Below are 56,618 nucleotides of genomic sequence, written 5' to 3' on the forward strand. Positions count from 1 at the left end.
TCCCCCCTACTCCAGTACTGCGCTCGAGCAGCCGAACCCCCAGCGTCTCTTCGAGGTTGCGGATCTGATGACTGACCGCGCTGGTCGACACATTCAACTCGGCGGCCGCACGCGCAAAGCCGCCGAGCCGCACAGCGGCCTCGAACGCGCGCAACGCTGGCAGTGGCGGGATCGTGGACATAGGCGGGTATTGTAGGATATTCAACACCCGATGAAAAACCATCTTTTGCCTGCCTGTCCGGCGCAAGGTAACGTCGCAAGACCAAAACCAGATCGCACTGAACCGACCGGAGGTAGGGATGTATTTCGATAGCAAGCTATGGATGATGATGGCGGGGTTGCGACTGCGCGTGGCCGGCGCGGCGGGCCTTGGCCTGATCGCCATGGGCTTTGGCGTCCTGCGTTTCGTTTTTCTCGGCCGCGTCCTGGCGCTCGCGTTCGGCGGCGCGCCGTTGCAGCAGATCGCACTGGCCGCAGCCGCCACCGTGGCCTGCATGTTGCTGCGCGCGTGGCTCGATCATCGGCGGGCCGTGCTGGCCCAGGCTACCGCCGGGCGCGTGCAATCGGTGCTGCGCGCGCGTCTCTTCGATCGCATTGCCGAACTTGGCCCGGCGTGGTTCGGTGCAGAACGCACCGGCGGTGTGATGCTCGCGGTGATCGACGGTGTCGAGCAGTTGCAGACTTTCTTCGGCGCCTACCTGCCGCAGCTCATCATCGCTGCGTGCGCGCCGGTCGTGATCTTCGCCGTGCTCGCCTGGTGGGACGTGCCGACCGCGGCGGTGCTGCTGGTTGCCGCTCTGGCGACACTCGCGCTGCCGATGCTGGTCCATAACGCCGACAAGCGCGCGGCCATCGCTCGCGCCGCTGCGTTCAAGTCATTCGGCGAAGAATTCCTCGATGCCGTGCAGGGCCTGCCGACGCTCAAGGCATTCGGCCAGAGCGCGGCCTTCGCGAAGAAGCTTGCCGGACGCGCGCGCGAGCTGTCCAACAGCACGACCTGGGTACTCACGCTGGGTCTGATGACCCGCTTCTTCACCGATCTCGGCACTGGCCTCGGCGCAGCCGCCGCTATCGCGGTAGGCGCCTGGCGCGTGCATCACGGCGAGATGAGTCTGGAAGCGCTGCTGATCATCCTGATGGCCGGCACCGAGATCTTTCGTCCGTTGCGCGATCTACGCTCGGTTTTGCATCAAGGGATGATCGGGCAGTCGGCGGCGAGCGCGGTGCATGCGCTGCTGGAAGCGCGCAGCGATGCGCCGACCGGAGGCGCCGCGCATGTGCCTGGACTGACACCGCGTATTGCGTTCGACAGCGTCAGCTTTGCCTATCCGGGGCGGCACGCCGATGCGCATGCGGGACTGAGCTTCGAGATTGCCGCCGGCGAGACGGTTGGCATCGTCGGGCCGAGCGGTGCGGGGAAATCCACGATCCTGCGGCTACTGTTGCGGCAGCACGATGCGCAGGCCGGGACGATCCGCATCGGCGGTCACGACATTCGCGGCCTCGATCCCGATCAGGTGCGCAGCATGATCGCGATCGTCGCGCAGGACACCACGCTCTTCGACGGCACGATCGCCGACAACCTGCGGCTCGGCCGGCACGATGCCAGCGAGCCCGACATGATCGCCGCAGCGAAAGCCGCCAACATTCACGACTTCATCGCCGCGCTACCCGAGGGCTACGCGACGCGTATCGGCGAACGCGGCGCGACGCTGTCCGGCGGTCAACGCCAGCGCATTGCGATCGCGCGCGCGTTGCTGCGCGACGCACCGATCCTCGTGCTCGACGAAGCGCTATCCGCCGTCGATGCCGAGAACGAAGCGGTCATCCAGCAGGCACTCGACCGGCTGATGCGAGGCCGCACGACCTTGATCCTCGCGCACCGTCTGTCCAGTGTGATCGGCGCGGACCGGATTCTCGTGCTCGATCAGGGGCGTGTGGTCGAGAGCGGCACGCATGCCGAACTGATCGGCCGTCCGGGCGCCTATCGTCGCTTGATGGGACCGCAGGTCGCAGCGGCCGGCGAACGGCCGGTGATCATCGAAACGGTGCGCGCCACTGCGACGTCGTCGGGGCCGCAAGTGCGACCGCTTTCCGAAGATGCCGCCGCAATCGGCTGGGCTGCGACCTTGCGCACGTTGTTGCGCTTCGTGTGGCCATGGAGAGTGAAGCTCACGTTGACCGTGCTGTGCGGCGTCGGCCGGGTGCTGAGTTTTATCGGCGTCGGTGTGCTGGGCGCGCTCGTGGTTGCCGGCGTTGCGTCGGGTCGACCCGTCGTGGGGCTGACCATCGGACTGCTGATCGCAGCGCCGATCGCAGCGACGCTGCACTGGCTCGAATCCGGCATGGCGCATGACATGGCCTACCGCATGCTCGCCGAAATGCGTATCGCCCTGTTCGCCAAACTGGAACGCCTCGCGCCCGCCTATCTGCTGTACCGTCGCTCCGGCGATCTGGTGACGCTCGCGACCCAGGACGTGGAGATGGTCGAATATTTCTACGCCCATACGGTGGCTCCGGCCTTCGTCGCCGTGCTGATTCCGGCCAGCGTGCTGGCGCTGCTCGCATGCGTAGCGTGGCCGCTCGCGCTGGTACTGCTGCCGTTTCTCGCGTGGGCTGGCCTGACTCCTGTCTTTGCGCGTAGCAAGATCGATCGTCTTGGCGGCGAGGCGCGCGCTGCGTTGGGACAGCTCGGTGCGCATCTCACCGAGACGATTCAGGGTCTCGCCGAACTGGCCGCGTTCCAGGCAACGGGCCGCCGCCGCAGCGTTTTCCTCGCCGATCTCGCGTCTTATCAGCAACATCGATCGGCGCTGCTGGACGACCTCTCGCGTCAAAGCGCCGCGCTCGAAGTAGCGACTGGCCTCGGTGGCCTTGCCGTGGCATTGCTCGGCACCGTGCTCGCTTCGCACGGCTGGTTTGCGCACGAATGGCTGCCGCTGCTCGTGCTCGTCGCCGTCGCGGCCTTCATGCCGGTCGCCGAGATTGGCCAGGTCGCGCGTCAGCTCGCGGACACGATCGCCGCCACGCGCCGGCTGCATGTCGTCGAGTCGGAGACCGAAGCGGTGACCGACGGCGATCAACCGGTACCCGCCAACCCGCAAGTGCAGGTCGATGCGGTGAGCTTCGCATACCCTGGCCGCGGCACACCGGCGCTGAATCGCGTGAGCTTTGCGGTGCGCCCCGGCAGCACCGTGGCGCTGGTCGGCGCGTCGGGCGCGGGCAAATCGACGGTGGCGAATCTACTGTTGCGTTTCTGGGACCCGCAGCAAGGCACGATCACGCTGGGCGGCACCGACCTGCGCCGGCTGCGCCTCGCCGATCTGCGCGACCATATCGCGCTGGTCGCGCAAGATACTTACCTGTTCAACGACACGCTCGAAGCCAACATCCGTCTCGCGGGACGCGATGTGTCCGATGCGGATGTCCGTCGCGCACTGGAGCGGGCCGCGCTAAGCGAATTTGTCGATCGTCTGCCGGAAGGTCTGGCGACCCGCGTGGGCGAGCGTGGTGTGCAGTTGTCAGGCGGGCAACGTCAGCGGGTCGCGATCGCCCGTGCCTTCCTCAAGGACGCGCCGATCCTGATCATGGATGAAGCGACCTCGCATCTGGACACGATCAGCGAGCAGCAGATCCGGGCCGCGCTCGACGATTTGATGGCGGAGCGCACCTCGATCATCATCGCGCACCGGCTATCGACGGTCCAGAACGCCGACACGATTCTCGTCATGGGTGACGGGCAAGTCATCGAAGCGGGTTCGCATGCCGAGTTGCTGGCGGCGCGCGGTGCGTATGCGCGGCTTGTTGCGCATCAGTCTGGGGCGCTGGCTGCGTAGCGTATGCGTGGTTATCGTACGGTGACCCGCTCACGTCAGCGACAGCTCGGGTTCGGCCACGGAAATTACTCCGGCGGCCGCGACCCGAGCAACAGGATATCCACTAGCCGTTTCGCACTTTCCTGCCAATCCGGCGCCGATGCGACATTCGAAACGCCGACGAGCGCGCGCAGAAGATCCAGTGGTTCGAGATCGGGACGAATGTCGCCGCTGGCAACAGCACGCGCGACGAGCGACTGGATCGCTTCCGTGATCAGCGCTCCGGACGCTTTGTACACTTCCGCCGGCCCCCCGACGATCGAATTCAACGCGGGCGCGATGATCTTCTTCGTGGCGATGTAGTCGACGAAAAGCCGCATCCACGACCGTAGCGCCTCGAGTGCGGGCAGTGAATCGGACAAGCGCTGCTGCTCTTCCGCGAGCTTCGTCACCTCGGCGCGATAGACACTCTCCAGCAACGCATCGCGGGTCGGGAAGTGCCGGTAGAGCGTGCCGGGACCTACGCCCGCCTGGCGAGCAACGTCCTCGAGACTGATGTCGTCCCCTTCCCGCGTAAATGCCTTCTTCGCTTCTTCGAGAATGCGCTCGCGATTGCGCAGCGCGTCTGCTCTCGGTTTTCGTTCTTTTGGCGTCGAGTCGTTCATCTATATCTGGGTACTTGCAAATGGAGGCTGTCTCCGCTTATGATGCAACCAAAGCGGAGGGAAACTCCGTTTTATCCGGATCGGGCAATAACGTCAACTTTATTGTGATGGAGCAGCGAACATGGCGGACCTATTGGGTGCGACTTCAACAACCGACGACGTGCTTTCAGGCGTCGATCTTCGCGGCAAGCGAATTCTTGTCACGGGCGTTTCGGCGGGGCTCGGAGTGGAAACGGCCCGGGCGCTAGCCGCGCGCGGAGCGAGTGTCATCGGCACGGCCAGAGACCTGGCGAAAGCGCAGCAGGTGATTGCCGAAGCGCGGCGCGGCGCCGAAGCAGCGGGCGGCCGCATCGATCTGATTGCACTCGATCTCGCCAGCCTCGAGAGCATCCGCGCTTGCGCCGACAAGCTCCAGGCGGAAGGCAAACCCATCGACATCATCATCGCGAACGCAGGCGTGATGGCGACGCCGTTCGGCAAAACAGCGGATGGCTTCGAGACGCAGTTCGGCACGAATCATCTGGGGCATTTTGTATTCGTGAATCGCGTCGCCTCGCTGATCCCGGCTGGCGGCCGGGTGGTCTTGCTGGCGTCCTCGGGGCACCGTTACGCGAATGTGGACCTCGAGGATCCAGGTTTTGAGCGCACGCCTTACGAGCCGTTCGTCGCCTACGGACGCGCCAAGACCGCGAACATCCTCTTCGCGGTTGCCTTCGACCAGCGACATCGGGCGCGCGGCGTGCGGGCAACTGCGGTCCACCCTGGCGGGATTCAAACGGAACTTGGCCGCCATATGGACCCGGAGCAGATGACGAAGCTCGTGGATACGATCAACAGTCAGCTTGCATCCGAGGGCAAAGGGCCGTTCCAGTTCAAGACCGTCCCGCAGGGTGCGGCAACGTCGGTGTGGGCTGCGGTGGTCGCGTCAGCCGAAGACGTCGGCGGGAAATATTGCGAGAACTGCCACGTGAGTCACGCGGTTGCCGACGATGTGGTCATTACACCCGTCAGCGAAGGCGTTAAACGCTATGCGCTCGATGCTGCAAACGCCGAAGCGCTCTGGCGCAAGAGTGAAGAGCTGGTGGGTGAATCGTTCTGATACCGCGGTTCACGTTGCTTGACCAGGGATGTGAGATCGGTACGTTATGAAGTACTCGTCTTCCGTCACGGCGCGGAAACCGAGCTTCTGATAGAAGCTGATTGCTGCCCGGTTGCTTAAGAAACATGAGAGGGTCAACGGCTGGCCGGACGCTGCTGCTCGCGACATCAACGTGTGCATTACCGTCCGGCCGATACCCCGGTTTCTGGACTCTGGTTGTAAAAGCAACAGCGATAGGTGGAGCGAGTCCGGCTCATTCCTTAACGCGAAGTACCCCACCGTTGCTGAGCCCAAGACGATCAATGAAATTTCCGGATCTGGATACGACTTGCTGAAGCGATCTTGCTGGAAATCTTCGTCCCAGCCGAATGTCTGGTCGATGTATTCGTATAGCGAGAGTTTGTAAAGCGCGAACAGCGTTTGCCGGTCGACCGTGCCTTCGGACATCGGGACTAGACGGATTGCGCTACTTTCGCGAGAGTTCATGTCGTTCGGAACGTCGGCTCATTGGTTGGTCTGGACAACAATAGTACCGTCGTCGTGTCGGCCTTGACACACCCCCATTCGCTCAAACAGCGACAGCCCGCGCGGCAACCGGCTGACCTTCCCCGCTGGAATCGTCGAAAACCCGAGTCACGGCCTGGGCCAGTTCGTAATAGCCCTCCCGGCGCATATGAAAGCCGTCGTCAAACAGCCAGTCGATGCGCGTAACGGCATTGACATCGACATACGCGAGGTTGTCGAGCGTCCCGCACGTGTCGGCGATGAACTCGTTGTAGCGCTGCCGATGCCCACGTTCGTCGGGATTGCTCTCGAGCTTGCGGGTGTTCTCCAGCAGCACGACGATTCTTGCAACAGTACGTCGACAGTCGAAGCATGTCGCAGCCGCCGATCACGACGAGCTTGTACTGGCGCAGCGTCGAGATGGCATCGCCGGCCGAAGCGTCCTTGATCCAGTCCACGCTGGTGTAAGTCACAATTCGTCACGCAGCGAGGCCGGTTCTTGATTGCAACTGGAACACGAACTAGCCGGCACGCGTTCCTCAAACGCACGTCACTCGATACTGACGTGAAAAACGGTTGCATGCACATCCTTCAACAAGGCCCGGTGCCCAAGGCCACCCTTGTCGATCGGCTGATAAGCACCTGACACAAACAACCGGAACACCGTATTCACGCGCTTGAGCGTGGCCGTGGCGGCGCTATAAAGATTGGCGCGCCGGCGCAAGCGCTCACCAAGCTTTCGATAGTATTTCGCCGCAGTAACGGCGCGTCGCTGGATCTGGACCGGCGCGTGCGGCGAAACCTGCCGCAGTTTTTCCGCACGGCCTGACGCAGCCATCGCCATCCTGCGATAGTGCGCAGCGCCTGCGGATCGACTTCTTTTGACGGTTTCCCCCATGTCGCGATCGGCGGAAACACCGCAGCTATTGTTTTCGTGCTGGCGGTAAAGCGCGAGTTCGTCGGTAATCGCGAAGATTTTTCCCAGCGATGTCGCGACAAACCACGCCCATGTATCGTGCGAGGTCGGATAGCCCGGGTCGACAGGATGCTCCGGTCGATCGTGCCAGTCGATATAGTCGTAAATGGAGCGTCGAACGACCGTCGACATACCGAACAAAACGTACCAGGGGTTCGTCGTCAACGGTTCATGCACGCCCCGATAGGACCAATGCGCCGCGGTGTTGTCGGATCGAACCTTGAGATCGGCATCGACCACCTTGACCCCGTGAACCACCAGCATCACATCGGGGTCCGCGAATTCTTTCGCTATGCGCTCAAGCTTGTCGTTGGTCCACACATCGTCCTGATCGCAGAATGCAACGAACTCGCCGCGACACAGCGAAATGGCCTTGAAAAAATTCTCGTGGAATCCAAGGCGACGTTCGTTGCGCACTATGCGGACAGGAAAGGGAACGCTGCGTGCAAATTCGACTGCTATGTCGTGCGTTCCGCTATCGGGGCTGTCGTCGGTGATGATCAGTTCGGATGGCAGAAGAGTTTGCCGGGCGATGCTATCCAGTTGCTCGCGAAGAAAACGTTCGCCCTTATAGGCGGCCATCGCTATCGATATATCCATAGAACTCGTGTCGTAGGGGTCGAATCGAAAATGTGTGCGAGCGCGAAATTTATCGTAACAGTGCATTGGCAACTCGACGCATCCGGGATCTCGTAGTCGTACTGATTTGCACTCGCACGACGATCACTGCCACGTGGTGTGAGCAAGGGACGTTCCCTGTCGTTACGCTTTCGGATTGAATACGCGGGGCTTTGGCGTAGGTGCCGTGTGTGATGTGTTGCGGCTGTAGCCCTAGCCTGCGCTGGGTATGACGTCGGTATGCATCTCAACAGGCCTGCGCACGACGAAGCGTTGGGTTACGACGACCTTGCAAGTAGTGTCGTCATAAAAAAATGTAACGATCTTTCTATTGTCAGTGCATGGACTGAATCGCGATCAACACCTGGATCGTCTTCGCAAAGGTTCGCAAAGCGCTTGGCCATAGCAGGCAAGCATGTGTCGACAAACGTGTAGTGTGATGCCCCGGGCACCATGATCACCTGCGCGTTGGGCATCAACCCGGCTATACGGTGAATGTTGGTTTGAACCGGCACCGTTACGTCGGCGGTGCCGCCAAGCAGCAACACGGGAATATCTACGTCAGCGAACGATGCGTTGTCGAATGCCTCGCCAAGAGCCGGAGCGATTGCGACAACGGCCTTGATGCGCTCATCCCGATAGGAGGCACCGGCGCGCGCCATGGAGGCGGTCGCATCTGGTGTAAAGCTAACCGGTACGTGATCGTCGTTAAGACGCTTCCTTTCGGGCGGACTACAGGTTGCATCTGCAACAGGTGATCTGCAGAAATTCCGGAATGCAGGGAGATTGGTTCGCGCGCCCGCTAGTTCAAGAATCGTGTAACCGCCCAGCGAAAAACCCACGGCACCGATCCGGTCACGATCGATATGCGCACCAAGCACAGGATCGGCGAGTACCCCATCGAGCACTTCGCTGACGTCCGTAGCACGCTCCCACCACAGCATGAAACCATCTTGCGTCAACGGCTCCAGCGCGTTGTTGCCGGGATGATTCACCGCCGCGACGATGTAGCCGTTCGCGGCAAGCGCAGACGCTAACCAGTCGAGACTACCCGCGCTACCACCGGTACCGTGCGATAAAAGCAGCAGCGGATATTTTGCGTAACTAGCCGATAGCGGCGCGTCATCGGCAGCCGGATGCGCGCGGAAGAACTGGCGGTCCGTCAAACCGATATCGCGCTGCGACTCCGGTGTGCCTCTATATACCGGATACCAGATTTGCGTAACGAGTCCCTTGGTCGCCGCACCGCGCCAGTTGCGCGCTACCTCGGGATGAAACAGTCGTGAGGTTTCTCCGACGTGATAGGGGTCGTCGTTGTCCGCGGCTAAAGCAGCATTTGAAACAGCACCTGTCCACAGCAACGCCAGAGACACGACGACAGCCAATCTACGAGAAGACATGGTCAACCCTTTCGAATGGGAATCATGAGATCGGTGACGCGCCCGTGCCGCAGGCCGGATAACGGTGGATTGCGATAAACCTCGAGCACGGGGCGGTCGTCGGGTTCGTATCCACTTTGCGGCAACCAGCCGCCGATCAGCGCCCGGAAGGTCGGGTTGATCAACGCATAAGGGCCAACGAGACGATGACTCGCATAAAGGCCACCATCGAGTCGTACGGGTTCGACCGCGCCGACCGGCTCAAGCGGTGTAGCCGGCACGATACCGGCGAGGTAGCAAAAACTGTCGTCCAGCTCGGGATCGCCGGTGCAGATACCGATCATGCGCTGGTCTTTCGCGGTCTCGCCGTCGCACTTCAGCACTCGTAATAGCGACCGGAAAGTCTGGCCGATAGTCGCGATCGGGCCTGTGTGACGAAGACAAAGGACGTCGATCGGAGGCAACTCGGTGAGTTCGACCGATGGCCAGTCGAGGCTAGCCGATTGCTCATCGCTGTGCGCGATGGACGTTTCGTTATCTGAATGCGGAGCGCCCAGACGTTGCTGCCGCGTCTGAAACGTGCTCGGACTGATGCCGGTAAATTCGCGAAACGCTCTGGCGAAGGCCTGCGGACTGTCGTAGCCGACATCGGATGCCACTGTACTCACCGGGTCGCTCGCGTCCGTCAGATGACGGGCCGCCTGGGCGAGTCGCACGCGCTGAACGGTCTCGGCGACGCTTTCGCCGGTCAACGCACGATAGATGCGGTGAAAATGAAACGGCGAGAAATACGCGATCGAAGCGAGGCTTTCCAGCGTGTGCGGTGCACCTGGATCAACGAGAATCGCCTCGATAACGCGGGCGATCCGACGATGGTAATCGCTTTCGGTAGTGGCTTTCATGATGACGCTAGCTTAGCGCCATCGCTGCCGATGTATGGTGCAGAGCTTGCTGAGTTTGTGTCCGCTAGCAGTCAGTCGAACTGCACGTCACCCGACCCAGACCGGTTCACAATCCGATGTGCCGGATTCCCGCGAATCTTTATATCCCCCGAACCGCTCAGTTCAACGACCGCGGAATCCGCTGCATATGCTTGAATATTCCCCGATCCCTTGATCGACGCGACCAGCGTCTTTGCGTGGATATCGCTTACGTGTACGTCGCCCGACCCGGAAATGGCCACGCGCACTTCCTTGACGTTACCTGTAGCCGAAACTGTTCCCGATCCGGAAATGCCGATACTCAAAGCGTCTTCGTTCAGGTTAGACGCTTTCATGGTCGCAGAACCGCGAATACTCACGGCCTGCAGAGTAGGACCCACGATGACCACTTTCAGCGGTCTCGACATCGTCACCGAATGTTCCAGCCGCACCCTCAATACACCGTCCTGCACCTGGGTCTTCACCAGCGGCACGACGTTGGCCGGGCCTGTAACCGTGACTAACGCATCGGAGCCAACGGCAAAAGACACATCCGCGGAAGTGTCCACCTCGATTCCGGAGAATTTTCCTGGGCGACGAGTTTCGACCATGTCTGTATCCGACGCGACGATCAACCCTGACGACGCGGCACTTCCATCGCTGTGAACCACGACGTTCTCCTGGCCCACGGCAAGGCTGCTTACTACGCAGCACAGTGCCGCAAGGCTGAATCGAATTCGCTGGACTCGCATGTTTTCTCTCTTTTCGTCCCGGCTACCGGCCGATACGGCTGCGCATCGAGCGCGTGCAAACCCCTCCAGTATCACTGCGATGGGGATTATCCGCCATTCGCGACAACCGTAGCCACAGCCTATCGACTCCCCACAGTCGCCGGTTTCACCGAAGACGCTACTGCCGGCGTCTCTTCGATGCGCCGGAAGATCAACGCGGACACCAGCGTAATCGCGCCGACACACACAAAGCTCATCCGGAAACCCAGCGTTGCCGAGCCCCATTGATCGGAGAACACGCTGACCAACCCGCCGCTGATCGACACGCCCAATCCCATCGCCAGCATCTGCACCATCGAGAACAAACTGTTGCCGCTGCCCGCGTCTTCATGCGACAGCCCTTTCAGCGTGACGCTGTTCATCGCGGCAAACTGCATCGAATTGGCGGCACCGAATATCGCCAGCACCGCGATCTCGACGACGATCGGCGTGCCGCGAGAAATCAGTGCAAACGCAACGATCGCCCCACCGACAATCAACGTATTCACGAGCAAGAACGTGTCATAACCGAAGCGACGAATCAGCGGCGCGATCCAGCGTTTAGCGACCGTTCCCGCGAGCGCAGCAGGCAGCATCATCAAACCTGAGTGCAACGGCGTGTAGCCGAGTTCGAGTTGCATCAACAGCGGGACGAGAAACGGCACTGCGCTCGATCCAATCCGGCACACCAGATTGCCGATCAAACCAACACTGAAATTCGGCTCGCGAAACAGCGCGAGCTTGAACAGCGGATTCTGCCGACGCCGCGCATACGGCACATACGAGAGCGCGGCGACGAGCCCAACCACGAAGAGCGCGCTGGACCACACAGCGCGATGCGATTGAACCGGCGCATCGACGGCAAGCGAAAACGCAATCATGCATAGCGACAGCAGCGCGCACCCTGCCAGGTCGAACGGCGCCGCCGTGGCACCCGTCGCACGCGGTAGATAGCGGTAGACCGCAAACATCCCAACCGCACCGATCGGTACGTTGATCAGAAAAATCCAGTGCCAGGTAAAAGCCTCGACAAACCAGCCGCCGAGCGTCGGTCCGACAATCGGGCCGATCTGCCCCGCGACCGAAATCATCGCCAGCGCCGACACGTATTGTTCGCCGCTAACGCTGCGCAATACTGCAAGCCGACCGATAGGCAGCAGCATCGATCCGCCGATGCCCTGCAAAACCCGTGCAACCACCAGTTGCCCGAGCGTATGCGCACTGGCGCAGCACAGCGAGCCAAGCACGAAGATCAAGATGGCAGCGAAGTAGACGCGGCGTGTGCCGAAGCGATCGGCAAGCCAGCCGGATGCGGGTGTCAGCATGGCCATCGTCAGCGTGTAGGCGACGATGACAGGCTGCATGACCAGTGGTTTGACGCCCAGGCTGTGCGCCATCGATGGCAGCGCGGTATTGACGATCGTCGTGTCGAGCGCCTGCATGAAAAAGCCTGCGGCGACGATCCACAGCAACGCTGTCTGGTTCGAATCCTTACTCATTGATTTCGGAGAAGCGCGGCCGTGTGGGGCGGACACGTTGGGCGCATTGATTTGCAATTTCCACATGATATGGCCATCATCGTCAATCGGGAACCCCACTAACGGCGCTGACTGTCATCGGCATTGCCGATAAGCAAACACCATGCTCAATCCCATCTGGCTCAAGACGTTCGCGACGGTCGCCGCCTGTCATAGCTTCACCGAGGCGGGTCGTCAGCTAGACCTGACGCAATCGAGCGTCAGCGAACATATCCGCCGCCTCGAACAGGCAATCGGGCGGCGTCTGTTCGTGCGCGACACGCATTCGCTCGCGATGACACCCGACGGCGAGGCGATGCTCGCGCATGCCAGCGTGATCCTGCAATCGATCCACCGTGCCGAATCGCAATTCCGCACACCGCGCCTGAAAGGACGCGTGCGTCTCGGTTCCTCCGACGACATCGCGCTCGGTCCACTACCAACCGTGCTCGCAGCATTCCGCAACGCCCATCCGGATGTCGAGCTGGAAATCACCATCGGGATGACGGGCAAGCTTTACGAGTTGCTGGACGCCGGATCGATCGATCTGCTGGTCGGCAAACGGCGGCTTGGCGACAAGCGCGGTGTTGCGCTGTTTACCGGCCGGCTGGAATGGCTCGCGCGCACCGGCACGCTGGTCGATGTCACGCAACCGTTACCGCTGATCCTCGTCGCCGAGCCGAGCGTGACGCGCGCGGTCGTGCTCGATGCGCTCGCGCAAACCGACTTCAGATGGCAGGTGGTATGCACGAGCAGCAGTCATGCAGGCTGTATTGCAGCAGCGCGCGGCGGACTCGGCATTACGGTGCGCCCGCAATACCTGACGGCACGCGGCCTCGCGCCGCCCGTGAACGGCGCGAGTCTGCCGGTGCTGCCCGACGTCGAATTTATCGCGCTTGCTGCGAAGCGGCTTAGCCGTCCTGCCGGAACGCTGCTGCGCTTGCTGCATGACAGCGATCTGCGTGGCTCGTGGATCGGCGAATAGCGCTTATTCGGTGGGGTGCGCCGGCAACTTGTTGGGCTGAGCAAGCGTTCGATAGGGTAACGACGTGGATGCCGGGTCGCTTGTCGTGTCGTCGATCACGCGGTCCACATCAGCCGTCTTGCCAAGTTCGGACAGGAACGTTTGCTTGTCGAAATCCGGCGCGACGCAGCCTTGCACATAGATAAAGCGCCGCTGCAATATCAGCCACAGCGTGGTGTGATCGCGCCACTGGGTCGCATAGTTGATATTCGTGAGCCTGCGTTGTACCGCTTCGGCAATTTCCTTGTCGTACAGATAACCATTGGAGAGCCGGCAGCGCCCTTCGATCCAGCAGCTGTTGCCGCGCTCGATCCGGTAATGCGCATCGTCCAGCCATTCCTGTTCGGTTTCGAGCGGCCCTAACGGCACCGGACAACCGGGAATAGCCTGGGAGATCTGGAAGAAAGGATCGTTGCCGCGATTCACGCGTTGCTCGTCAGCAAACACCGCGTGACTCGCAACCGACATCGCCATTGCCCATACGCCATATCGAGCCAGGTGTTTCATCTGTTGGTCTTCTCCGTGGTCGTCGTTCTAGTTGGTGTGCTGCTACGTGCGTACTTCCCCGCTACGAATGCCAAGCGATTGCCACATGGCCTGCATCGTTCGGAACGGTCGAGGATCGCCTAACGGCAGTCTATCCATTTTGTTTGCTACGTACGCAAACGTTGTACGTGCATCCATATCGATGAAAATCCATGAGCAACCGCCGCCGCCCCAATGAATCGTGTTGGGGTTAGGCAACTCCAGCGCGAGCAAGGGGCCAGGCAGCGCGAAGCCAAGGCCGAATCGCGCGGGCGGCAAGTGGCTCATGATCAGATCGGGTCCTTCTATCTGCTGTTCGAGCGCTTTGCGACATCCCGCTTCGGACATGATTCGCTTGCCCTTCGCTACGCCTGCGTTGGCGAGGATGCAGTGGATCTCAGCAACCGAACGCGCGTTGCCATGCCCATTCACAGCGGGAATTTCAGCGGCGCGCCAGGCTCGCGTGCGTGTTGTCGTCTTCGCATCGAATAGCGCGTTGAGAAACGTGATCGTATGGAGTTCGCTGAGCGTGGGTTTAACCGTGCTCTGCGTCGTAGCCCATGGAACGATCTCGGCAACGCGGTGGTCTTCGGAGGCGGGCAGGCCGATGTGAAAGTCGGCGTCTAGAGGTGCCGCGATTTCCTCGCGGAACACCGTACCGAGAGACTTGCCGGTGATACGTCGCACCACTTCGCCGAGCAGAAACCCGAACGTCGTCACGTGATATCCCGACGCAGTCCCCGGTTCCCACAGCGGAGCCTGCGCAGCAAGCAGGGAGGTCGCCTTATCCCAGTCGTAAAGATCGTCGGGCGCAAGTGGTTCCTTCCAGCCGGAAAGCCCGGAGCTATGGCTCATCAGGTGACTGACGCGAATTGCGCCTTTGCCGTTTGCGGCAAATTCCGGCCAGTACCTGGCCACCGGCGCATCGAAATCCAGCTCGCCGCGATCGGCAAGTAGCAGCACCGTAAGTGCCGTCATGGTCTTGGTCGTGGAAAAGACGTTGACGATGGTGTCTTTTTCCCATGACCGGGTTTTCGCCTCGTCTGCGAAACCACCCCAAATGTCGACCACGGTCTCGCCGTCGACGGTGGCGCAGCACGAAGCACCCACATCCGCGCCGCTTGCAAGGTTCTCGCTGAAGGCCTCGCGGACCGCGTCGAATCTGTCTGCCACGAAGCCGTGAACGGTGTTGTCCGGCATGATCTTTTTTCTCCTTTTGCGTGATCTCAAGCAACGCGCGAAAGCTCGCGCAACACAAATCACCGTAACTCACCGCAACTCGCTCGTCGGAGTCATGCGGAAAGCCGCACAAGAACCAACCAGCCTCCAACGATCCAGATTCGCTATTTTTAAAGCGCTTTTTGCGCTCAACGCGCCTTAGCCGCGCCAATCGCGGCCAGGCGGCGTTTGCTAATTCTGACAGTATCGCGCGCCCAGGCAGTTCGCTACATTGGCTTCGACCCGATCCAGGTTTGAAGCCCCGCTATGACCTTCGACACGACCACCGACCAGCATGACATCGCGAGCCTCTTTCGCGATATTGCATCAAGTCACGTGCGTACCGACGCAGCCGATACGTTTCATTGGCATGCATGGCGCGCGTTGACCGACGCTGGTTTATGGCGCTTGCCCGTGCCGGTCGCGCTGGGCGGCGCAGGCAAAGGCTGGAGCGCATTCACCGCGGCGTTCGAAGCGATCGTATCGACGCTCGGCTCGATCGGCTTTGCGATGGCGCTGGCCAATCAGGCGACCCTGATCAGGGCCTTGCTCACACACGGCACGGTCGCACAACGGGACACCTTCCTGCCTCGCCTGCTCGACGGCGCGCCCGGCGCGACCGCCATTTCCGAGAGGGGCACGGGAACCGAGGTCCGGGCGCTGCAGACCACACTACGCACGCACGCGAACGGCTACCGGCTCGACGGCCACAAGTACAACATCAGTCATGCGCCCGACGCGGCGCTGATCCTCGTCGCAGCGCATTGCATCGACGACGGGAAGGCCCGCACCGCGCTGGCGCTGCTCGATCCGCTGACTGCCGGCGTGACGCGCACACCGCCCCAGGCAACCATGGGTGTACGCGATCTGCCGGTCGGCGACCTCGAATTCGACAACGTGACGATCGACCGCGACTCAGTGCTTGGTTCGCCCGCCGATGGACTCGCGCGGTTGATGGACATCGCCTCGATGAATCGCGCTTACTTCGGCCTGTTGTGCGCCGATGTCGTGCAGCCGTTTCTCGCGGATGCGCTGCAGTACATGCGCTCGCGCAAAACCCTCGACGTCGCGCTCGACACGCATCAATACGTACAACGGCGGCTCGTCGATATCCGCGTCGGTGCGGAGCGCTCGCGATGGATGGCGCTTGCCGCACTCGACCAGTTGCTTGCCGGTCATCCGTCGGCGCTCGCCAACTGCTCGATCGCCAAACTGGGCGCGGCGCGCGATCTGTCGCAGGCCGCCCTCGATCTGCTCGCGCTCCACGGTAGCGATGGCTACCGCTGCGGCCGGCTCGCCAGTTTCGTCGCCGACGCGCTCGCGATGGGTTCCGCCGGCGGCACCGAAGAAATGCACCGACGCAATATCTTCGCGCAGATGCAGCGGCACGCAACGATCCGCGTCCCCGCAGCGACCGCCCCGAGCGCAACAACCGCAATAGCCGCGTCGCCCGCACCGGAACGTCAACCCGCCTGATCCGATCGTCGTTCAATTCCCAAGGAGTTCATCTTGTCAATCAAACCCGGTCTCACTGCTCGCGCAACGCATCGCGTCGACACCATTTCGCTCGCAGATCAATGGGGCGGCGAAGCGCATGCGCTCGCCAGTCCGATCATGATCATCTTCATCGAGCAGACCTGCATGAAAGCCACCGATCATCTGCTCGACGCTAACCAGATGACCGTCGGCTACAACTTCGAGATCAAACACCTTGCACCGACGCCGCCGGAATGGGACGTTACCGTCGATTCCGAACTCGTCACTGTCGAAGGCCGGATGATGACCTACAAGGTCACGGTGCGCGATGCGGTCGGCGTGGTCGGCGAAGGACAGCACACGCGTTGTATCGTCGGCCGCGATACGTTTCACGAACGCCTCGCCGAACGGCGCGACCGCGTCGCCCAGCCGCAATGACGCCGTTGCGAGGAGAATCGACGATGCTTTCCCATCCGCTGAAATCGTTGAAGTCGCTAAAGTCGCTGCGTCTGCCGGTCATCGCGTCGCCGATGCTCATCGCCAGCTATCCCGAGCTGGTGCTCGCGCAATGCAAGGCGGGGATCGTCGGGGCGTTCCCCGCGCTGAACGCGCGACCGAGCGCGCAGCTTGCCGACTGGCTCGCCTATATGGACGCCGAACTCGACGCGTTCCGCGCAGCGCACCCGGGTGTGCCGGTGGGACCGTACGCGGTGAACCAGATCTGCCATCAATCGAACGCGCGGCTCGACGCCGACCTGCGCATCTGCATCGAGCATCGGGTACCGATCCTGATCACCAGCCTGCGGGCGCCGGCACCCGACATCGTGGCGGCCGTGCACGACTATGGCGGTCTGATCCTGCACGACGTGACGACCATTCGCCACGCGGAAAAGGCGCTCGAAGCAGGCGTGGATGGATTGATCCTCGTGGCCGCCGGTGCGGGCGGCCATGCGGGCACGCTGTCGCCGTTCGCGCTCGTGTCCGAAGTGCGGCGCTTTTTCGACGGCCTCGTCGTGCTATCCGGCGCGATCGCAACCGGCGATGCGATCGCCGCCGCGCAGGCGCTCGGCGCCGACTGCGCGTATATCGGCACGCGGTTTCTCGCGTCGCGCGAGGCCAACGTCACGCAGCGCTACAAGGACACGATCGTCGAGGCGCGCGCCGCCGACATCGTGTACACCGACGCGTTCAGCGGCATCCCCGGCAACTATCTGCGGCAAAGCATCGAGGCAGCCGGACTCGACGTGCGCAACCTGCCGCGCGCTGAAGGCGTCACGATGGATTTCTCCGGCAATGCCGACGCGCGACAGTGGCGCGACATCTGGGGCGCCGGCCAGGGCGTCGGATCGATGGATGCGGTGCTGAGCGTCGAGCAGATCGTCGCGCGTCTCGAAGACGAATACGAACGGGCTCGCGCGAGGCTCGGACACCATACGAACCGGGCAGGCGAAGTCGCACTGGCCGGCTGACTGTCTGCGGCACGCACATCGCGTTTACGGGGAGCCTCGCCATGAGCCACATCGACGTTAGCGTCGCGACTTCGCCCGACGACGAACTCGAGCGCCACCGCGCAAATATCGACACCATCGATAACGAGCTACTCGCGCTGATCCATGCCCGAGTGCAGGAGGCACGCGCAATCGGCCAGCTGAAACGGCATCTCGGGCAGCCGGTCTATCAGCCGGGGCGGGAAACCGCCATCCTCAGAAAGCTCTGCGCGCAATCTGGCGGGACGCTGCGCGAACAGCACATCGCGTCGATCTGGCGCGCGCTGTTCCAGGCTAACCGCGAGGTGCAGCAAACGCCTCGGGTCGCGTTTCTGGGGCCGCGCGGCACCTACACCGAACAGGCAATGCAGCGGTACTTCGGCACGACCGCGCAGCCCGTCGCCTGCGACACGCTCGACGCCGTGTTCGCATCGCTCGCCGACGGTCGTGCCGAACGCGCTGTCGTACCCATCGAGAACTCCACCGAAGGCACGGTCATGCATACGGTGGATCTGTTGATCGACGCCGAGGTGCAGGTGAGCGGAGAAGTCGTACTGCCCGTGTCGCACTGTCTGCTCAGCGCGAGCGGATCGCTGCAGGACGTCGACGGAGTGCTCGGGCATGAGCAGGCGCTCGCGCAATGTCGCGCCTGGCTCGATACGCATTTGCCCGGGGTGCGGCGCGAGGCCCGCGCGAGCAACGCGGCGGCGGCACGTCAGGCAGTCGACACACCGGCCTGCGCGGCGATCGCAAGCGAACAGGCGGCGCACCAGTACGGCCTGCAGATCGTCGCGCGGGCGATCCAGGATCAACCCGATAACCGCACCCGCTTTCTCGTGCTCGGTGGAGCGCCACCCGAACCGACCGGCTACGACCGCACGAGCCTCATCGTCGAACTGAGCAATCAGGTCGGCTCGCTTGCGCAGATCTTCGATGCGATCGCGCGCCACCGCATCTCGGTACTCTGGCTCGAAACGCGGCCGCGGAAAACCGGACGCTGGGCTTACCACTTCATCGTCGATCTGCTCGGACACCACGGCGACCGGAACGTCGCCGCGGCCATCGAAGAAATCCGGTCGATCGCCGAGCACGCACGCGTACTCGGCTCGTATCCCTGTGCGCCGGATGCCGATCCTGCGCTGCTCTCTCCCGATGCACAGGCATCCTGACGATGAACACCGCACCCGCTGCCGCACCCCTCGTCCACTCGCGCTTGCGAGCCATCTGCGCGAATCGCGACGACCGCCTGATGGTCTTCCTCGGTGCGCAGTACCCGTGGGCGTTGCCGCGCGGCACAGGACGCTGGCTACGCTCGCTGCGGGCCATGTACGAAGACGAGCTCGAACTGCTGATGCTGCTGCGTCGGCCGCACCGGTCGTCAGTGTGCTGCGTTGCGTCCGACACACAGTCGCAGCCGCCGGGCGTCCTCGCCCATGACGCATTGCTAAGACGCCTCGCCCGCTTGCGACTGCCGCCCATGCTGGCAATCGAAGTCGCCACGCCATTGCCCGCGGCGTGGCGCGCGGCACCCAGCGGCGCTCCGCCCGGCGCCTGGAGATTGCTCGAACCGGCACCGCACGGCGAGAGCGCGCCCAGCGGCATGTTGCTGCCATGGCACGCTTGCACATTGACCGCACGGCACCTGCGTGAAGCCGGCACGGCACGCAGCGTGATTCTCGATGCGAGCTCTGCCACGCACGGATTCGCGCATCAAACCGCCTGCGTCGCCGAACTCGCGGACGCGTTGCTCGCGCATGGCCTGAGCGTCGGCGGCATCGCGCTCGACGGTCGGCTGACATTTCCCGACGCCTGTGGCACGGACGAGTCCGTCTTTCGCCCCGCCCTCACCGATGCACTCGATCTCCTGGCCAACGCCGTGCTTCAGCGCCGCATCACGCGGACTACGCGCCGTCCGGGCTCGATCCGGCAGTGCCTGTAATGCCGCTCATGGGCACCCACATACCGCCGCCGGCACGGCTAGCGAATCGTCACTACAAGCCCGACAAGCGCGGAAGTAGCGGATCGGCCGCTGTCATTTCTGTCAGTTGCCGCCCGCCTATAAATATCTAAAGATACATTTCTAGATACTCCTTGAGTATCGCATCTACTTTCAGGAATCGGACATGTTCCACCGCAAGCTCAACAGATGGCGCCCGGCCGCGCATCCGGGCAGCCGCCTCGCGGCGCTGCTCGGTACGCTCGCGCTGGCCGGCTGTGCGAGCTTCGGCGGCACGGCGGCGCTCGAGCGGATCACGCCGCCGCAGCAATACGATCCGGGCAACGACATCCGCGCCGCGACGGCAAGCGGCGACATTGCAAAAGAGTGGTGGAAAGCCTTTGGCGACCCGTCGCTCGACCGGCTGATGCAGGATGCGCTGAGCGACGCACCGACGCTAAAAGCCGCGCAGGCGCGTGTCAGCGAAGCCTTGGCGCAAGCCGATGTGCGCGGCGCCGATACGTTGCCGCAACTCGACGGCGCGATCAGTGCCGCGCCGACCCGCTTCCCCGCCAGCTACACGGTCCCACCGCCCGCGGCCGGTCACTGGCAGATCGACGCCCAGGCGTTGCTGAACGCATCGTTCGATCTCGATCTGGCCGGCCGCCTGCGCGCGCTGACGCGCTCCGCGACGCTGCGTGCCGGACAGCAACAGGCGCTCGCACAGGCCACGACGATTGCCTTGCAAAGCGCAATCGTCACGACCTACCTGCAACTCGACCTCGCCTGCCGGCTGCTCGGCATCGCCCAGGACACGCTTGCACAGCACAACTATCTGCTGCGGCTCACCAACCAGCGCGTGACAGCCGGCCTCGACATGCGGCTCGCCTCGCTGCGCGCGAGCGAGCCGATTCCGCTTGCCGAGAGCGAGGTTGCAAAACGCACGGCCGACGTCGCACTGCTACGCCACCGGCTCGCCGCGCTTGCCGGCCGCGGCCCCGGTTACGCGGACACTCTGGTCCCCGCGCCATCGATGCTCGACGCTCGCCCGACGCTGCCGGCCACCCTGCCCGCCGGTCTGGTGGGACGACGACCCGACATCCTCGCCGCACGCTATCGGGTCGAGGCGGAATCGGCGGGTATCGACGCGGCGCGCGCCGCGTTTTACCCGGATATCAACCTGCTGGCCTTCGCCGGCGTGCAGAGCCTCGGATTCCATGCGCTCTTCAACGGCAACAGTGGCTCGTTCGGCGCCGGCCCGGCGATCTCGCTGCCGATTTTCGAAGGCGGCCGGCTGCGTGCCGGTTTGCGTGCGCAAACTGCCGCCTACAACGCAGCCGTGGCCGACTACGACGACACCGTCGTCAACGCGCTCGCGCAGGTCAGCGATGCGCTCGTTCAGATCAAGGCGCTCGGCCAGCAGCAGGCGTTGACGCAGGAAGCGCTGGCGCGTGCGCAGCAGGCCTACGACCTCGAGACGCGCCGCTATCGGCAGGGCATGTCGGGCTACCTCGACGTGCTGCTCGCGCAGGGCCGGCTCTACGAGGACGAAGCCGCGCATGCGCAGGCCGGCACCGCGCTGTTGATCGAACACGTCCAGCTAATCGCGGCGCTGGGCGGCGCCCCCACCGATGGAGCATCGCCATGACCCAACCCGATACGCCCGCCGCGGCAGCCAACGCCGGCGACGGCAAACCCGCAGCACCTGTCACACCCGCAGCAACGAGCAACCCGGCTATGGAGCCGGCCAGCCAGGCCGCACGCCGGCGTCGCTATTTCCGCTGGTTCGGCGCGGTGCTGGTGCTGTTCGCGCTGGCGAGCGGCGCCTTCTCCTGGCTCACCGGACGCGGCACAGAATCGACTGACGATGCCTACGTCGCTGGCGACGTCGTGCAGGTGTCCTCGCAAATACCGGGCACCGCGGTCGCCGTGATCGCGCAGAACACCGACTGGGTCGATGCCGGTGCGCCTCTCGTCGAACTCGATCAGGCCGACGCCCGACTGTCGCTCGACAGCGCGGTCGAACAACTGGCGCATGCGGTGCGCGAATATCGCGCCGCGCATGCCGACGCGGAACGCGAAAACGCGCAAACCCGGCTGCGCGAAACCGATGCGGCACGCGCGGCCGACGATCTGCAGCGGCGCCTGAGCCTGGCCCGCGACGGCGGCGTCGCACTCGAGGACATCCGCCACGCGCGCGATTCGGTCAGCGCGGCCGCCGCGTCGCTCGATGCGCAGCGCGCCGCCTATATGTCGAGCGCCGCGCGCACCGACGGCACGACGATCGATTCGAACCCGCTCGTGCGCGCCGCGGCCGCGCAGGTCCGCAGCGCCGCGTTGGCGCTGCACCGCACGGAGATCCGCGCGCCCCTCGCGGGCCTCGTCACGCGCCGGGTCGTCCAGGTCGGCGAGCGCGTGACGCCGGGCGGCGCCGTGATGGCCATCGTGCCGCTCGACCGGGTGTGGGTCGAGGCCAACTTCAAGGAGTCGCAACTGCGCGAGATGCACGCGGGCCAGCCGGTCGAATTGCAGGCGGATCTCTACGGCAGCAGCATCGTTTATCACGGCCGGATCGAAGGCTTCGAGGCAGGCACCGGTGCAGCCTTCGCGTCGGTCCCCGCGCAAAACGCCACCGGCAACTGGATCAAGGTCGTGCAACGGGTACCGGTACGCATCGCGCTCGATCCGCGAGAACTGCGCGCGCATCCGCTGCGCATCGGTCTGTCGATGAACGCCGCCGTGTCGGTCGGCGAGAGCAGTGGTAGCGGCGGTAGCAGCGCGCACGCCGGTACCGCCGTTGCCATGCCATTGGTATCGGCCGCGACAGCGCACCCGGTCGACATCACGGAGATCTTCCGCGGCGACGAAAACATCGGCGACAAACTCGTCGCGCAGACCATCCGCGCGAACAGTCCCGTCCCGCAGGCGGCGCTCGGTACGCGCAAACCCGGAGCATGACGATGCGCCCGTTCGCCGCAACGGCAGCCCCCATGCGTCCGCTCGAACCGATGTCCGGTCCCGCGCTCGTCTTCGTCGCCATCGCCATCAGCGTCGCGAACTTCATGCAGACGCTCGATCTCACCATTGCGAATGTCGCGGTCCCGACCATCGCCGGCGATCTCGGCGTGGCGCCCGACATGGGCACGTGGATGCTGACATCGTTCGCAACACCGCTCGCGATCACCCTGCCGCTGACCGGCTGGCTCGCGCAGCGCTTCGGTCAGGTGCGGCTCTTTCGCATCGCGGTCGTGCTGTTCGTGCTGACCTCGATTCTTTGCGGACTCGCGCCGAATTTCGAATCACTGCTGGTGTTCCGTGCGCTGCAGGGCGCGGCGTCGGGACCGATCACGGCGCTATCGCAAGCGCTGCTGGTCGCGGTGTTCCCTGCGAAAAAACGCAATGTCGCCCTGTCGGTCTGGCAGACGACCACGTTCGTCGCGCCGGTGCTCGGCCCGATCGCGGGCGGCTGGATCACCGACAACCTGACATGGCCCTGCATCTTCTATGTCAACGCGCCGACCGGCGCGATCGTGCTGCTGGTCCTGACGCGCTGCCTCGCGGGTCGCGACAATCCGACCCGCAAGCTTCCCGTCGATGTGATCGGTCTGTTGCTGCTGGCCGCATCGTTCGGTTCGCTGCAGTTGCTGCTCGATCGCGGACAGAATCTCGACTGGTTCAGTGCCACGCCGATTCGCGTGCTGGCCGCAATCGCAGCCGTTTCGTTTGTCGCGCTGATCCTGTGGGAGCTGACCGACGCTCATCCGATCGTCGACCTGCGGCTCTTTGCCGATCGCAATTTCACGGCCGGCACCGTTGCCGTCACAGTCGGCTTCGGCGTCTACTACGGCGCGCTCGTGCTCGTGCCGCTATGGCTGCAGACCGAGCAGGGTTACACCGCGACCTGGGCCGGTATCGCAACGGCGCCGCTCGGGCTCGCGGGCATCGTCATTGCGCCGCTCATTGGCCGCATACAAGGTCGCATCGATCCGCGCCGGCTTGCGACGGTCGCACTGGTCGGATGGGGCGCCGCATCGTTCTGGCGGATGGGTTTCAACACCGACGTGCCGATCGGCGACATCGCGGGCAATTCGTTGCTGATGGGCGCCGCGACCGCGTTCTTCATCACGCCGCTCGTCTCGCTGTCGATTGCCGGATTGCCGCGCGAACGGTTGCCCGCGGCGTCCGGTGTCCAGAACGCGTTGCGCCGGATCGGTACCAGCGTCGCGACCTCGATCGCGCCGACCTACTTCGAACGCCGCTCGCGCGTCCACACCACCTATCTGGTCGATCGCATCACACCGTTCGATCCCGCCGCAACCGACTGGATCAATTCGCTCGAACATGCAGGCATGTCCACGCAAGGCGCACTCGCCTCCATTTCGCGCTCGATCGACGTGCAGGCTCATATGCTGGCGTTGAACGATTTCTCATTCGGCTGCCTGCTGCTGTTCGGCGCAACCTTGCTGACAGTCTGGTTTATCCGCTACAGACGGCCGTGACGGCCGTGATGGGGGTAGCGCCCGGGCTAGCCGGGCGTTCGGGCAGGTGTGGGGATCAGGCGAACTCGCGACCGGCAAGCTGATAAGCCGCCCGCTCGCGATCGGTGCGATGCAACGGCGGCAACGCCGTCGATGCGCCGACCGACAACGCGTCGTAACCGAATACCCAGTCGGGCTCGGTAGGTCCGCGCATGAACGTATTGGCGGACGATACACGATGCACCCGGCCGAGCCGGTCGATGCGGTGCTGCGCGTAGGTCGCAAACGCCGCGCCAAATTCCGTCGAGCCCTTGATCGCCCGCAGCAGGATCGTGGCATCCTCGAGCGCCATCGCTGCGCCCTGCGACATGAACGGACGCATCGGATGACACGCGTCGCCGATCAACACGACGCGATCGTTGCCGAACTCGAACTGCGGTGCACGTTCGAACAACGCCCATTTGGCCACCGAATCGTGCGGCGCTTTGGCAAGCATGTGACGCACATCGGGATGAAAATCGTTGAAGAGAGCGCGCATCTCATCGACATCGCCGGGCATCGACGATGCATCGGTCGGCCACTCGGCCTGCGGTGTCATCGCCGCGAAATAGAATTCCTCGCGCGCACGGTCGAGCCAGTAGGAGAGCACGAAGGTGCGCTCCCCCCACCATTTCGTCAGGTCCTCGACCGGCAGATTCTCCAGCAACGCACGCGGGTACGAACCGCGAAATGCGACCTGGCCGGAATACACCGGCTTCTCGAAGCCGCGCAGTACCTCGCGAACCCGCGACCGGAGTCCGTCCGCGCCGATCACGACATCGGCATGCGCACGGGAACCGTCCTCGAAAGCGAGTTCGACCGTCTCGCCGCGCCAGTCGAGCCCGGCGAGCCGCTTACCCCACGTCACCGACCCCGGTGTCACGGCCGACATCAGCGCCGCATGCAGGTCGCCGCGCTTCAGCGCGACGAAGGTCGCACCGAAGCGCTCGCTTGCGGTGTTGCCGAGCGTGAGCCGGTACAGCAGTTCGCCGTCGCTCGCGCGACGATTGACGAATGCAGCGGGCTCCTGGCCCGCCAGCAGCGCCTGGCGGTGTACGCCAAGCAGTTGCAGCACCCGCATCAGGTTCGGGCTCAGATGAATGCCTGCGCCGACCCGCATGAAACGCGGCGCCTGCTCATAGATCGCTACGTCGAACCCCTCGCGCTGCAGGAGCGCACCGAGTGCGCTGCCGCCAAGCCCAGCCCCCACGATTGCGATGCGCGCGCCCGCTTGTCTGCTGATCATCGAACGACTCCTGTTGACGGTTCAATCGTTCACAACCCCTCGACCATGATGCCAATGCTGTGCGCGCTTCGGTCGCGGAATGCTTTCGCAGTCTGATACTCGGTGGACTGGTACCAGGCCTGCGCCTGTTCAGTCGAATCGAACTCGAGCACGACGACCCGCTTCGGGCTCCAGTCCCCTTCGAGTGTTCGCGCAGCGCCGCCGCGCGCGAGGAAACGTCCGCCATAAAGTGCGAGCGTCGGTGCACCGAGCCTGCGGTATTCCTCGTAGGCGTGCGGATCGTGTATGTCGATGTCGAAGACGATATAGGCTGGCATGGCGGATTCCTCGCTATCAGGACGCTGGGAGCGCGGCAAGCGCGATGCTCTGCGTGTTCGCCGCCGACAAACGCAGTTCGCGCGCGGCCTGGTATTCGGACGATGCATGCCAGCGGCGCGCCGCCTCCAGGTCGTCGAACTCGAGTACGACGATGCGCCGCGGCGACCAGTTGCCTTCCAGTGTCACGACGTCGTCGCTGCGGGCAAGGACGCGGCCGCCATGCGCCGCGATGGTCGGCACGCCCAGCTCGCGATAGCGCGCAAAGGCAACCGGATCGTGCACGTCGACATCGACTAGTACATATGCACTCATGCTCGCTCCTTGCACGAGGTGGCGGGGTCCGCAAGCGCGGGTTCGTCCAGCAGCACGAACACACGTCCCTCCTCGATCTTCACCGGATAGGTCCGCACGCAGGTTTGCAGTGGCGCGCACAGCGCCTCGCCGGTGCGAACGCTAAAGCGCCCCTGGTGCAGCGGACACTCGATCTCGTCATCGAGCAGGAATCCGTCGCTGAGTCGGGCCGCCCCGTGGGTACACTGATTTTCGGTGGCGAAGATCGCATCGTTGACCGCATACAGCGCCACATCGTGTCCGTCGACGACAATGCCCGCGAGTCCCTCCGCGCGCACGGCGTCGACATCGATTGCAAATTTCCAGTCCATGCTCATCGAAGCACCTGTCAGATCGGATAGATAAGGGAGTTGGGAATCATCTCGCTGTCGAACACGCAGATGCGCGACTCGAAGCGCAAACCGGCCGGCGTCTTGCGAATGCGGTCCAGATAACGACCGGTGTTGTAGACATCGCTCATCTGTTCGCATTTCGTGCGCAGGACCGCGTAGTTCGTTTCCGCTTCGATGAGTTCGCCGTCGCAGGCGTGGATCAACGGCGTGCCGATCAGATGCCGCTGGTAGTACGGGTCGAAGAACAACGTCTCCTTGATGCCGTACACCCGGTCCTTCAACATGCCCTTGCTCTCGAACGCGAGCACGGCTAGCGGCCGCCCACGTTCGTGGTTTTCGCGCGGCAGGACCTGATAGACGCAGTCCTCCACGAAGAACTCGGGCCACGCGTCCCAGTCCCCCGCGTCGAGGACGGCCGCGTAACGCGCATTCAACGCGACGAGCGCATAGAAATCGTCGAAATCGACCTGTGGCCGTGTGCCGCCTGTCACGCGCGGACGGGCGCTTTCGAGTGCTGTTGTGATCGCTGTCATTCAAGCCTCCATGACCTGACGCCAGTATTGGTACATGCCGCGCACGAGTGTCTCGCTCACCATGTGATCGGTGTGATCGTCGACCTGGCGGCCGCCGAGTTCGTTGAAGACATGCCCGTGCTGGATCTGTTCGAAGCTTTGCTGAACGCATTCGATGACTTCGCCGTCGTCCGCGGAAACGAAACCGGCAGGACCGAACAGATTGGCCTGGCGCAGGCGGCGGCGGGTCATCGCTTCGTCGTCGGTTTCAAAGCCGAAGTGCGTCCAGACGTAGTCGAACACGCCGGGGCTGACGGGCCGGATACGGCGCGTGGACAGCGCATTGACCTGCTGCTGGATGATCACGCTTGGCATCAGCGTCAGCATCACGACGGTGGGCTCTCCCCACCACGGCTCGTGCACCACGTCGAGGAAGCGATCGTCGTTCAGCGTCATGCGCTCCTTGAAGCTCGTCACGTTCTGCGTGACCTCGCCGCCGCCACCGCCGCTGCGAATCGAGATCATTGCGCCGTGCCGGTGGTGTGCATCGGTGACGAGCTCGGCCGGATTGTCCGCGCGCCACAAGCCGAAGTTGACGAACCATGTGTGCAGCAGACCTGCGTGATAAGGGTCCTTGATGTTCTCGACCATCAGTTTCCAGTTGCTCGGCACGCGTTGGCGCGTATAGCCGAGCACCGTCAGCTTCGGACCGTGAAACAACCGGTCGTAGTAGCCGAGAATCTTCGGTCCGAGAAAATCCTCGAACGACTCGACGTTCTGATCGAATGAAGCGAACACCGCCCCGCCCCGGGTCGATACGCGCAAACGCCGCAGCCCGTGGTTCTTTGGATCGAAGTCCGGCGGCATGCCGCCATTGATACGTCCACCCTGTCTGACGCCGCGCCGGAACGGCACGCCGATCAGATTGCCCTGCAGATCGTAATTCCATTGGTGATACGGACAGTGGAAGTCCTGGGCGTTGCCGGAGCGCTCACGGCAGAACTGCATGCCGCGATGGGCGCAGGCGTTTTCGAGCACGACGACTTCGCCATCCGCGGTGCGCGTCATGATGACCGACCGCTCGCCGACTTCGGTGCGCTGAAAATCGCCGGGTGCCGGGATCTCTGCTTCGAGACCGATGTAGCACCAGTGCCCCGAATAGAAAAGCCGCTCCAGTTCGCGCTGATAAACCGCTTCGCTGGTATAGGCCTCGAAAGGCGTTCTGCTCGCGCCGTCGCCTTTCCAGTCGAGTGCGATGGGGAATTCATTGGGTGCGTTCAAGAAAAACTCCTTGTCAGTGGGTAATGGCCTGCGCCGCATGCATCTCGCTGCGTGCCTCGCGTGCCGCCTGAAGTTCGCCGCTTGTGAGCCCGCCTGTCAGCCCGCTTGCCAGCCGGCGTCGCTCGCGCGCGGCGTCGGCGAGGCGCTCGACGAGTTCGACCGTATCGCTCCAGCCGAGACACGCGTCGGTAATGCTTTGTCCGTACACGAGCGATGCGCCCGGCCCGATGTCCTGACGTCCCTCGACCAGATGCGACTCCAGCATCAGGCCAGCGACATGCGACTCGCCATGAGCGAGGCGTTTCGCAATGTCCTCGCACACGCCGATCTGCGCCTGCGCGCGCTTGCCGCTATTGCCGTGGCTCGCGTCGACAACGACGTGCGCCGGCAAGCCGGCCCGACGCAGTTCGGCGCAGGCGGACGCGACGCTCGGTGCGTCGTAGTTGGGCACCTTGCCGCCGCGCAAGACGACATGCGCGCTGCGATTGCCGCGCGTCGCCACGATTTCAAGTGCGCCGTCGTCGGACGGTGCCAGGTAGTGATGCGCGCCGCGCGCCGCCTCGACTGCATCGATCGCGATGCGGACGTTGCCGTCGGTGCTGTTCTTGAAGCCGACCGGTGCGGCAAGACCCGACGCTGTCTGACGATGGGTTTGCGATTCGGTAGTCCGCGCGCCGATCGCGCACCACGACACGAGGTCGTCGAGATACGGCACGGTCATTAGATCGAGGAACTCGGTGGCAGCAGGCACGCCAAGCGCATGAATGTCGACGAGCAGACGACGGGCTACACGCAAACCGGTCTCGATACGAAACGTGCCGTCGAGCATCGGGTCGTTGATCCAGCCTTTCCAGCCCACTGTCGTACGCGGCTTTTCGAAGTACACGCGCATGACGATCTCGAGCGCGTCGGCGTGCTTGCCGCGCAGTCTGGCGAGACGCGCTGCATAGTCGAGCGCGGCGTTCGCGTCATGGATCGAACAGGGTCCGACGATCAGCGCGAGGCGATCGTCGTGGCCTGCGAGTATGCGTGCCAGCGACTCCTGGGTACGACGCACGAGCGCTGCCGCTTCGCCCGTCACCGGTAGCGATGCGCGCAATTGCGCAGCCGTTGAAACAGCGCCCGCGCAAACACGGCTGGGCACGAACGGCATCTGAGTGAACTGCTCCATGAGAATCCCGCCTTGGACAAATGTTTCGGCTAATCACACCTGCTTTTTCATTTGACCAATTAGAGCGGATCGAAAGCGACGTCGATACTGTCAGAACTTGCACTTAAAAATTCCCCAACGCGATTCACTGATATTTTTCTCAGTATCGTGGCCGTTTTTATTCCACTACCGTGGTGTCGTGGCAAATCAATTCGATTGTGAAATTACCTAACATTTCCACGGAGACCGATCATGGAAAAGAAGCATTTCGAAACCTCAATTGAAGTCAAGTATCGCGACACCGATTCGATGGGACACGTGAGCAGCCAGGTCTATTACGACTATTTGCAGCACGCGTATCTGACCTTCATGCACCGGCTTCTGGAGATGCCGTTCTCGGAGAAGCTGCCGCACATCATGGTGAAGACCGCGTGCGAGTACGTGAAGCCTGCGCAGTACGGCGACACGATCAAGGTGTGCAGCAGCGTGACGCGCTTCGGTTCGAAGAGCTTCGAGCTCGAGCATCTGATGGTGCGTGGCGACGGCGACTACGCGGTCGTGGCGAAGGCTTCATCGACACATGTGATGTACGACTACTCGAGCAACGCGACGATCCCGGTTCCCGAAGCGTTCAAGAATCGCGTGCTGGAATTTCAAGGCGTGCTTTGATCGTTCGTTTACCAAGATGCGGGGGCTCTTACTGTGCGCGCCTCCGTGCGGCGAAGGATTGCCGCTATCGCGCAGCGAGCGCGTTGTCGATCGGGATGGCGGCAGGGTAGCGGCTGTCCGCTCGATGCGCTGCCGCCGCGGGTGATGGCGCCCGCCCTGTGCGCTGCCGCAGGTCACGTCCGCTCCGACACTATCGTGCTACCCCTCGCGTAACACTCATCCCATACGATCCTGCATCTTCTTCCTGGAAAGCCTCCGGGGCGACAAAGCCGACGCGCCCGGATGCAACCCTGCCTTTACGCAAATACAATCAAACCGAGCAGCACCGCTTTCACTACCGCATGGGTCTTATTGGAAGCATCCAGCTTCATGATCGACTTTGCGATGTGAAAATTAATTGTGCGCTCGGTAAGGCCCAATATTATTCCGATTTCGTATGATGTTTTTCCCTGTGCCGACCAGCGCAATACCTCACGTTCGCGCAGGCTTAACGGCGAACTGAGATTCAGGAAAAGGGGGCGCTCAGCTAACTCGTTCATGAGATGCTCCATAGCGGAAAGTGCAGGTACTCAATCGACGCGCGAATCGCGGGTATTTTCAAATGCTTCCAATAATTTTTATGTAAGCGAGGTGCTGTCGTCGGGTGGATAGCGACATGCAAAGGTAGAGCACGCGGTATCGCTACCGATTGTCCCTAGCATACTGAGTGTCAAATTGCTGCGGAAGACGCGCGCCGCGCAATGTCTCCATGACTCCCACGCACGGTCTGAAACGTGCGGCAGCGCCGCTAAGCTCGCGCGTTCATTCGATATCGTCGCGCGAAGAACTACCCTCGATCGCGCAAACATGGCGCAGGCATCCGCGCAGCCAGCGATGCGGCCGGTCCTTGTCGAAACGCGGATGCCATATCTGCGAAACGGTCAGCTCACCTGTGGTTACCGGTAACGCAAAACTGAACATCCCTACGCGCGATTTTTCCGTTTGCCGCTCGGGCACATTCGCGATCATGTCCGATTGACGCGCGAGCGACAGCGCAGCAGGAAAACCCGGCACGACGACACTGACTGTGCGTTGCAGACCAATGCCTGCGAGCGCCGAATCGATCGGTCCGCTCTGGTAACCGCGACGCGATACGCTGATGTGCTTGAACCCGACATATCGCTGCGCCGTCACTTCGCCTTGCGCGAGCGCGTGATCCGCTCGCACGACACCGATGAAACGATCGCGAAACAAGGCCTGGATGCGCAATTCCGGCCCGGTGTCGCCGACTACGCCGATCTCGACATCGACGAGACCATCGCGCAACGCGGCGACATTCTTGTCGGGTTTGGGCGCGAATCTGACGTGCACGCCGGGTGCGGCCTCGTCGATGTAGCTGATCAGGTTCGCCGCGAAGGTATCGAGAAAACCGTCATTGGCGCGAATCGTAAAGGTTCGCTCCAGGGTGGCCACGTCGAAGTCGGTGCAGGGATAGAGCACCGAATGCGCATCCTCGACCACCGCACGGACCCGCGTGCGCAGCTCTAACGCGAGCGGCGTCGGCACAAGCTCACGGCCCGCGCGTACCAGCAGCGGGTCCCCCGTGGTCGCCCGGAGCTTGGCGAGCGAGCGGCTCAATGCGGACGGACTGAGTTCGAGGCGTTGCGCGGCGCGCGCAACGCTATTTTCCGCCAGCAACGCATCCAGTACGACCAGCAGATTGAGATCGACATAAGCCATCGGCTATCCCATCCATGTGGCGTTCGAGAGATTGGTTTGTGTCGCTAAACAAGGTGCCTCTGTAACGTAAACGGTTGACGTTCGACGTTGAGTAAGAGAGACGGGTGTGATGGACTATGGCAGAGAAAATTAAACCTGCATCGGTTTAAATTCGATTCAGGCCGGTTGCCTGAATGACTTCGCGAGATGCGTCCGGGGTTCAGTCCCCACGCGTTATGCGCGGCGGATTATTTCACTTGTCGATGTAAAGGCTTCGACTGAAACGGAACAATCGGGTCGCCGCCCGCCGGCCCCAGATTTACACCCAGCCACAACTCGTGCAAACTCCACTGACCGCATCTCTATCTCCATCTATCCGGACCCTACTGTCCTATGGCGTTCAATATCGTGTTCTGGGCCAATACGAACGGACTTTGCAATCCGCGCCCGGTCACGTCCCTATCTGTCTCCCTCCCTGTCCGCCGACTACCGCCCGGCCGCTGAGCCATGACGTCTTGGCGGCCGTAGCCGTTCCACGACCGCATTCGCGGATGCATACGGATTAAATACGGATTAAAGCAGCCGGTTGAAACCGTTTCGCCGGCAAGGGGTAACAGATGGCATACGATCCAAAGACGATCGAACCCAGGTGGCAAGCCTATTGGGACGAGCATTCGACGTTCCGTGGCGAGATCGATCCAGCGAAAGAGAAGTTCTACGTGCTGGACATGTTCCCCTACCCATCGGGAGCCGGGTTACATGTCGGACATCCGGAGGGATATACCGCGACCGACATCCTGTGCCGGTATAAGCGTATGCGCGGTTTCAACGTGCTGCATCCAATGGGCTGGGACAGCTACGGCTTGCCTGCGGAGCGCTACGCGATGCGCACCGGCGTTCATCCGGCCATCACGACGAAGCGCAACATCGAAACCTTTCGCGGCCAGGTCAAGCGATTGGGGTTTTCGTACGACTGGAGCCGCGAGCTTGCCACCACCGATCCAGGCTATGTGCGCTGGACACAATGGATCTTCCTGAAGCTGTTCGAACGCGGCCTCGCCTACCAAGCCGAGGTGGCAGTGAACTGGTGTCCCGCGCAAAACACCGTGCTCGCCAACGAAGAGGTGAAAGACGGCAAATACGTCGAGACGGGCGACCCAGTTGTACGTCGTCCGATGCGGCAATGGATGTTGCGTATCACCCGCTACGCCGATCACCTCATCGACGATCTGGAGGAACTGGACTGGCCGGAAAGCGTGAAGGCCATGCAGCGCAACTGGGTCGGCCGATCGGAAGGCGCCGATATCGACTTGCCGATTGCAAACAGCAACCATTCGATAACCGTCTTCACGACACGACCGGACACCCTGTTCGGTGCGACCTTTTGCATTCTCGCGCCCGAGCACGAGTTGCTCGCCAGTATCGTCACGTCCGAAGCACGCGCTGCTGTCGACACGTACATCGACCAGGCAAAAGCGTTGGACGAAACGGTGCGCAGCGACACCGGGCGCAGGAAGACCGGAGTGTTTACCGGTGCATACGCCATTAACCCCGCAAACGGGAAGCGCTTGCCGGTCTGGGTCGCCGACTACGTGTTGAGCGGCTACGGCACGGGCGCGATCATGGCAGTGCCGGCACACGACCGGCGGGACTACGAGTTTGCGCAGACCTTCAGCTTGCCGATTATCAAGGTCGTCGATGACGGTACCAGCGGCGATATCGCCGATGTCGCTTACGAAGGCGATGGCTCGATGGTCAATTCCGGCTTCCTGAATGGGCTGCCGACCGCGCAGGCTAAACACGCGATGTTGCAGTGGCTGGAGCAGCACGGCGCGGGGCACGCAAAGACGACTTATCGTTTGCGCGACTGGCTGTTCTCGCGTCAGCGTTATTGGGGCGAACCCATTCCAGTCCTGCACCTCGCGGATGGATCGATCGTGCCGTTGCCCGAGGACTCGTTGCCCCTGCTGCCACCCGAACTCGACGATTACAAGCCTGCCGCAGGCGGGGAGCCGCCGCTCGCACGCGCAGTGGACTGGGTTCGGACCACCGTGCCGGGCACCGATATCGCCGCAGTGCGCGAGACGAACACGATGCCGCAATGGGCCGGCTCGAGCTGGTACTTCCTGCGCTTCCTGGACCCGCACAACGATCGCGAGTTCGTTAGCGCGGAAGCCGAGAAGTACTGGATGCCGGTGGACGTCTATGTCGGCGGTACCGAGCAGACGGTGCTGCATTTGTTGTACGCCCGCTTCTGGCACAAGGTGTTGTACGACATCGGTGTAGTCTCGACTAAAGAACCGTTCCGCAAGCTGTTCAATCAGGGCATGGTGCTGGCCTTTTCGTACAAGGATGCATCGGGTCGTTACTACGAACCCGATCAGGTGACCGAGCGCGATGGCAAGTATTTCAGCGCAGGCCAGGAGCTGAGCAGCCAGGTCGAAAAGATGTCGAAGTCGCGCTACAACGTAGTGAACCCGGACGATGTCGTGGAAGAGTACGGCGCGGACTCGTTGCGACTCTATGAAATGTTCATGGGGCCGCTGGACGTCGCCAAGCCCTGGCAAACGTCGGGCTTGATCGGCGTTCGCCGTTTTCTCGAACGCGCGTGGCGTATCGTTTGCGACGACAACGACATGCTGCATCCGTTGATACAGGATGCCTTGAGCTACCCTCAACAGTTGCTGCGATTACGCCACAAGACGGTACGCGCCGTGACGGAGGACATCGAAGGGTTGCGTTTTAACACCGGCATTGCGCGGTTGATGGAGATGGCTAACGTTCTCACACACTCGCCGGTTCGGCCGCGCGAGATCGTGGAGACCTTCGTCAAGTTGCTGGCACCGTTCGCACCGCATGTGGCAGAAGAGTTGTGGGGCAAGCTGGGGTACGACGGCACGCTTGCCTATGCTTCGTGGCCGGGCTTCGATCCTGATCTGTGTGTCGACGAAAGTCATGAATATGTCGTGCAGGTTAACGGCAAGGTGCGCCATCGGTTTCGCGGTGAAACCGGACTCGACGCTCATGGCCTCATCGTCGCGGCGAAGGCCGAGCCGGAAGTCGGTGCGCTGCTGCAAGGTCGCGACGTGATGAAGGAAATCGCGATTCCTGGTCGACTGGTGAATTTTGTTGTTCGGGAGTAGCGCCATGTCGAGCGGCCAGCTTCTGCCGTTCGACATGGCGACCCGGTTCGTTGACAATTGCAGCCGGGGCCCGCATTTACAGGCCCCATATCGCATGACTGACTATGGAAGAGAGCTCATGACCATTCAGTTGCATAACCCAGCCAACATCGTTACACCGTTCTCCCGTTACAGCCATGGCGTATCGGCCCCTGCCACTGCGCGCTGGCTGCACATCTCCGGTCAGGTCGGTGTCACCCCCGACGGCGCCGTTCCAGAAGACGCGGAGAAGCAGATGGAACTGGCCTGGGACAACCTGTTCGCGGTGCTGGCCGATGCCGGCATGGCCGTGACGGACCTGGTCAAAGTCGACGGCTTCATTACCCGCGCGGATCTCGTACCGCTCTATCGCACGGTGCGTGAACGGCGGCTGGCCGGGCATGCGACTGCCTCTACTCTGGTGATCGTCGCCGGTCTCGTCGTGCCGACGCTTCACGTCGAGATTCAGGGTGTCGCGGCGAAGTAGGATGGCAGAAGAGCAACGGTCCACGCGAGCAAGCGCCGCCCGTCAGAGACCTGTTCACTTCACACGCTCCGGCGGCCCGTGAGGTAAACCGCAGATTCGCGAGAAGCACATAAGGAACCCTCCAGCACGCACGATCATGGATACCCGAGATAACACCACAGCCCCCGCCTGGATGCGTATCGCAATTGCCGAACGCGGTGTCAGACGCTTTCCGGCCGGCGATACGAACCCGCGGATAGTCGAATACAACAACCAGACCAACCTCGCTGGTTACGACGACAAGGTCTCCTGGTGTTCCTCGTTCGCTAACTGGTGCCTGATAAACGCCGGAATTCGCGGGACGGGGTCGGCGGTGGCGCGGTCCTGGCTCGATTGGGGAATCGCTCTCGAGCGCCCGGTCTATGGCTGCATCGTAGTGCTGACACGCGACGATCCCACAAGCTGGAAAGGGCATGTCGGTTTCTATCTTCGCCACGATGCCCAGGATGTTTTCCTCTTTGGCGGAAACCAGCTCGATGAGGTCCGCGAGTTGGCGTATCCGCTCGCCTCGGTTCTCAGCTACAGGTGGCCGGAGTCTTTCTGAGGCGACTCGTGTCGGTTGAAAATCGCCATCACCCTACCCGCCCGCGAACTTCACCAGCGCAGGCACGCTCAACACCGCCGTGTAGTACCCCATGAACTGCACACCGGTATTGAACCCGAAGTTGCGCGACAGCAACCCGCCGAGCAGGCCAACCGTCAGGATCACGAGCAACCCGAGCAGCTGCCCCTCCCACACGCTAATCACGACGATCAACCCGACGAAGGTCGCGATGATCGCTTCGTGACTCAGCTTACGCGCGACAAACGAAGCCGCGCGATGCGCAAAGTTCATCGACAGCGGATAGGCAATCAGCGCCGCCAGCACGACTGCGAGCAAGCCGTAACCGAGAAATTCCCACGTCGTCATCAGCGTGTGCAGGTTGTGCACCTGCCCCGTTGCGGCATCGACGAAAAAACGCGGCGGCGCATTGAAAAGCGGCGCAGCCGGACCAGCCGCGACCGGGCTCAGCGGCAAGCCGAATGCGATCAGTGGAATCAGCGCTTCGGCAATGTAGGTCGCCTCCGTCACGCCGTTGCGTGCAGAGATCACCGTCGTCAACCGGTGATACGCATGCTTGACCCGCGATCCGACGAGCTCCCCGAGCACCACCGTCATCGCAACCGGGCTGAACACGAACGTGGCGCTCGACACCGCGGCGGTCGCGACGACCCAGCCGCGTTGCTGCGCGTCCAGCACCTTCAACGGGTTCGGGAAATAGCCGCTCCAGCTCTTCACGTCCGGTGCAAGAGAGAACGTGCGCACACGGTCGCGGCGCATTCTCGCGCGGTCGGCGGGAGAAAGGATCGAGAACAGGTCGGCAATCAACGGTCCGATCGCGATGCCGAGAAAATAGCTCACGCTGAGTTTCACGCCGTACTTGCCGGTCAGCGCCTGCAGACCGACGATCACCAGCACGAACGGCACGAGCAACATCACCGACGCCCAGCGCCCCTGCGAGAAGTACGCAATCGCGAGCGCGGCCGCCAGAAACACCCACGGCGCGGCCTTCGTGATCACTGGACCAAACGGTGCCAGCAGTACGGCAAATAACACCGCGAGTGGCACGGCGACGAACGCCGCGACAATCGCACCGGAGATCATCTTGCGCAACGCGATATGCGGCACGCCGAGATTGCGCAGCATCGTCGCCTGTTGCAACAGCGGGGTGGCCAGCGTATCGCCGGGAATGCCAAGCAGCGCGGTCGGGATTGCGTGTGTCATGTGCTTCGACACGGCGCCCGCCATGAAGAACGAAAAAACACCGACGGGCGGCACGCCAAGCAGGACGACCAGCAGTGTGAGCGGCGCGAGCGTGGTGGTTTCGTCGGTGCCGGAAATGAGGCCGATACCGGCGAACACGATCGCCCCGATCAACCCCATCGACAACGCAACGAACAATGGTCCGGGCAGAAGGTCCATCAGCGCGCTCCTTCGCTATCGGCATCTGGCAACGATGCGTCGGTCTGTGCTGCGAGCGCCCCCCGCCTATCCCGCGTATCCCGTTCATAACGCGCGAACAGATCGTACAGTTCCAGCTCCTTCATTTCCGCGGCTACGGCAGGCGGCAGATCCGCAACGCGTCCCAGGCCACCGGCTTCCGCAGCGAGTTGTGCGAGCACGGCTTCGCGTCCGGCGGCGCCGGTCGCCTGCTCGATCACGTCGCGTTTCGGTTTGAAGAGCTTTGCGCATACGCCGCCCGCCAGCAGGCATCCGCCGAGTCCGACCAGCATCGCGTAGGCGCGCGCCATCGTCGGATCGTGGACGTACGCCGCGAGTACGCGCCCTGCGACAGCGAATGCGCCAAGGCTGATCACGACACCGAGCACGACCGACCACGCAAGATGGCGGATATCGACGGTATCGCCCCAGACTTCGACCAGTTGGGTGTCGTTCATCGCGTGCTCCTCCGACGAACGGGCGCCGCCGCAAAGGCAGCTGAAAGATGATTCATTGTCTCCTCCTGTTCTGGAGTGCCGGTGAGGCCGCCGTGCGGATTGCCGGACCGGCCTTCGTTTTTTGATGCCGCTAATACCGCAACTACTACGCTTGATCGCGTCACGCGTCGCGCGGACCTTGCAGCAAGGCAATGCCGTAATCGACGCTAACGTTTTTCGCAGCCACCATCTTCTTCACGACCCAGTCGACGTCGCCGCCGGACGCACCTGCGGCCAGCGCAATGTTGCGCGCATGCAGCGCCATATGACCGCGCTGGATACCTTCCGTCGATAGCGCGCGCAATGCACCCATGTTCTGCGCCAGACCGACCGCGACGGCAATTTCGCCGAGTTCCTGCGCAGACTTCACGTCCATGATTTTCAGTGCAACGCGCGCAAGCGGATGTGTGCGCGTCGCACCGCCGACCAGCCCCACCGGCATCGGCATCTCGATCGTACCGACCAGGTCGCCGTTGCCGGCCACTTCCCATGTAGTCAGCGACGTATAGCGCCCGCCGCGGCTCGCATATGCGTGCGCGCCGGCCTCGACTGCGCGCCAGTCGTTGCCGGTCGCGACGATTACGGGATCGATGCCGTTCATGATTCCCTTGTTGTGGGTCGCCGCGCGATAAGGATCGATCGCGGCGAACAGACACGCGTCGACGACACCGGCGATCACGTCGCCCCCCGAATACTCGCTGGTCTGCAAGGTCGCGGCCGGATAGCGGACCTGTGCGCGCGCGAGCCGTAGATCGGCCAGGTTCGACAGGATGCGCAAGCGCACCTTGCCACCGGTGATTTCCTCGACCCGCCCGGCAACCGTTTCCGCCATCGTATTCACGGTGTTCGCGCCCATGGCATCGCGCACATCGACGATCAGATGCGCGACCACCATCGCGCCGCGCGGCGTGTCCGGAAACACATGTACTTCGATGTCCCGGCAACCGCCGCCGAGGCCAATCAAAACGGTATCGCGTGCATTCGCGAGCGCGATCAGTTCGTCACGGTGCTGGAGAATCGACAGACGCGCACCGTACGGGTCCGACACCCCGGTCACCTGCACCTGCGCACGCATCAATGGGCCCGTGCTCGACGTGCGAAAACCGCCGGAACCGCGTGCGAGCTTCGCCATGTACGACGCAGCCGCAACCACCGACGGTTCTTCGACCGCCATCGGCACCAGCACGTCCTTGCCGTTGATCTGGAAGTAACCCGCCACCGCGAGCGGCAGTTCGAACGTCCCGATCACGTTCTCGATCATGCCGTTGGCGGTATCGAGCGACAGCGCCCCTGGCCGCTCGACCAGCGCCACGTCGGCATCGCTCAGATGGGCAGCCGCGGCGATATGCTGAAGGCGTGCTGAAGGGGACAGCGCCCGGAAGTTCGGCAGTGTCGAATCGATCATGGGTCAGTCTCGTCTCCTGAATGAACGGCGGTGCCGGCGTCACACGCCGGTCTCCGATGAATGGCCGAATCATAGTCAAACTGTACCCAATTGAAAGGTACAATTTCCCAGAACAGTACAACCGCTGTACCCAAGACGGCAGCCTGCAAACTGGAGAAACCACCTCAATGTCGCGCGAGAAGAAGAACCTGCCTGCGCTGCTGGCGGACAATCTGGGCAAACAGATTGCGGACGGCCTGCTGCACGCCGGCGACAAACTGCCGTCGATCAGGGAATACGCCGAGGCCAACGGCTGCTCGAAGAACACCGTTATCAGCGCATTCGACCGGCTGACCGCCGACGGCCTGATCGAGCCGCGCCGCGGCGCAGGCTTCTTCGTCACGCACACGGTGAAACCGCCGCAGCCCGACGACGACGCGCCGACGCTCGACCGTGCGATGGACTCCGTCTGGCTGATGCGCGAGCAATTGCAAAGCAAGCCCGACTTCCTGAATCTCGGCGAAGGTTTCCCACCGATCGCGTGGCTGGAAGAAACGCGGCTCGACCATTTTCATCAGCGCGTGGTGCGCACCGGTGTCGCTTCGCTGTTCCGCTACGGCAGCCGCTTCGGTTATCTGCCGTTACGTCAGCATCTGCAGCAGAAACTCGCGGGCTACGAGATCGAAGCAGCACCGCCGCAGATCGTCCTCACGCACGGCGCAAACCAGGCGATGGATATGGTGCTGCGCTACTTCGTCCGCGCAGGCGATACGGTGCTCGTCGACGACCCCGGCTATTACGCGCTCTTCGGCAAGCTGAAGCTGAGCGGCGTGAATATCGTCGGTGTGCCGCGACTGATCGACGGGCCTGACATTGCGGCGCTCGAACACGGTCTGAAGACACATCGTCCGCGGCTCTTCTTCACGCAGTCGGTCGGTCACAATCCCACCGCCACCGATACCAGCGCAGCAAAAGCGCATCGCATCCTGCAACTCGCAGAGGCGCACGATCTGATCGTCGTCGAGAACGATTCGCTGGCCGACCTGAAGCCGCGCTCGGCGGTGCGGATCAGTGCGCTCGACCAGTTGCGACGCACGATTTATATCGGCAGCTTTTCGAAGTCCGTCTCGGCGGCGCTAAGAGTAGGTTTTCTTGCATGCAGCGCCGACCTCGCAAGCGATCTCGCCGACGTGAAAATGCTCACGCATGTGAGCAGTTCCGAATACTGCGAACGCACACTCGATGTGATTCTCGCCGACGGTCACTTTCTGCGTCACACGAACCGCCTGCAGGAACGGTTAAAGCGCGCAACTGCCGCGGGCGTCGATGCACTGACGAAGCTCGGCGCATCGATCTACAAGGCCAGTGAGCAGAGCCTGTACCTGTGGGCCACGTTACCGGGATACGACGATTCGATCGAGCTGGCGCGCGCGATGCTCGAGCAGCACGTGATCCTCGCGCCGGGCACGATCTTCTCGGCACATGCGAACCGCGCGTCGCCGTGGTGTCGGTTCAATGTCGCGTATCTTGGCGATCCGCGGTTTGCAAAAGCGCTCGCGCGGCTGGCAAAAGCTTAGCGGCACAATCGTCGTGGGCAAACGAGCACGCCCGATCGTACTCAGCTTACGACCGATGCCCCGTCGTAAACACGACACGCACCTGACTGTCGTCACTTCCCCAGTAATCCTCGACCTGAGACAAAGGAACCGGCTTCACTGCGATCTCGAACTTGCCCGGCACTGTGGCATTGAGCAATTGCGCAATCGCGTGGTGGATACGCGGCATCGGAATGCTGCCGATTCCGCTGCCCATCAGTTCGATCGGTGACGACCGCAGCACGGCGCTGGGAAGTGCGATCGTGGGTCCGCTAATCGCGCCGATCTGGATGAACCGCACCGGGACCGCCTCGCGCGCAGCTTTGGCACCGGCTATGAGCAACGACTCCGCACTCGGTCCCCACAGATAGTCGAGAACAACATCGACGCCTGCATGGAACTGTTCCTGGAACGCTTTTTCGAGCGTGTCCTTGTCTTGCGCAAGACTGATCGTCACGTCTGCGCCGACCGCGCTCAAGGCCCGCAGCGCATCCTCGTTACGCCCGGTCGCGATGACCTTCGCGGCACCGAGGTACTTCGCGATCTGTACCGCGAGACGCCCCGATGCGCCGGTCGCCCCGTTGATCAATACGGTCTCTCCGCTAACCAGTTTCGCGCGCTCGGTCAGAGCGGCCCACGACGACATGCCCGGAATCGCGATGGCCGCGGCCGTTATATCGTCCAGCGCCGCGGGCAGCGGAATACAACGCGCCTTTTTGACGATGCACTGTTCGGCCATACCGCCGTACGGCGCTTCGGGCATCAGAAAATAAACGCGCGTGCCATCTTCGAGCGTGCCGGTACCATCGATGCCCGGCACGAAAGGCAGCGTGCCGGAGCCGCTATAGTGCTTGCCCGATGCGCGGCTTTTCGTGACATGGCTGAGCGCCGACGCTGCAACGGTAACGCGTACCGTGCCTTCGGCGGTCGCTGCTGCAGGCTCGGTGAAATCGGCGTAAGTGGGCGCTGCGCCCAATGCTTTAACAAGTGCTGCTTTCATATGTAATCTCCTTTGCCGGGTGTCAGAACAATGTCATCGACGGCGACGAGACAACCCGATATGTGTGTACTATACACATATATCGACAGACAAGGAATGGTTGCGATGAAGAAGGAAATCCGCGAATTGCGTGGAGCATTGCTGGATCTGACCGGGGTTCTCAACCGCCCTCAACCCGATTCCGCGCTCATCGAAGCGGCGGGCGTAGACCTGGATCGCGCGCTTTTTCCGCTGCTACTCAGGATCGACCGGTTGGGGCCGCTCGGTATTGTCGAGCTGGCAGAACTGGTTGGGCGCGACTACAGCACCGTGAGCCGGCAGGTCGCCAAACTCGAAAGCCTGGGGCTGGTTTCGCGCTGCCCGGATCCGGAAGACAAACGGGTGCGTGCGGCCATCATGACGGATCAGGGTCGCGAGATGACAGCGGCGCTCGATGCAGCGCGCCAGAAAATCATCGAGAAACTGCTTGCCGATTGGGAAAAGGAAGACGTGCGAGTTCTGACGCGTCTGCTTCGCAGGTTTGCCGACGATGCGCTGGAGTGGGTCGGTACCTTGTAGCGCGCGTTGCGCAGTTTTCAGCGGGCGAGCGTCGCCTGCTCGAGAATCATGTCGTAAAGCGCCTGCGCCGCCGGCGATAAATGGCCGGTCTTGCGTGCGACCAGCGCGAGCGTTCGCGAAACCACCGGATGGGTCAGTTCGATCATCCGTACTGTCGGATAGGCGCCCTTCTGGATCGCCAGCCGCGGCACCACTGCCGCACCCACGCCCTGCGCGACCAATCCCACTGCGGTCGAACTGCGCTGCACTTCATAGAACGAACGCAACGCGAGATGACTCGCTTTCAGCGCCTGATCGAGCAACACGCGGTTGCCGCTCACCTCGCCGGCGAAGATCAGCGGATAGGGTTGCAACTGCTTCCACGCGATGCGTCGCCGCTTCGCTAGCGGATGATCTTCATGGCAGATCAGGACGTAGCGGTCTTCGGTCAGCGGCACGCTGGCGAGTTCCGGATGACGCTCCCCTGCGATATTGATGCCGAATTCAGCCTCCCGACGCAGCACCGCTTCGACAACCGCAGACGACGCGTGATCGAGAATCCTGATGCGATTGTGCGGATAGCGCGCCGAGTACGCCTGCAGGATGCGCGGCAGGTACTGCACGCCGACAGTCGGCACGCAGGCAATCGACACATCGCCACGCCGCACGATGCCAGTCTCGCGAATCTCGACCAGCGCATCGGCGAGTTCGCCGAGCAGCCGCCGCGCCTGCGGCAGAAAGTCCCGACCGATCTCGGTTAAAGCAATCGAGCGCGTCGTGCGCTCGATCAGCGTAACGCCGAGAAAATCTTCGAGCTTGCGCAAACGCTGCGTGATCGCTGTCTGGGTGACATGCAGCGCATCGGCGGCGCCCTGGAAGCTGCCCCGATCAGCAACGGCGATAAATGCCTGCACGCCGAGGGTGTCGATTTTCATAAGATAAATTGATGAATCCCGTAAATAATTTCATTTTACTGCTCGCTGTGCGGCGCTCAAAATGCGTGCACGACAAAGAATCCAACTCCCCACAGGTCCCCGATGAACATCACGATTCTCGACGACTATTTCGACACGCTGCGCGGCCTGCCCAGCTTCCGCAAACTCGACAGCCATGACGTCACCGTATGGAACGATCATGTGCAGGACGTGGATGCACTGGCCGAACGTCTGCGCGACACCGAGGTACTGGTGCTGATCCGCGAGCGCACCCAGATCCGTGCGCCGCTCATCGCCAGGCTGCCGAAACTGCGGCTGATCAGTCAGCGCAGCGTGTTCCCGCATATCGACATCGACGCGTGCACCGCGCACGGCGTAATCGTTTCATCGAATCAGCATGCCGGTAGTCCCTCCTACGCCGCTGCCGAACTCACCTGGGGTCTCGTCATCGCGGCGATGCGTCAGATTCCACAACAGATGCAGGCACTGCAAACAGGTCGCTGGCAGATCGGCGTGGGGCGCAGCCTGCGTGGACGCACGCTGGGTATCTACGGATATGGTCGTATCGGTGCCGAAGTTGCGCGCTACGGAGCAGCCTTCGGCATGAAGGTGCTGGTCTGGGCCAGAGAAGCCTCGCGGCAACGAGCGAGCGAAGACGGCTGGGACGTGGCGCCCGACAAGCACACCTTCTTCGAAACCTGCGACGTAATCTCGCTGCATATGCGCCTCGTGAAGGACACGCGCGGCATCGTCACTGCAGAAGATCTGAGCAAGATGAAACCCACCGCGCTACTGGTCAACACGAGCCGCGCCGGGCTGATTGCGCCAGGTGCACTGGAGCACGCTCTGCAGGCTGGCCGTCCCGGCATGGCGGCCGTGGATGTGTACGACGAAGAACCGCTACTCGATGTGCAGCATCCGCTGCTGCGCCTGCCAAACGTCGTGTGTACCCCGCATATCGGTTACGTCACCGAAGACGAGTACGAGATCCAGTTCTCGGACATCTTCGACCAGATCGTCTCCTATGCGGCCGGGCATCCGATTCACGTGGTCAATCCGGACGCGCTTGCGTGAGCCCTGCCTGTATCCGGCCACACGCTCTCCTGTCCGCACGGAGGTAAGCATGGACGATCTTCTCGAACCCCTGATCCTGGACTTGCTGGAGTGGATCGGCCCTGGCGCCCAGCCTTATAGCGAGGTGCTTGAAGTCTGGCGTACCTCGTGCCCACGCCTGCCGATCTGGGAAGAGGCGACTTCGCGCGGCTATCTGACGCGCACTCATGCGACCGGCGGTGTTGCCGAGGTAAGCGTCAGCGAGATGGGTGCGGCACATTTGCGGGCGAGTCGTGGTGTTGTTGTCCTGGAGGCTGAAGCCTCTACTCCAGAGAGATAGCCTACAGAGGCGGAACCGCCCCGAGTTTGTCGGGATTTCTCACGATGTACACGTCGGAAATGCGACCGGCGTGGATCGTGAACGCGCTTGCGGATTCGATTTTCCCGTCGATGTATCGCAGCAAACCAGGTTCACCGTTGATCCACGCCATCCGGTAGGCGACCTTCCCGGGAAACGCGTGCTCAAGCGACCAGAAGACTCCGGCGATGCGCGCCGCACCCTTCAGGATCCGGCCGAATGACGGTACCTTTCCTCCACCATCGCTCACGAGCTCCACGTCGGGGGCGAGCATCGTTTTCATGGCTTCCCGGTCGCCGGTACTAGCTGCCCGCAAAAAGCGGCTCAGCAGGTCCCTATGTTCGTGCGCAGAGATTTCAAAGCGCGGCCGGCCTTCGCGTATGCGCTCACCGGCTCGCCGCACAATTTGACGGCACGCCGCCTCTGTTTTTCCCAGGATCGAGGCTATCTCCCGGTAGTCGAGATCGAAGGCTTCGCGCAAGAGGAAAGCGGCGCGCTCATCCGGCGAAAGACGCTCCAGCACCCAAAGAAATGCTACTGAGAGGTCGCTTGAGAATTCGGCGGCCGCTTCAGGTGTGTTTTCGTCCAGTTCAACCAGCGGTTCCGGAAGCCACCACCCGATATAGCTCTGCTGCTCGCTCTTGCGGCTGCGCAGACGGTCGATGGAAAGACGGGTGACTACGGTGACTAGCCATGCCTCCATCGAGCGCATCGCCGAATGATCTGCTTCGTGCCAGCGAAGCCATGCATCCTGGACGACGTCCTCGGCGTCGGTGCGAGTTCCCAGCATTCGATACGCGATCCCGAACAACCGGGGTTTTAGCTCGATAAACGTTTGCACGATGTCCATAAAGCGCCTGCAAAAAATGTGTCTGTCACAACTCGATCGGCGTGCGCGTCTAACAGAGTATGCGGAGCCCAAAGCGAAAACCGCAAGCGAGAAGCTCCGACATCGTCGACTTGATCAACAGGACTATTGAAGATGACTGCAACAACCCGCAATGTGCGACCGGTTACAGAAAAACTTGGCAAAGAAGGTGCCGGCGAACTCGTGCCCTCCCGCTACGCCGTGCGCATAGGTGACCTCGACGTCGTGCTGATCAGCGATGGTGTGCTGCCGCTGCCCACTTCCACCATGTCCACTAATGTGAGCGAAGCAGACCGTAACGAATGGTTCGACGGTCGCTTCCTGCAACGTGACACGTTCGACTGGGCGCTCAATATCGCGCTCATCCGCAGCGGCGAGCGCCTGATCCTGGTCGACTCCGGCGTGGGCGACGGCTTCGAATACTTCACGCGCGCCGGTCAGTCCGTGATGCGCCTGGAAACTGCTGGCATCGACCTGAGCGCGATCACCGATATCGTCGTTACGCATATGCATATGGATCACGTCGGCGGTCTGAACACGGATGGCGTCAAGGCCAGGCTGCGCCCGGACGTGCGCATTCACGTGGCGGCCGCAGAAGTGGCGTTCTGGAAAAATCCGGACTTCAGCAAAACGGTGATGCCGGAGACGGTTCCTCCCGCGCTTCGCAAGGCTGCCGCAAAATTCGTGGCGCTCTACGGCGAAAACATCGTGCAATTCGAGCAGACCGTGGAAGTCGCAGCAGGCGTGTCGGCGCGCGTGACCGGTGGCCATACGCCGGGACACTGCGTCGTGGACGTCGCGTCGAGCGGCGAGAAACTGACGTTCGTCGGCGACGCAATTTTCGAAGTCAACTTCGACAATCCCGCCTGGCAGAATGGCTTCGAGCACGATCCTGAGGGCGCTGTTGACGTGCGTATCGCATTGTTCAACGAAGCCGCCGAAACCGGCGCTCTGCTGGCCGCGGCGCACGTTGCATTCCCGTCGATCGGTCACATTGCAAAGCACGGTGACGGTTTCCGTTTCGTGCCCGTGCAGTGGGATTACTGATCGATGCTCGACTATCGATCGTCGGTGCATCGGTCGCGCTGACGATCGCCGGAAAACCGCCGCGAGTTCACAAGACTCGCGGCGGTTCTTTGCAAACGACGTAAATCGCTCAGGTTTCGCCATTCGAGCACCTCACCCCAAGGTCTGCGACGTCGTCAGACACTGCAGGTCGAGAGCCCCTGTGTGTTCGATCATGTAGTCGATGAACACGCGGATTCGGGCGGGAAGATGCTTGCGACTGAGATAGCAGATGTAATGACCGCCGTCATCAGGCGCGTACTGCGCGAGACAACTGATCAATCGCCCTTCCCCAAGCAGATCGGACACCTGCCAGGCCGGCAACTGCGCGATGCCCAATCCGTCGAGCACGGCCTGCAAGATCAGATCGGCATCGTTGAATGTATGCTGCGCGACGGGTTGGCAACGCCGGGTAATGCCGTCTACCGCGAACTCCCATTCGCTGACACGACCCGACGATGCCCTGTAGTTGATACAGCGATGTCCCGGCAGCTCGTCGATGTAGCGCGGCAAGCCGTGAATCTTTGCATAGGCAGGTGACGCACAGACGATCATCCGCATCGGCATCAGCTGGCGCGCAACGATCTGGCTGTCTTCCATGCGGCCACCGCGAAACGATACGTCGATGCGATCGGCGATGAAATCGGCGGGACGATCGTTCAACAGCAATTCGAGCGCGATCTCGGGATAGTGCGTGTGAAACCCCTGCAGCAACGGCGCGACAATCTTGCGGCCGAAGGCGGGGGTCGAACCGATACGCAGGTGACCTCGGGGCGGTCCATTGCGCAACTCCCGCATGTCTTCCAGCGCCTGGGCGATACGTTCTATCCCTGGCTGGCAGTTTTCGTAGAAGAGTTCGCCTTCGCGTGTCAGCGACGTACTGCGCGTCGTACGCAGAAAGAGACGCGCGTCGAGCAACGCCTCCAGCTTCTGCACGTTGCGGCTGACCGATGATCGACCGATACCCAGACGATCGCCCGCGCGGGCGAAACTGCCTTCGTCGGCTACAGCCAGAAAGGAAACGACGCCGGCGTAACTGGTCGCAAAGCTGCTTGCGAACGGGTCACCGGCGGTTTCCCGGGGCGGGCATAACAGATCGTCTGGCATGGAAGCGGAAGTTGTGGAGTCCATGCACAACAAGACGGATTCGCGCTGCCATTTGTGACGGAGTCCGCCATTCTTTCCATGAAAACGGGGCTGGCGAGCTTACTTCATCAGCGTGAGGACGGGTGCGCCCTTGTCCTTCAGCAGCATCACGACGAACTTTGCCGGTTTAGTCTGGCTTGCGTTGCGCCCGACCGTATGAATATCGTTCGGGCCTTCGTAGAAAGTCTGCCCGGGCGTCAGCGTGACCTCCTTGCCGCCCTTGACCTGCATCACGATCGATCCTTCCAGCACATAGACAAACGCGTACGCATGGTGTTGATGAACGGGATCGGCTGCACCGGGCGGGTACTCGACCGTGATCATCGTGGCTTCCTTGCCTGGGTAATCGTCCAGTGCCCGGGTCATTAACGGCGTGACGATCGCCGTGGGCGCGGCGGCGTACGCCTCGCCTGTCAATGCGCATAGTGCGGCCGCGATGGCCAGTGCGGTGTTCTTCAAGTGGCGCATGGTAAGGAGGTTCCGTGAAGAAGATAGTGCAACCCTGCCCTGCCGATCAGGACAGATTCGCCTTATCGAGGCCAAACGCCTTGTCGGACGAACCAGGCACAGTCTGGAACGCGATGTTCGCGCGGTTCCATCCATTGATCGCCATCACCTCGAACGTCAGGTCCGACAGTTCCTTCTCGGAGAACTGGCTGCGCACGCGCTCGTAGAGATCGTCGGGTACGCCGTGTTCGGGCAATTTTGTCAGCACTTCGGTCCACGCAAGCGCAGCACGTTCGCGCGGCTCGAAGAGCATCGACTCGCGCCAGATCGGCAGATGATAGATGCGCAGTTCCCGCTCGCCGTGGATGCGCGCTTCCTTCACATGCATGTCGACACAGAATCCGCAACCGTTGATCTGCGACGCCCGGATCGATACAAGGTGGCGAAGCGATTCTTCGATTGCGCTGTCCTTCAACAGATTGCTGAGTTCGAGAAACTTCTTGAACAGCTCCGGTGATTTTTGAATGTAGTTGATACGCTGCGTCATGATCTTTCCTGGCGGCGATGGGTGAGCACCCGGGGTTTGAGGTTGCCGTTGCTGGCGATGAGTCGTGTAGAGCCATGTTAGGCACACACGGTGTGTCGCGGAAGGCACGCGCATGCGCTCACCGTGTTGCTCGTTCCGCACCAATCGATAATGTGCGCTGCAAATGCGCACACGTAATCCAAATGCTTGACACGTTTTCCATATTAGGGATATTTTCCCATATATGGAAAAAACAAACACCCCCGAAACCAGTACCACAACCTCCTTCGACCGCCAGATCGCCCAGCGCCTGAAGTCGCTACGCGCGGCGCAAAACTGGTCGCTGGACGAGCTCGCCACGCGCAGCGCAATTAGCCGCGCGACTCTCTCCCGTCTGGAAAACGCCGAAGTCAGCCCGACTGCCAGCGTGCTCGGCAAGCTGTGCACCGCCTATGGCCTGACCATGTCGCGCCTGATGCGCATGGTCGAAGAAGACTTCGCGCCGGTCGTGCGCCGCGGCGCGCAGACCGTCTGGACCGATCCCGAACATGGATTCCGCCGGCGCTCGGTCTCTCCGCCTGCGCAAACGCTGTCCGGCGAAGCCCTCGCCTGCGAACTCGAAGCCGGCACGCGCATCGAGTACGACGACACGCCGCGCCCGGGACTCGAACATCATCTGATCCTGGTCGAAGGGCAGCTCGCCGTTACCGTCGATGGCCAGACCCACGATCTGCAAGCCGGCGACTGCCTGCGCTACCAGTTGTTCGGCCCGAGCGCATTCGAAACGCCGCAGAAGAATTCCGCCCGCTACTTTCTCTTCATCGTGTGAACCGACATGACGGCCGCGCCTGCTCTCACCCTCTCGTCGTTCGCTACAACCGATCTGTCCGCGCATCGACAGGAACTCGGTGCATTGCTGCATGCGTGTGTTCACGATGGCGCCAGCATCGGCTTCGTGCTGCCGTTCAATGCGAATCAAAGCGAAGCGTTCTGGACCAGCAACGTGTTGCCCGCTGTACAGGCCGGGACGCGAATGCTGCTCGTCGCGCGGCAGGAAGGAAAGATCGCGGGCTCGGTGCAACTCGATTACGACACGATGCCGAACCAGCCGCATCGCGCGGAAGTACGCAAGCTGCTCGTGCATCCGGCGTGGCGTCGCCGGGGGATTGCGCGTGCGCTGATGGCCGAACTCGAACGAAGCGCGAGGGAACTCGGTCGTAGCCTGCTCACTCTCGACACGCGAACCGGCGACCAGGCAGAGCCGCTGTATGCGTCGCTAGGCTACCGAACCGTGGGGGTGATCCCGGGGTATTGCCTCGACACCGTGGAAGACCGTCTCGATTCGACGACGGTCATGTACAAGACACTCTGATTACGCGTTAGCTAATTGCACACGACGCCGAGCGGCGCCGTGTATACATCGAAACTCAAACCACCGCGACCGCCGCACGCCGCCGCTTCACCACATAGCCGATCCACATCACGATCAACCACGCCGGCACGAGCCATACAGAAACCGCAAGCCCAGGCGTCATCGCGAGAATCACGAGCACCATCGCCATGAACGCGAGGCAAACCCAGTTCGCGACCGGAAACCACAACGACTTGAACACTAGCGTTTCGCCGGCAGCGATCATCGCCTTGCGCGACTTCAGATGCGTCAGGCTGATCAGCGCCCAGTTCAGCACGAGCGCGGCGACGACCAGCGCCATCAGCACACCGAGCGCCTGCGCGGGAATCAGATAGTTGATGATCACGCAGGCGAACGTCGCGAGCGCCGACAAACCGATCGCCATATACGGCACACCGCGGCGATCCACATTCAGCAGCACGCGCGGCGCATTGCCCTGCTCCGCGAGGCCGTACAGCATCCGGCTGTTCGCATAGACGCCGCTGTTGTAGACCGACAGCGCAGCCGTCAGCACCACGACATTGAGCACGTTCGCGGTCAACGTGGAGCCGATCTGCGAGAAGATCATCACGAACGGACTACCGCCCGCGGCGACGCGACTCCACGGATACAACGACAGCAACACGACGAGCGAGAGGATGTAGAACAGCAGAATCCGGTAGATCACCTGATTCACGGCCTTCGGAATGCTCTTTTGCGGCTGGTCGGCTTCGGCGGCGGTGATACCGATCAGTTCCAGACCGCCGAACGAGAACATGATCACCGCGAGCATCATGAAGAGCCCATGAAAGCCATGCGGGAAGAAGCCGCCATCGTTCCACAGGTTGGTGATCGAAGCCTGCGGACCACCATTACCGCTGATCAGCAGATACCCGCCGAACACGATCATGCCGATCACCGCGACCACCTTGATGATCGCAAACCAGAACTCGGTTTCGCCGTAAGCCTTCACGTTCGCGAGGTTGATCGCGTTGATGATGACGAAGCACACCAGTGCCGAGATCCACGCGGGCACGCCGGGCCACCAGTAATGCACATAGGTGCCAACGGCCGTCAGTTCGGCCATGCTCACGAGCACATACAGCACCCAGTAATTCCAGCCCGACAGAAAGCCGGGAAAGTCGCCCCAGTACTTGTACGCGAAATGGCTGAACGAACCGGCCACCGGTTCCTGCGCGACCATCTCGCCCAGTTGCCGCATGATCATGAACGCGATGAAACCGCCGATCGCGTAGCCGAGGATCATCGACGGACCTGCCGCCTGCAGGACGCTCGCGGAGCCGAGAAACAGGCCGGTGCCGATTGCGCCGCCTAGCGCGATCAACTGGATGTGGCGATTTTTCAGCCCACGTTTAAGGCCGTCGTGCTGCTGTGGACTATTCAAGTTGTGCGCCCCGATGGTTGGATATCGTGCACCGGAGCAGGCTCATGACCCGCTTCGGAAAAACCGAAAATTTTACTGCGCACCGCTTCGGTGCACCTACCTGGGGTCAACCCTCGGTTTGTCTTTCTCTCATAGTCGGATGGCCCGAACGGCGGGCGACAAGAAGATTCGGCATGCAACGCGCATAGACTCGGCGGCGGTCAAAAGCCGGTCTTTTTCTCCGCGCCAAATGATATAAGCTGCAAAAATCAGACCTGAAGCGACAACGATCGAATCGACAGTCGCCCTCCGTGTTTTTTTTCCGCAGTTCAGTTGGTGTCGTCGATAGCAGGAAGCCGTTCCTCAAATCACATCACAACGCGTTCGGGAGAGAAGCATGGATATAACAACCTTTCTGGCTGCATTAGAAAACACCATAGGCAGCTATTTACCGAAGATCGCAGGCGCGCTCGGCATTCTGGCCGTCGGCTGGCTCGTCGCCGTGATTGTCCGGGCCGGGGTACGCAGGCTACTTTCGGCGCTCAAGGTCGACCGGCGCATCGCCGAAAGCACGCAACAGGCAACGCAAGTCGAGAGCATCATCGCCGGCGGTCTGTTCTGGCTGATTCTGCTCGTGACCGCAGTCGCCATCTTCAACGTCCTGAACCTGAGCGCGATTTCCAATCCGTTTTCGCTCCTTGTCACCAGAATCATCAACTATCTGCCGAACCTGATCGGCGGCGCGATACTCGCGCTGATCGCGTGGCTGATTGCGTCGCTGCTGCGCAATGTGGCCTCGAAGGCACTGCATTCGAGCAAGCTCGACGACAAGCTGTCCGCGTCGGCCGGCATGCGCCCGATGAGCGCCTATCTCGGCGACGTGCTGTTCTGGCTCGTCATCCTGACATTCATTCCGGCGGTGCTCGCCGCGTTCGATCTGAACGGTCTGCTCGCGCCTGTGCAAAGCATGATCGACAAGCTGCTCGCGATCGTGCCGAATCTTTTCGCTGCCGCAGTGATTGGAGGTGTCGGCTGGATTCTCGCGAAAATCCTGCGCGGCCTTGTCATCAATCTGCTCGATGCAGCGGGCGCGGACAAGCTCACCCAGAACGTCGACAGCCCCACACCGGTCCGGCTGTCGAGCTTCGTCGGAACCGTGGTCTATATCTTCGTGTTCGTGCCGTCACTGATCTCCGCACTCGATGCATTGAAGATCGATGCAATATCACAACCGGCCACGCACATGCTCGACCAGTTTCTGGCCGCCGTACCTGACATCGTCGCCGCCGTGGTGATCGTGCTCGTCACGTTCTATGTCGCGCGCTTTGTTGCGGTGCTCGTGCAAAAGCTGCTCGGCGCGGCCGGCGTAGACGGGTTGCCGGCCCTGCTCGGTCTCGGCAAGGTGCTGTCCGGCGCGCTGCAACCGTCGGTGCTGGCTGGCCGGCTCGTGATCTTCTTTGCGATGCTGTTTGCCGTAGTGGAAGCGGCCAACCGCCTTGGCTTCACCCAGGTCCGCGATGTGGTCACGCTGTTCATCGAGTTCGGTGCGCACATTCTGATGGGCAGCGTGATACTGATCATCGGCTTCTGGCTCGCCAACCTCGCGCGGCGTGTCATCGAACAGGCCGAGAATGGGCAGAGCGTGCTGCTCGCACGCATCGCGCAGTTCGCGATCATCGGGCTCGTGTTCGCGATGGGATTGCGCGCGATGGGAATCGCCAACGAGATCGTGCAGCTCGCGTTCGGACTGGTGCTCGGTGCGATTGCGGTCGCCGTGGCGCTCTCGTTCGGGCTCGGCGGACGCGAGGCGGCAGGCAAGCTGCTCGAGCGCTGGTTTAGCGGCGACGCCAACAAGGAGTGATCGCATCTGCGGATTGCGCTGCCTGCACTTTGCAGCGCGATCCGCGTGTCATAGACGCAAGTCGATCACGCCCCTGCGGTGCAACCTGCGCATACCGGTTGCCACCCGCGTTGCGCTTCGGTATGTTGCCGTATCCCTTCCCGCTAAAAGGTCCGTCATGTCGCCGAAACGTTTGCTTTACGCTGCTGCTTTATGCGTTCCTCTGATCGCGGTTCATGCCGGCGCGCAGAGCGCATCGGAGCCGGCAGTGCCCGCTGCTGCATCCAATGAGTCTCTCGTTCCGGCGGTAGTTGCCGCACTCACGCCTGGCGCAGCCGCCATGAGCGGCCCGGTACGCAACGTCGTGCTGGTGCACGGCGCGTTCGTCGACGGATCGAGCTGGAACGGCGTGATCGCCGAGCTGCAGAAGAAGGGCTACAACGTAAGCGCCGTGCAGAATCCGCTGACGTCGCTGGCCGACGACGCCGACGCGGTTCGCCAGGTGCTCGCACGGCAAACCGGACCGACGCTGCTCGTCGGTCATTCGTGGGGCGGCACCGTGATCACCGAAGCCGGGGCCGATGCGCCGAATGTAGTCGGCCTCGTCTACATCGCGGCCATCGCACCGGATGTCGGCGAATCGACGTCGGATGTTCTGAAACACGGACCGACGATGCCGATCAACGCAAGCATCGCGCCCGACGCCGATGGTTATCTGTGGCTCGACCCGGCGAAGTATCACGACGATTTCGCTGCGGATGTACCCGAGACCCAGACGCGCGTGCTGTCCGCGGGCGAACAGCCGATCGCCGCGAAGGCGTTCAGCGACCCGGTCACGAAGGCCGCGTGGAAGTCGAAGCCGTCGTGGTACATGGTCGCGACGAAAGACCGCGCTGTGTCGCCGGATCTCGAACAATGGATGGCCAAGCGGATCGGCGCAACGGTGATCTCCATTCCGTCGAGCCATCTGGCGCCGGTCTCGCACGCGGTGGAAGTTGCCGTGGCCATCGACCTTGCCGCGCAGAATCTCAACAAACCTTAAGCGTCTCGAACAAAAACGCGCGGGTGACCTGGCAGGTCACTCGCGCGTTTTCTTTGCAACTTGCGCTAACGCAGATTCGTGTTCGCGAGTTCGACCACTTCATCGCCGCGGCCGCTCAGCACCGCACGCAGCATATAGAGGCTGAAGCCCTTCGCCTGCGCCCACTGGATCTTCGGCGGCATCGCGAGCTCGTGTTTCGCCGTGACGACGTCGACCACGGCCGGCCCCGGATGCGCAAACGCCGCGCGCAATGCTTCGGCCAGCGTCTCCGATTCGGTGACCCGCACGCCGAAGATGCCGGCGCCCTTGGCAATCGCCGCGAAATCGGTGGTGGCGAGATCGGTGCCCGTGTCGAGATAACCGCCCGCCTTCATCTCCATCGCGACGAAACCGAGCACGCTGTTGTTGTAGACGACGATCTTGATCGGCAGATTCAACTGACGCGCGGTGAGCAGATCGCCGAGCAGCATCGACAGGCCGCCGTCGCCGGATAGCGACACTACCTGCCTGCCTGGCGCCGCCGCCTGCGCGCCGAGCGCCTGCGGCATCGCGTTCGCCATCGACCCATGATTGAACGATCCGTGCAACGAACGACGGCCGTTCATCGTCAGATAGCGCGCGGCCCAGAGCGTCGGTGTGCCGACGTCGGCGGTGAATACCGCATCGTCTGCGGCGATCTGGTCGACGAGGCTCGTCAGATACTGCGGATGGATCGGCCGTCCCAGATCGGAGGGTCGTGCCAGATCGTCGAGCCCTTTGCGCGCCGCCGCGTAATGCTTGCGTGCACGCTCGATGAAATGCCGTTCGGTCTTGCGCGTGAGTTTGGGCAGCAGCGCCTGCAACGTCGCACGCACATCGCCGACGAGCCCCAGCTTGAGCGGCGCGCGACGTCCGAGCGCCCTGCCGCGCCGGTCGATCTGCACGATGTCCGCCTCGGGCGGATAGAAGTTGCGATACGGGAAATCGGTGCCGAGCATGACGAGCGTGTCGCACGACATCATCGCGTGATAGCCGGAGCTGAAGCCGATCAGCCCTGTCATGCCGACGTCATACGGGTTGTCCCATTCCACGTGCTGCTTGCCGCGCAGCGCGTGCACGGTCGGTGCACCGAGCGTATCGGCCAGCGCGACCACTTCGTCGTGCGCGCCTTCGCAGCCGCTGCCGCACAGCAGCGTGACGCCGCCCGAATTGTTCAGCAACTCGGCGAGGCGATCGATATCGGCAGCGGCGGGAGTCAGCACCGACGCACCGGACGAGCCCGACCACGACGGCGTTTCATCGGGTGCGTCACTGAGCGCGACGTCGCCGGGCAGCACGATCACTGCGACACCGCGCTCCTCGATCGCCGTACGCATGGCTGTCGCGAGCACACGCGGAAACTGCGCCGGGTTCGACACGAGTTCGACGTAGTGGCTGCATTCCTTGAACAGCTCCTGCGGATGCGTTTCCTGAAAGTATCCGAGCCCGATCTCCGAAGATGGAATGTGCGCCGCAATCGCCAGCACCGGCACGTGGTTACGGTGACAGTCGAACAGCCCGTTGATCAGATGCAGATTGCCCGGCCCGCAACTGCCCGCGCACACGGCGAGCTTGCCGGTAGCAGCGGCATCCGCGCCCGCGGCGAATGCTGCTACTTCTTCATGACGCGTATGCATCCAGCGAATCGAGCCGAGCCGGTGCAGGCTGTCGGACAGTCCGTTGAGGCTGTCGCCGGTGACGCCCCAGATCCGCTCGACGCCGGCCGCGGCCAGTGTCTTTGCGAGAAAGTCTGCGATGGTTTGCTTCGCCATGCTGTGCTCCTTCGGTGAAAAAACGGTGCCTCGGGAATGCCAGAGGTTACCGCTTCCTCGCGAAACGTGTCACCACGGCGCCATCGTAAG

55 protein-coding genes (1 of these 55 cut by a window edge) are annotated in these 56,618 nt (G+C 62.3%); 24 read left to right on the forward strand and 31 right to left on the reverse strand.

Annotated features, from left to right (window positions below; all coding sequences use genetic code 11):
• Positions 1-181: the beginning of a LysR family transcriptional regulator gene (locus tag M0D65_RS06015; RefSeq protein ID WP_266251838.1), read on the reverse strand. It extends 710 nt beyond the left edge of the window; the window shows 181 of its 891 coding nt (coding positions 1-181); its start codon is at positions 179-181; its stop codon lies off the left edge, out of view.
• Between the two features lie 118 nt (positions 182-299).
• Here M0D65_RS06015 and M0D65_RS06020 point away from each other — a divergent pair, with 118 nt between their 5' ends.
• Positions 300-3,836 carry an ABC transporter ATP-binding protein gene (locus M0D65_RS06020; RefSeq protein ID WP_266251839.1) on the forward strand — a complete coding sequence of 1,179 codons (3,537 nt, stop codon included), beginning with the start codon at positions 300-302 and terminating at the stop codon, positions 3,834-3,836.
• Positions 3,837-3,901: 65 nt separating this feature from the next.
• Here M0D65_RS06020 and M0D65_RS06025 read toward each other — a convergent pair whose 3' ends face one another.
• Entirely contained in the window at positions 3,902-4,480 is a 579-nt protein-coding gene (locus M0D65_RS06025) for a TetR/AcrR family transcriptional regulator (RefSeq protein ID WP_266251841.1), read from the reverse strand.
• 121 nt (positions 4,481-4,601) lie between these two features.
• Between M0D65_RS06025 and M0D65_RS06030 the strand changes: the two genes are divergently transcribed.
• Positions 4,602-5,579 carry an SDR family NAD(P)-dependent oxidoreductase gene (locus M0D65_RS06030; RefSeq protein WP_266251842.1) on the forward strand — a complete coding sequence of 326 codons (978 nt, stop codon included), beginning with the start codon at positions 4,602-4,604 and terminating at the stop codon, positions 5,577-5,579.
• Positions 5,580-5,588: 9 nt separating this feature from the next.
• Here M0D65_RS06030 and M0D65_RS06035 read toward each other — a convergent pair whose 3' ends face one another.
• The 7 genes from M0D65_RS06035 to mdtD all read right to left on the reverse strand — a co-directional run bounded on the left by M0D65_RS06035 (position 5,589) and on the right by mdtD (position 12,311).
• Entirely contained in the window at positions 5,589-6,065 is a 477-nt protein-coding gene (locus M0D65_RS06035; RefSeq protein ID WP_266251844.1) for a GNAT family N-acetyltransferase, read from the reverse strand.
• An 82-nt stretch (positions 6,066-6,147) separates the two neighbouring features.
• Complete coding sequence (locus M0D65_RS06040) at positions 6,148-6,420, reverse strand: hypothetical protein (protein ID WP_266251846.1); 273 nt, start codon at positions 6,418-6,420, stop codon at positions 6,148-6,150.
• 213 nt (positions 6,421-6,633) lie between these two features.
• On the reverse strand, positions 6,634-7,659 hold the full coding sequence (locus M0D65_RS06045; protein ID WP_266251847.1) for a glycosyltransferase: 1,026 nt from the start codon (positions 7,657-7,659) through the stop codon (positions 6,634-6,636).
• Between the two features lie 296 nt (positions 7,660-7,955).
• Entirely contained in the window at positions 7,956-9,077 is a 1,122-nt protein-coding gene (locus M0D65_RS06050) for a prolyl oligopeptidase family serine peptidase (protein ID WP_266251849.1), read from the reverse strand.
• 2 nt (positions 9,078-9,079) lie between these two features.
• On the reverse strand, positions 9,080-9,958 hold the full coding sequence (locus M0D65_RS06055) for a GyrI-like domain-containing protein (RefSeq protein ID WP_266251850.1): 879 nt from the start codon (positions 9,956-9,958) through the stop codon (positions 9,080-9,082).
• 71 nt (positions 9,959-10,029) lie between these two features.
• Positions 10,030-10,665 (reverse strand): head GIN domain-containing protein, encoded by a 636-nt coding sequence (locus M0D65_RS06060; protein WP_266251852.1) that lies wholly within the window; start codon positions 10,663-10,665, stop codon positions 10,030-10,032.
• Between the two features lie 182 nt (positions 10,666-10,847).
• Entirely contained in the window at positions 10,848-12,311 is a 1,464-nt protein-coding gene (gene mdtD, locus M0D65_RS06065; protein ID WP_266251853.1) for a multidrug transporter subunit MdtD, read from the reverse strand.
• 76 nt (positions 12,312-12,387) lie between these two features.
• Here mdtD and M0D65_RS06070 point away from each other — a divergent pair, with 76 nt between their 5' ends.
• Entirely contained in the window at positions 12,388-13,248 is an 861-nt protein-coding gene (locus M0D65_RS06070; protein WP_091011319.1) for a LysR family transcriptional regulator, read from the forward strand.
• A gap of 3 nt (positions 13,249-13,251) precedes the next feature.
• Here M0D65_RS06070 and M0D65_RS06075 read toward each other — a convergent pair whose 3' ends face one another.
• Positions 13,252-13,761 carry a hypothetical protein gene (locus tag M0D65_RS06075; protein ID WP_266252038.1) on the reverse strand — a complete coding sequence of 170 codons (510 nt, stop codon included), beginning with the start codon at positions 13,759-13,761 and terminating at the stop codon, positions 13,252-13,254.
• Positions 13,762-13,836: 75 nt separating this feature from the next.
• A complete protein-coding gene (locus M0D65_RS06080; RefSeq protein WP_266251855.1) occupies positions 13,837-15,012 on the reverse strand; it encodes a serine hydrolase domain-containing protein in 1,176 nt (391 codons plus the stop codon).
• 285 nt (positions 15,013-15,297) lie between these two features.
• Between M0D65_RS06080 and M0D65_RS06085 the strand changes: the two genes are divergently transcribed.
• The 8 genes from M0D65_RS06085 (at position 15,298) to M0D65_RS06120 (ending at position 24,428) form a co-directional block, all read left to right on the forward strand.
• Positions 15,298-16,506, forward strand: coding sequence for an acyl-CoA dehydrogenase family protein (locus tag M0D65_RS06085; protein ID WP_266251857.1), 1,209 nt, complete (start codon positions 15,298-15,300; stop codon positions 16,504-16,506).
• Between the two features lie 33 nt (positions 16,507-16,539).
• Complete coding sequence (locus M0D65_RS06090) at positions 16,540-16,944, forward strand: thioesterase family protein (RefSeq protein ID WP_266251858.1); 405 nt, start codon at positions 16,540-16,542, stop codon at positions 16,942-16,944.
• A 23-nt stretch (positions 16,945-16,967) separates the two neighbouring features.
• The gene (locus tag M0D65_RS06095; protein ID WP_266251860.1) at positions 16,968-17,975 is read left to right on the forward strand and encodes a nitronate monooxygenase family protein; all 1,008 of its coding nucleotides are present in this window, start codon (positions 16,968-16,970) and stop codon (positions 17,973-17,975) included.
• Between the two features lie 41 nt (positions 17,976-18,016).
• Positions 18,017-19,162: a prephenate dehydratase gene (gene pheA / locus M0D65_RS06100; protein ID WP_266251861.1), complete on the forward strand. Its 1,146-nt coding sequence runs from the start codon at positions 18,017-18,019 to the stop codon at positions 19,160-19,162.
• Positions 19,163-19,164: 2 nt separating this feature from the next.
• Positions 19,165-19,932: a hypothetical protein gene (locus M0D65_RS06105; RefSeq protein WP_266251863.1), complete on the forward strand. Its 768-nt coding sequence runs from the start codon at positions 19,165-19,167 to the stop codon at positions 19,930-19,932.
• 184 nt (positions 19,933-20,116) lie between these two features.
• Positions 20,117-21,577 carry an efflux transporter outer membrane subunit gene (locus tag M0D65_RS06110; protein WP_266251864.1) on the forward strand — a complete coding sequence of 487 codons (1,461 nt, stop codon included), beginning with the start codon at positions 20,117-20,119 and terminating at the stop codon, positions 21,575-21,577.
• A complete protein-coding gene (locus tag M0D65_RS06115) occupies positions 21,574-22,887 on the forward strand; it encodes an efflux RND transporter periplasmic adaptor subunit (RefSeq protein ID WP_266251866.1) in 1,314 nt (437 codons plus the stop codon). The genes M0D65_RS06110 and M0D65_RS06115 overlap by 4 nt, the downstream gene beginning before the upstream one ends.
• 2 nt (positions 22,888-22,889) lie before the next feature.
• Positions 22,890-24,428: a DHA2 family efflux MFS transporter permease subunit gene (locus M0D65_RS06120; RefSeq protein WP_266251868.1), complete on the forward strand. Its 1,539-nt coding sequence runs from the start codon at positions 22,890-22,892 to the stop codon at positions 24,426-24,428.
• A 55-nt stretch (positions 24,429-24,483) separates the two neighbouring features.
• Here the strand turns inward: M0D65_RS06120 and M0D65_RS06125 are convergent, their stop codons facing one another.
• The 7 genes from M0D65_RS06125 to M0D65_RS06155 are packed head-to-tail and all read right to left on the reverse strand — an operon-like array spanning position 24,484 to position 29,657.
• Positions 24,484-25,692, reverse strand: a complete 1,209-nt coding sequence (locus M0D65_RS06125; protein ID WP_266251870.1) for an FAD-dependent monooxygenase — start codon at positions 25,690-25,692, stop codon at positions 24,484-24,486.
• Between the two features lie 29 nt (positions 25,693-25,721).
• Complete coding sequence (locus M0D65_RS06130) at positions 25,722-26,009, reverse strand: DUF1330 domain-containing protein (protein WP_266251872.1); 288 nt, start codon at positions 26,007-26,009, stop codon at positions 25,722-25,724.
• A 16-nt stretch (positions 26,010-26,025) separates the two neighbouring features.
• Positions 26,026-26,322, reverse strand: a complete 297-nt coding sequence (locus M0D65_RS06135) for a DUF1330 domain-containing protein (protein WP_266251874.1) — start codon at positions 26,320-26,322, stop codon at positions 26,026-26,028.
• Positions 26,319-26,678 (reverse strand): non-heme iron oxygenase ferredoxin subunit, encoded by a 360-nt coding sequence (locus M0D65_RS06140; RefSeq protein WP_091011306.1) that lies wholly within the window; start codon positions 26,676-26,678, stop codon positions 26,319-26,321. Before M0D65_RS06140 ends, M0D65_RS06135 begins: the two co-directional genes overlap by 4 nt.
• A gap of 11 nt (positions 26,679-26,689) precedes the next feature.
• Positions 26,690-27,226 carry an aromatic-ring-hydroxylating dioxygenase subunit beta gene (locus tag M0D65_RS06145; protein ID WP_091011305.1) on the reverse strand — a complete coding sequence of 179 codons (537 nt, stop codon included), beginning with the start codon at positions 27,224-27,226 and terminating at the stop codon, positions 26,690-26,692.
• Positions 27,227-28,486, reverse strand: a complete 1,260-nt coding sequence (locus M0D65_RS06150; protein ID WP_266251880.1) for a Rieske 2Fe-2S domain-containing protein — start codon at positions 28,484-28,486, stop codon at positions 27,227-27,229. It abuts the gene before it with no gap.
• A gap of 13 nt (positions 28,487-28,499) precedes the next feature.
• Entirely contained in the window at positions 28,500-29,657 is a 1,158-nt protein-coding gene (locus M0D65_RS06155) for a 3-deoxy-7-phosphoheptulonate synthase (RefSeq protein WP_266251882.1), read from the reverse strand.
• 231 nt (positions 29,658-29,888) lie between these two features.
• On the opposite strand from M0D65_RS06155, the gene M0D65_RS06160 reads away from it, so the two are divergent.
• Positions 29,889-30,305, forward strand: coding sequence for a thioesterase family protein (locus M0D65_RS06160; protein ID WP_266251883.1), 417 nt, complete (start codon positions 29,889-29,891; stop codon positions 30,303-30,305).
• Between the two features lie 296 nt (positions 30,306-30,601).
• Here the strand turns inward: M0D65_RS06160 and M0D65_RS06165 are convergent, their stop codons facing one another.
• Together M0D65_RS06165 and M0D65_RS06170 are read right to left on the reverse strand one after the other, a co-directional pair.
• On the reverse strand, positions 30,602-30,844 hold the full coding sequence (locus tag M0D65_RS06165) for a helix-turn-helix transcriptional regulator (RefSeq protein ID WP_091011302.1): 243 nt from the start codon (positions 30,842-30,844) through the stop codon (positions 30,602-30,604).
• A gap of 262 nt (positions 30,845-31,106) precedes the next feature.
• Entirely contained in the window at positions 31,107-32,024 is a 918-nt protein-coding gene (locus M0D65_RS06170; RefSeq protein WP_266251884.1) for a LysR family transcriptional regulator, read from the reverse strand.
• Between the two features lie 596 nt (positions 32,025-32,620).
• Here M0D65_RS06170 and leuS point away from each other — a divergent pair.
• The 3 genes from leuS (at position 32,621) to M0D65_RS06185 (ending at position 36,234) form a co-directional block, all read left to right on the forward strand.
• Positions 32,621-35,146 carry a leucine--tRNA ligase gene (gene leuS / locus M0D65_RS06175; protein WP_266251885.1) on the forward strand — a complete coding sequence of 842 codons (2,526 nt, stop codon included), beginning with the start codon at positions 32,621-32,623 and terminating at the stop codon, positions 35,144-35,146.
• Positions 35,147-35,264: 118 nt separating this feature from the next.
• Positions 35,265-35,651, forward strand: coding sequence for a RidA family protein (locus M0D65_RS06180; protein ID WP_266251886.1), 387 nt, complete (start codon positions 35,265-35,267; stop codon positions 35,649-35,651).
• Positions 35,652-35,787: 136 nt separating this feature from the next.
• Positions 35,788-36,234, forward strand: coding sequence for a TIGR02594 family protein (locus M0D65_RS06185; RefSeq protein WP_266251887.1), 447 nt, complete (start codon positions 35,788-35,790; stop codon positions 36,232-36,234).
• 33 nt (positions 36,235-36,267) lie between these two features.
• Here M0D65_RS06185 and M0D65_RS06190 read toward each other — a convergent pair whose 3' ends face one another.
• From M0D65_RS06190 to M0D65_RS06200, 3 genes are all read right to left on the reverse strand, one after another.
• A complete protein-coding gene (locus M0D65_RS06190) occupies positions 36,268-37,653 on the reverse strand; it encodes a tripartite tricarboxylate transporter permease (RefSeq protein ID WP_266251888.1) in 1,386 nt (461 codons plus the stop codon).
• Positions 37,653-38,129 carry a hypothetical protein gene (locus M0D65_RS06195; RefSeq protein WP_266251889.1) on the reverse strand — a complete coding sequence of 159 codons (477 nt, stop codon included), beginning with the start codon at positions 38,127-38,129 and terminating at the stop codon, positions 37,653-37,655. The genes M0D65_RS06190 and M0D65_RS06195 overlap by 1 nt, the downstream gene beginning before the upstream one ends.
• Before the next feature lie 160 nt (positions 38,130-38,289).
• The gene (locus M0D65_RS06200; RefSeq protein WP_266251890.1) at positions 38,290-39,573 is read right to left on the reverse strand and encodes a hydroxymethylglutaryl-CoA reductase, degradative; all 1,284 of its coding nucleotides are present in this window, start codon (positions 39,571-39,573) and stop codon (positions 38,290-38,292) included.
• 167 nt (positions 39,574-39,740) lie between these two features.
• Here M0D65_RS06200 and M0D65_RS06205 point away from each other — a divergent pair, with 167 nt between their 5' ends.
• Positions 39,741-41,129, forward strand: a complete 1,389-nt coding sequence (locus tag M0D65_RS06205; protein WP_266251891.1) for a PLP-dependent aminotransferase family protein — start codon at positions 39,741-39,743, stop codon at positions 41,127-41,129.
• A 46-nt stretch (positions 41,130-41,175) separates the two neighbouring features.
• On the opposite strand, the gene M0D65_RS06210 is transcribed toward M0D65_RS06205, so the two are convergent.
• A complete protein-coding gene (locus M0D65_RS06210) occupies positions 41,176-42,147 on the reverse strand; it encodes a zinc-binding dehydrogenase (protein WP_266251892.1) in 972 nt (323 codons plus the stop codon).
• A 105-nt stretch (positions 42,148-42,252) separates the two neighbouring features.
• Between M0D65_RS06210 and M0D65_RS06215 the strand changes: the two genes are divergently transcribed.
• On the forward strand, positions 42,253-42,705 hold the full coding sequence (locus M0D65_RS06215; protein ID WP_266251893.1) for a MarR family winged helix-turn-helix transcriptional regulator: 453 nt from the start codon (positions 42,253-42,255) through the stop codon (positions 42,703-42,705).
• Positions 42,706-42,722: 17 nt separating this feature from the next.
• Here the strand turns inward: M0D65_RS06215 and M0D65_RS06220 are convergent, their stop codons facing one another.
• A complete protein-coding gene (locus M0D65_RS06220; RefSeq protein ID WP_091011291.1) occupies positions 42,723-43,619 on the reverse strand; it encodes a LysR family transcriptional regulator in 897 nt (298 codons plus the stop codon).
• A 102-nt stretch (positions 43,620-43,721) separates the two neighbouring features.
• Here M0D65_RS06220 and M0D65_RS06225 point away from each other — a divergent pair, with 102 nt between their 5' ends.
• Together M0D65_RS06225 and M0D65_RS06230 are read left to right on the forward strand one after the other, a co-directional pair.
• Complete coding sequence (locus M0D65_RS06225; protein ID WP_266251894.1) at positions 43,722-44,693, forward strand: D-2-hydroxyacid dehydrogenase family protein; 972 nt, start codon at positions 43,722-43,724, stop codon at positions 44,691-44,693.
• A 49-nt stretch (positions 44,694-44,742) separates the two neighbouring features.
• Positions 44,743-45,012, forward strand: coding sequence for a 3-phosphoglycerate dehydrogenase (locus tag M0D65_RS06230; protein WP_266251895.1), 270 nt, complete (start codon positions 44,743-44,745; stop codon positions 45,010-45,012).
• Position 45,013: 1 nt separating this feature from the next.
• Here M0D65_RS06230 and M0D65_RS06235 read toward each other — a convergent pair whose 3' ends face one another.
• Positions 45,014-45,880, reverse strand: coding sequence for an RNA polymerase sigma-70 factor (locus tag M0D65_RS06235; protein ID WP_266251896.1), 867 nt, complete (start codon positions 45,878-45,880; stop codon positions 45,014-45,016).
• Between the two features lie 132 nt (positions 45,881-46,012).
• Between M0D65_RS06235 and M0D65_RS06240 the strand changes: the two genes are divergently transcribed.
• Positions 46,013-46,945 (forward strand): MBL fold metallo-hydrolase, encoded by a 933-nt coding sequence (locus M0D65_RS06240; RefSeq protein WP_266251897.1) that lies wholly within the window; start codon positions 46,013-46,015, stop codon positions 46,943-46,945.
• A gap of 132 nt (positions 46,946-47,077) precedes the next feature.
• Here the strand turns inward: M0D65_RS06240 and M0D65_RS06245 are convergent, their stop codons facing one another.
• From M0D65_RS06245 to M0D65_RS06255, 3 genes are all read right to left on the reverse strand, one after another.
• Positions 47,078-48,070 (reverse strand): LysR family transcriptional regulator, encoded by a 993-nt coding sequence (locus M0D65_RS06245; RefSeq protein ID WP_266251898.1) that lies wholly within the window; start codon positions 48,068-48,070, stop codon positions 47,078-47,080.
• Between the two features lie 99 nt (positions 48,071-48,169).
• Complete coding sequence (locus M0D65_RS06250) at positions 48,170-48,577, reverse strand: cupin domain-containing protein (protein ID WP_266251899.1); 408 nt, start codon at positions 48,575-48,577, stop codon at positions 48,170-48,172.
• A 46-nt stretch (positions 48,578-48,623) separates the two neighbouring features.
• Positions 48,624-49,103, reverse strand: coding sequence for a carboxymuconolactone decarboxylase family protein (locus M0D65_RS06255; protein ID WP_266251900.1), 480 nt, complete (start codon positions 49,101-49,103; stop codon positions 48,624-48,626).
• 223 nt (positions 49,104-49,326) lie between these two features.
• On the opposite strand from M0D65_RS06255, the gene M0D65_RS06260 reads away from it, so the two are divergent.
• Positions 49,327-49,911, forward strand: coding sequence for a helix-turn-helix domain-containing protein (locus tag M0D65_RS06260; RefSeq protein ID WP_266251901.1), 585 nt, complete (start codon positions 49,327-49,329; stop codon positions 49,909-49,911).
• 6 nt (positions 49,912-49,917) lie between these two features.
• Complete coding sequence (locus tag M0D65_RS06265) at positions 49,918-50,454, forward strand: GNAT family N-acetyltransferase (protein ID WP_266251902.1); 537 nt, start codon at positions 49,918-49,920, stop codon at positions 50,452-50,454.
• A 55-nt stretch (positions 50,455-50,509) separates the two neighbouring features.
• Here the strand turns inward: M0D65_RS06265 and M0D65_RS06270 are convergent, their stop codons facing one another.
• On the reverse strand, positions 50,510-51,877 hold the full coding sequence (locus tag M0D65_RS06270) for an amino acid permease (RefSeq protein WP_091011282.1): 1,368 nt from the start codon (positions 51,875-51,877) through the stop codon (positions 50,510-50,512).
• 376 nt (positions 51,878-52,253) lie between these two features.
• Between M0D65_RS06270 and M0D65_RS06275 the strand changes: the two genes are divergently transcribed.
• Both M0D65_RS06275 and M0D65_RS06280 read left to right on the forward strand, forming a co-directional pair.
• On the forward strand, positions 52,254-53,717 hold the full coding sequence (locus M0D65_RS06275) for a mechanosensitive ion channel (protein ID WP_266251903.1): 1,464 nt from the start codon (positions 52,254-52,256) through the stop codon (positions 53,715-53,717).
• A 157-nt stretch (positions 53,718-53,874) separates the two neighbouring features.
• The gene (locus M0D65_RS06280) at positions 53,875-54,738 is read left to right on the forward strand and encodes an alpha/beta fold hydrolase (RefSeq protein ID WP_266251904.1); all 864 of its coding nucleotides are present in this window, start codon (positions 53,875-53,877) and stop codon (positions 54,736-54,738) included.
• 65 nt (positions 54,739-54,803) lie between these two features.
• On the opposite strand, the gene poxB is transcribed toward M0D65_RS06280, so the two are convergent.
• Positions 54,804-56,528, reverse strand: coding sequence for a ubiquinone-dependent pyruvate dehydrogenase (poxB, locus tag M0D65_RS06285; protein WP_266251905.1), 1,725 nt, complete (start codon positions 56,526-56,528; stop codon positions 54,804-54,806).
• Between the last annotated feature and the right edge of the window lie 90 nt (positions 56,529-56,618).

This window comes from Paraburkholderia sp. CHISQ3 (genome assembly GCF_030464945.1).
Classification (GTDB): domain Bacteria; phylum Pseudomonadota; class Gammaproteobacteria; order Burkholderiales; family Burkholderiaceae; genus Paraburkholderia; species Paraburkholderia megapolitana.

What these genes read in the sequence shown, in the direction of transcription:
- M0D65_RS06020 (WP_266251839.1), top strand. Translation starts at nt 300, where the DNA reads ATGTATTTCGATAGCAAGCTATGGATGATGATGGCGGGGTTGCGACTG.
- M0D65_RS06025 (WP_266251841.1), bottom strand. Translation starts at nt 4,480, where the DNA reads ATGAACGACTCGACGCCAAAAGAACGAAAACCGAGAGCAGACGCGCTG.
- M0D65_RS06030 (WP_266251842.1), top strand. Translation starts at nt 4,602, where the DNA reads ATGGCGGACCTATTGGGTGCGACTTCAACAACCGACGACGTGCTTTCA.
- M0D65_RS06035 (WP_266251844.1), bottom strand. Translation starts at nt 6,065, where the DNA reads ATGAACTCTCGCGAAAGTAGCGCAATCCGTCTAGTCCCGATGTCCGAA.
- M0D65_RS06045 (WP_266251847.1), bottom strand. Translation starts at nt 7,659, where the DNA reads ATGGATATATCGATAGCGATGGCCGCCTATAAGGGCGAACGTTTTCTT.
- M0D65_RS06050 (WP_266251849.1), bottom strand. Translation starts at nt 9,077, where the DNA reads ATGTCTTCTCGTAGATTGGCTGTCGTCGTGTCTCTGGCGTTGCTGTGG.
- M0D65_RS06055 (WP_266251850.1), bottom strand. Translation starts at nt 9,958, where the DNA reads ATGAAAGCCACTACCGAAAGCGATTACCATCGTCGGATCGCCCGCGTT.
- mdtD (WP_266251853.1), bottom strand. Translation starts at nt 12,311, where the DNA reads ATGTGGAAATTGCAAATCAATGCGCCCAACGTGTCCGCCCCACACGGC.
- M0D65_RS06070 (WP_091011319.1), top strand. Translation starts at nt 12,388, where the DNA reads ATGCTCAATCCCATCTGGCTCAAGACGTTCGCGACGGTCGCCGCCTGT.
- M0D65_RS06075 (WP_266252038.1), bottom strand. Translation starts at nt 13,761, where the DNA reads ATGGCGATGTCGGTTGCGAGTCACGCGGTGTTTGCTGACGAGCAACGC.
- M0D65_RS06080 (WP_266251855.1), bottom strand. Translation starts at nt 15,012, where the DNA reads ATGCCGGACAACACCGTTCACGGCTTCGTGGCAGACAGATTCGACGCG.
- M0D65_RS06085 (WP_266251857.1), top strand. Translation starts at nt 15,298, where the DNA reads ATGACCTTCGACACGACCACCGACCAGCATGACATCGCGAGCCTCTTT.
- M0D65_RS06095 (WP_266251860.1), top strand. Translation starts at nt 16,968, where the DNA reads ATGCTTTCCCATCCGCTGAAATCGTTGAAGTCGCTAAAGTCGCTGCGT.
- pheA (WP_266251861.1), top strand. Translation starts at nt 18,017, where the DNA reads ATGAGCCACATCGACGTTAGCGTCGCGACTTCGCCCGACGACGAACTC.
- M0D65_RS06105 (WP_266251863.1), top strand. Translation starts at nt 19,165, where the DNA reads ATGAACACCGCACCCGCTGCCGCACCCCTCGTCCACTCGCGCTTGCGA.
- M0D65_RS06110 (WP_266251864.1), top strand. Translation starts at nt 20,117, where the DNA reads ATGTTCCACCGCAAGCTCAACAGATGGCGCCCGGCCGCGCATCCGGGC.
- M0D65_RS06115 (WP_266251866.1), top strand. Translation starts at nt 21,574, where the DNA reads ATGACCCAACCCGATACGCCCGCCGCGGCAGCCAACGCCGGCGACGGC.
- M0D65_RS06120 (WP_266251868.1), top strand. Translation starts at nt 22,890, where the DNA reads ATGCGCCCGTTCGCCGCAACGGCAGCCCCCATGCGTCCGCTCGAACCG.
- M0D65_RS06125 (WP_266251870.1), bottom strand. Translation starts at nt 25,692, where the DNA reads ATGATCAGCAGACAAGCGGGCGCGCGCATCGCAATCGTGGGGGCTGGG.
- M0D65_RS06130 (WP_266251872.1), bottom strand. Translation starts at nt 26,009, where the DNA reads ATGCCAGCCTATATCGTCTTCGACATCGACATACACGATCCGCACGCC.
- M0D65_RS06135 (WP_266251874.1), bottom strand. Translation starts at nt 26,322, where the DNA reads ATGAGTGCATATGTACTAGTCGATGTCGACGTGCACGATCCGGTTGCC.
- M0D65_RS06140 (WP_091011306.1), bottom strand. Translation starts at nt 26,678, where the DNA reads ATGAGCATGGACTGGAAATTTGCAATCGATGTCGACGCCGTGCGCGCG.
- M0D65_RS06145 (WP_091011305.1), bottom strand. Translation starts at nt 27,226, where the DNA reads ATGACAGCGATCACAACAGCACTCGAAAGCGCCCGTCCGCGCGTGACA.
- M0D65_RS06155 (WP_266251882.1), bottom strand. Translation starts at nt 29,657, where the DNA reads ATGGAGCAGTTCACTCAGATGCCGTTCGTGCCCAGCCGTGTTTGCGCG.
- M0D65_RS06160 (WP_266251883.1), top strand. Translation starts at nt 29,889, where the DNA reads ATGGAAAAGAAGCATTTCGAAACCTCAATTGAAGTCAAGTATCGCGAC.
- M0D65_RS06165 (WP_091011302.1), bottom strand. Translation starts at nt 30,844, where the DNA reads ATGAACGAGTTAGCTGAGCGCCCCCTTTTCCTGAATCTCAGTTCGCCG.
- M0D65_RS06170 (WP_266251884.1), bottom strand. Translation starts at nt 32,024, where the DNA reads ATGGCTTATGTCGATCTCAATCTGCTGGTCGTACTGGATGCGTTGCTG.
- leuS (WP_266251885.1), top strand. Translation starts at nt 32,621, where the DNA reads ATGGCATACGATCCAAAGACGATCGAACCCAGGTGGCAAGCCTATTGG.
- M0D65_RS06180 (WP_266251886.1), top strand. Translation starts at nt 35,265, where the DNA reads ATGACCATTCAGTTGCATAACCCAGCCAACATCGTTACACCGTTCTCC.
- M0D65_RS06185 (WP_266251887.1), top strand. Translation starts at nt 35,788, where the DNA reads ATGGATACCCGAGATAACACCACAGCCCCCGCCTGGATGCGTATCGCA.
- M0D65_RS06190 (WP_266251888.1), bottom strand. Translation starts at nt 37,653, where the DNA reads ATGGACCTTCTGCCCGGACCATTGTTCGTTGCGTTGTCGATGGGGTTG.
- M0D65_RS06195 (WP_266251889.1), bottom strand. Translation starts at nt 38,129, where the DNA reads ATGAACGACACCCAACTGGTCGAAGTCTGGGGCGATACCGTCGATATC.
- M0D65_RS06200 (WP_266251890.1), bottom strand. Translation starts at nt 39,573, where the DNA reads ATGATCGATTCGACACTGCCGAACTTCCGGGCGCTGTCCCCTTCAGCA.
- M0D65_RS06205 (WP_266251891.1), top strand. Translation starts at nt 39,741, where the DNA reads ATGTCGCGCGAGAAGAAGAACCTGCCTGCGCTGCTGGCGGACAATCTG.
- M0D65_RS06210 (WP_266251892.1), bottom strand. Translation starts at nt 42,147, where the DNA reads ATGAAAGCAGCACTTGTTAAAGCATTGGGCGCAGCGCCCACTTACGCC.
- M0D65_RS06215 (WP_266251893.1), top strand. Translation starts at nt 42,253, where the DNA reads ATGAAGAAGGAAATCCGCGAATTGCGTGGAGCATTGCTGGATCTGACC.
- M0D65_RS06220 (WP_091011291.1), bottom strand. Translation starts at nt 43,619, where the DNA reads ATGAAAATCGACACCCTCGGCGTGCAGGCATTTATCGCCGTTGCTGAT.
- M0D65_RS06225 (WP_266251894.1), top strand. Translation starts at nt 43,722, where the DNA reads ATGAACATCACGATTCTCGACGACTATTTCGACACGCTGCGCGGCCTG.
- M0D65_RS06230 (WP_266251895.1), top strand. Translation starts at nt 44,743, where the DNA reads ATGGACGATCTTCTCGAACCCCTGATCCTGGACTTGCTGGAGTGGATC.
- M0D65_RS06235 (WP_266251896.1), bottom strand. Translation starts at nt 45,880, where the DNA reads ATGGACATCGTGCAAACGTTTATCGAGCTAAAACCCCGGTTGTTCGGG.
- M0D65_RS06240 (WP_266251897.1), top strand. Translation starts at nt 46,013, where the DNA reads ATGACTGCAACAACCCGCAATGTGCGACCGGTTACAGAAAAACTTGGC.
- M0D65_RS06245 (WP_266251898.1), bottom strand. Translation starts at nt 48,070, where the DNA reads ATGCCAGACGATCTGTTATGCCCGCCCCGGGAAACCGCCGGTGACCCG.
- M0D65_RS06250 (WP_266251899.1), bottom strand. Translation starts at nt 48,577, where the DNA reads ATGCGCCACTTGAAGAACACCGCACTGGCCATCGCGGCCGCACTATGC.
- M0D65_RS06255 (WP_266251900.1), bottom strand. Translation starts at nt 49,103, where the DNA reads ATGACGCAGCGTATCAACTACATTCAAAAATCACCGGAGCTGTTCAAG.
- M0D65_RS06260 (WP_266251901.1), top strand. Translation starts at nt 49,327, where the DNA reads ATGGAAAAAACAAACACCCCCGAAACCAGTACCACAACCTCCTTCGAC.
- M0D65_RS06265 (WP_266251902.1), top strand. Translation starts at nt 49,918, where the DNA reads ATGACGGCCGCGCCTGCTCTCACCCTCTCGTCGTTCGCTACAACCGAT.
- M0D65_RS06275 (WP_266251903.1), top strand. Translation starts at nt 52,254, where the DNA reads ATGGATATAACAACCTTTCTGGCTGCATTAGAAAACACCATAGGCAGC.
- M0D65_RS06280 (WP_266251904.1), top strand. Translation starts at nt 53,875, where the DNA reads ATGTCGCCGAAACGTTTGCTTTACGCTGCTGCTTTATGCGTTCCTCTG.
- poxB (WP_266251905.1), bottom strand. Translation starts at nt 56,528, where the DNA reads ATGGCGAAGCAAACCATCGCAGACTTTCTCGCAAAGACACTGGCCGCG.